Annotated in this window: 52 protein-coding genes and 2 pseudogenes (1 of these 54 only partly in view); 23 read left to right on the top strand and 31 right to left on the bottom strand. The window is 59.2% G+C overall.

Features of this window, described 5'->3' with window-relative positions; all coding sequences use genetic code 11:
* Nucleotides 1–199: 199 nt before the first annotated feature.
* The gene (locus tag IC37_RS23930) at nucleotides 200–1,621 is read right to left on the bottom strand and encodes an amino acid permease (protein ID WP_030130045.1); all 1,422 of its coding nucleotides are present in this window, start codon (nucleotides 1,619–1,621) and stop codon (nucleotides 200–202) included.
* Between the two features lie 784 nt (nucleotides 1,622–2,405).
* Here IC37_RS23930 and IC37_RS23935 point away from each other — a divergent pair.
* Nucleotides 2,406–2,537, top strand: a pseudogene (locus tag IC37_RS23935) (leucyl aminopeptidase); the annotation flags it as partial.
* A gap of 233 nt (nucleotides 2,538–2,770) precedes the next feature.
* Here IC37_RS23935 and rluB read toward each other — a convergent pair.
* The 5 genes from rluB to IC37_RS23960 form a co-directional block, all read right to left on the bottom strand.
* On the bottom strand, nucleotides 2,771–4,042 hold the full coding sequence (rluB, locus tag IC37_RS23940; RefSeq protein WP_030130046.1) for a 23S rRNA pseudouridine(2605) synthase RluB: 1,272 nt from the start codon (nucleotides 4,040–4,042) through the stop codon (nucleotides 2,771–2,773).
* Between the two features lie 313 nt (nucleotides 4,043–4,355).
* Complete coding sequence (gene scpB / locus IC37_RS23945; protein ID WP_030130047.1) at nucleotides 4,356–5,348, bottom strand: SMC-Scp complex subunit ScpB; 993 nt, start codon at nucleotides 5,346–5,348, stop codon at nucleotides 4,356–4,358.
* Between the two features lie 11 nt (nucleotides 5,349–5,359).
* The gene (locus tag IC37_RS23950) at nucleotides 5,360–6,118 is read right to left on the bottom strand and encodes a ScpA family protein (protein ID WP_371916349.1); all 759 of its coding nucleotides are present in this window, start codon (nucleotides 6,116–6,118) and stop codon (nucleotides 5,360–5,362) included.
* Nucleotides 6,119–6,184: 66 nt separating this feature from the next.
* A complete protein-coding gene (locus IC37_RS23955; protein ID WP_033864897.1) occupies nucleotides 6,185–6,814 on the bottom strand; it encodes an L-threonylcarbamoyladenylate synthase in 630 nt (209 codons plus the stop codon).
* Between the two features lie 13 nt (nucleotides 6,815–6,827).
* Nucleotides 6,828–7,691, bottom strand: coding sequence for a PHP domain-containing protein (locus IC37_RS23960; RefSeq protein WP_030130050.1), 864 nt, complete (start codon nucleotides 7,689–7,691; stop codon nucleotides 6,828–6,830).
* Nucleotides 7,692–7,778: 87 nt separating this feature from the next.
* Between IC37_RS23960 and IC37_RS23965 the strand changes: the two genes are divergently transcribed.
* The 6 genes from IC37_RS23965 to IC37_RS23990 all read left to right on the top strand — a co-directional run bounded on the left by IC37_RS23965 (nucleotide 7,779) and on the right by IC37_RS23990 (nucleotide 12,152).
* Nucleotides 7,779–8,375, top strand: coding sequence for a septation protein A (locus IC37_RS23965; RefSeq protein WP_030130051.1), 597 nt, complete (start codon nucleotides 7,779–7,781; stop codon nucleotides 8,373–8,375).
* 1 nt (nucleotide 8,376) lies between these two features.
* The gene (locus IC37_RS23970; RefSeq protein WP_007984134.1) at nucleotides 8,377–8,676 is read left to right on the top strand and encodes a YciI family protein; all 300 of its coding nucleotides are present in this window, start codon (nucleotides 8,377–8,379) and stop codon (nucleotides 8,674–8,676) included.
* Between the two features lie 110 nt (nucleotides 8,677–8,786).
* The gene (locus IC37_RS23975) at nucleotides 8,787–9,197 is read left to right on the top strand and encodes a hypothetical protein (protein WP_030130052.1); all 411 of its coding nucleotides are present in this window, start codon (nucleotides 8,787–8,789) and stop codon (nucleotides 9,195–9,197) included.
* Nucleotides 9,198–9,204: 7 nt separating this feature from the next.
* On the top strand, nucleotides 9,205–9,882 hold the full coding sequence (locus IC37_RS23980) for a response regulator transcription factor (RefSeq protein WP_008010984.1): 678 nt from the start codon (nucleotides 9,205–9,207) through the stop codon (nucleotides 9,880–9,882).
* Between the two features lie 304 nt (nucleotides 9,883–10,186).
* Entirely contained in the window at nucleotides 10,187–10,636 is a 450-nt protein-coding gene (locus IC37_RS23985) for a Spy/CpxP family protein refolding chaperone (protein ID WP_030130053.1), read from the top strand.
* A gap of 175 nt (nucleotides 10,637–10,811) precedes the next feature.
* Nucleotides 10,812–12,152, top strand: coding sequence for a HAMP domain-containing sensor histidine kinase (locus tag IC37_RS23990; protein WP_030130054.1), 1,341 nt, complete (start codon nucleotides 10,812–10,814; stop codon nucleotides 12,150–12,152).
* 108 nt (nucleotides 12,153–12,260) lie between these two features.
* On the opposite strand, the gene IC37_RS23995 is transcribed toward IC37_RS23990, so the two are convergent.
* On the bottom strand, nucleotides 12,261–12,827 hold the full coding sequence (locus IC37_RS23995; RefSeq protein WP_030130055.1) for an NAD(P)H nitroreductase: 567 nt from the start codon (nucleotides 12,825–12,827) through the stop codon (nucleotides 12,261–12,263).
* Between the two features lie 122 nt (nucleotides 12,828–12,949).
* Between IC37_RS23995 and IC37_RS24000 the strand changes: the two genes are divergently transcribed.
* The gene (locus tag IC37_RS24000) at nucleotides 12,950–14,404 is read left to right on the top strand and encodes a TrkH family potassium uptake protein (RefSeq protein WP_030130056.1); all 1,455 of its coding nucleotides are present in this window, start codon (nucleotides 12,950–12,952) and stop codon (nucleotides 14,402–14,404) included.
* Here IC37_RS24000 and IC37_RS24005 read toward each other — a convergent pair.
* On the bottom strand, nucleotides 14,361–15,422 hold the full coding sequence (locus IC37_RS24005; protein ID WP_081729328.1) for an AraC family transcriptional regulator: 1,062 nt from the start codon (nucleotides 15,420–15,422) through the stop codon (nucleotides 14,361–14,363). The genes IC37_RS24000 and IC37_RS24005 overlap by 44 nt on opposite strands.
* A gap of 158 nt (nucleotides 15,423–15,580) precedes the next feature.
* Between IC37_RS24005 and IC37_RS24010 the strand changes: the two genes are divergently transcribed.
* Both IC37_RS24010 and IC37_RS24015 read left to right on the top strand, forming a co-directional pair.
* Complete coding sequence (locus IC37_RS24010; RefSeq protein WP_030130058.1) at nucleotides 15,581–15,892, top strand: DUF962 domain-containing protein; 312 nt, start codon at nucleotides 15,581–15,583, stop codon at nucleotides 15,890–15,892.
* A 63-nt stretch (nucleotides 15,893–15,955) separates the two neighbouring features.
* On the top strand, nucleotides 15,956–16,546 hold the full coding sequence (locus IC37_RS24015) for an HD domain-containing protein (protein WP_030130059.1): 591 nt from the start codon (nucleotides 15,956–15,958) through the stop codon (nucleotides 16,544–16,546).
* A 153-nt stretch (nucleotides 16,547–16,699) separates the two neighbouring features.
* Here IC37_RS24015 and IC37_RS24020 read toward each other — a convergent pair whose 3' ends face one another.
* On the bottom strand, nucleotides 16,700–17,515 hold the full coding sequence (locus IC37_RS24020; protein WP_030130060.1) for a UDP-2,3-diacylglucosamine diphosphatase: 816 nt from the start codon (nucleotides 17,513–17,515) through the stop codon (nucleotides 16,700–16,702).
* 136 nt (nucleotides 17,516–17,651) lie between these two features.
* Here IC37_RS24020 and IC37_RS24025 point away from each other — a divergent pair, with 136 nt between their 5' ends.
* Both IC37_RS24025 and IC37_RS24030 read left to right on the top strand, forming a co-directional pair.
* A complete protein-coding gene (locus IC37_RS24025; RefSeq protein ID WP_030130061.1) occupies nucleotides 17,652–18,410 on the top strand; it encodes an AraC family transcriptional regulator in 759 nt (252 codons plus the stop codon).
* 97 nt (nucleotides 18,411–18,507) lie between these two features.
* Entirely contained in the window at nucleotides 18,508–19,401 is an 894-nt protein-coding gene (locus tag IC37_RS24030) for a DMT family transporter (protein WP_030130062.1), read from the top strand.
* Here the strand turns inward: IC37_RS24030 and IC37_RS24035 are convergent.
* From IC37_RS24035 to recQ, 4 genes are all read right to left on the bottom strand, one after another.
* On the bottom strand, nucleotides 19,395–19,682 hold the full coding sequence (locus IC37_RS24035) for a SelT/SelW/SelH family protein (RefSeq protein ID WP_030130063.1): 288 nt from the start codon (nucleotides 19,680–19,682) through the stop codon (nucleotides 19,395–19,397). The genes IC37_RS24030 and IC37_RS24035 overlap by 7 nt on opposite strands.
* 220 nt (nucleotides 19,683–19,902) lie before the next feature.
* Complete coding sequence (locus IC37_RS24040) at nucleotides 19,903–21,720, bottom strand: FimV/HubP family polar landmark protein (RefSeq protein ID WP_030130064.1); 1,818 nt, start codon at nucleotides 21,718–21,720, stop codon at nucleotides 19,903–19,905.
* A 128-nt stretch (nucleotides 21,721–21,848) separates the two neighbouring features.
* On the bottom strand, nucleotides 21,849–22,283 hold the full coding sequence (locus IC37_RS24045) for a MarR family transcriptional regulator (protein WP_030130065.1): 435 nt from the start codon (nucleotides 22,281–22,283) through the stop codon (nucleotides 21,849–21,851).
* Nucleotides 22,284–22,402: 119 nt separating this feature from the next.
* Nucleotides 22,403–24,532: a DNA helicase RecQ gene (gene recQ / locus IC37_RS24050; protein WP_030130066.1), complete on the bottom strand. Its 2,130-nt coding sequence runs from the start codon at nucleotides 24,530–24,532 to the stop codon at nucleotides 22,403–22,405.
* Between the two features lie 422 nt (nucleotides 24,533–24,954).
* On the opposite strand from recQ, the gene IC37_RS24055 reads away from it, so the two are divergent.
* From IC37_RS24055 to lapD, 4 genes are all read left to right on the top strand, one after another.
* Nucleotides 24,955–25,542, top strand: a complete 588-nt coding sequence (locus IC37_RS24055; RefSeq protein ID WP_030130067.1) for a YecA family protein — start codon at nucleotides 24,955–24,957, stop codon at nucleotides 25,540–25,542.
* Between the two features lie 10 nt (nucleotides 25,543–25,552).
* Nucleotides 25,553–25,948: a YbaN family protein gene (locus IC37_RS24060; RefSeq protein WP_030130068.1), complete on the top strand. Its 396-nt coding sequence runs from the start codon at nucleotides 25,553–25,555 to the stop codon at nucleotides 25,946–25,948.
* Nucleotides 25,949–26,151: 203 nt separating this feature from the next.
* On the top strand, nucleotides 26,152–26,859 hold the full coding sequence (gene lapG, locus IC37_RS24065; RefSeq protein WP_030130069.1) for a cysteine protease LapG: 708 nt from the start codon (nucleotides 26,152–26,154) through the stop codon (nucleotides 26,857–26,859).
* A 22-nt stretch (nucleotides 26,860–26,881) separates the two neighbouring features.
* Nucleotides 26,882–28,822, top strand: a complete 1,941-nt coding sequence (gene lapD / locus IC37_RS24070; RefSeq protein WP_030130070.1) for a cyclic di-GMP receptor LapD — start codon at nucleotides 26,882–26,884, stop codon at nucleotides 28,820–28,822.
* 102 nt (nucleotides 28,823–28,924) lie between these two features.
* On the opposite strand, the gene IC37_RS24075 is transcribed toward lapD, so the two are convergent.
* From IC37_RS24075 to IC37_RS24120, 10 genes and pseudogenes are all read right to left on the bottom strand, one after another.
* On the bottom strand, nucleotides 28,925–29,980 hold the full coding sequence (locus IC37_RS24075) for an AI-2E family transporter (protein WP_030130071.1): 1,056 nt from the start codon (nucleotides 29,978–29,980) through the stop codon (nucleotides 28,925–28,927).
* 81 nt (nucleotides 29,981–30,061) lie between these two features.
* Nucleotides 30,062–30,868 carry a DUF4892 domain-containing protein gene (locus tag IC37_RS24080; RefSeq protein WP_030130072.1) on the bottom strand — a complete coding sequence of 269 codons (807 nt, stop codon included), beginning with the start codon at nucleotides 30,866–30,868 and terminating at the stop codon, nucleotides 30,062–30,064.
* A 59-nt stretch (nucleotides 30,869–30,927) separates the two neighbouring features.
* Nucleotides 30,928–31,029: pseudogene (locus IC37_RS24085) on the bottom strand (glutathione S-transferase); the annotation flags it as partial.
* A gap of 50 nt (nucleotides 31,030–31,079) precedes the next feature.
* Nucleotides 31,080–31,934 carry an alpha/beta hydrolase gene (locus IC37_RS24090; RefSeq protein ID WP_030130073.1) on the bottom strand — a complete coding sequence of 285 codons (855 nt, stop codon included), beginning with the start codon at nucleotides 31,932–31,934 and terminating at the stop codon, nucleotides 31,080–31,082.
* A complete protein-coding gene (locus IC37_RS24095) occupies nucleotides 31,931–32,737 on the bottom strand; it encodes an alpha/beta fold hydrolase (RefSeq protein WP_030130074.1) in 807 nt (268 codons plus the stop codon). The genes IC37_RS24090 and IC37_RS24095 overlap by 4 nt, the downstream gene beginning before the upstream one ends.
* 299 nt (nucleotides 32,738–33,036) lie before the next feature.
* Nucleotides 33,037–33,480, bottom strand: a complete 444-nt coding sequence (locus IC37_RS24100) for a hotdog fold thioesterase (protein WP_030130075.1) — start codon at nucleotides 33,478–33,480, stop codon at nucleotides 33,037–33,039.
* A gap of 32 nt (nucleotides 33,481–33,512) precedes the next feature.
* Nucleotides 33,513–35,180, bottom strand: a complete 1,668-nt coding sequence (locus IC37_RS24105; RefSeq protein ID WP_030130076.1) for an AMP-binding protein — start codon at nucleotides 35,178–35,180, stop codon at nucleotides 33,513–33,515.
* Nucleotides 35,181–35,390: 210 nt separating this feature from the next.
* Nucleotides 35,391–35,843, bottom strand: a complete 453-nt coding sequence (gene sixA / locus IC37_RS24110; protein ID WP_030130077.1) for a phosphohistidine phosphatase SixA — start codon at nucleotides 35,841–35,843, stop codon at nucleotides 35,391–35,393.
* Complete coding sequence (locus IC37_RS24115; RefSeq protein ID WP_030130078.1) at nucleotides 35,840–36,187, bottom strand: DUF4389 domain-containing protein; 348 nt, start codon at nucleotides 36,185–36,187, stop codon at nucleotides 35,840–35,842. The genes sixA and IC37_RS24115 overlap by 4 nt, the downstream gene beginning before the upstream one ends.
* 30 nt (nucleotides 36,188–36,217) lie before the next feature.
* Nucleotides 36,218–37,243 (bottom strand): NAD(P)H-dependent glycerol-3-phosphate dehydrogenase, encoded by a 1,026-nt coding sequence (locus IC37_RS24120; protein ID WP_030130079.1) that lies wholly within the window; start codon nucleotides 37,241–37,243, stop codon nucleotides 36,218–36,220.
* Nucleotides 37,244–37,439: 196 nt separating this feature from the next.
* Between IC37_RS24120 and IC37_RS24125 the strand changes: the two genes are divergently transcribed.
* The 6 genes from IC37_RS24125 (at nucleotide 37,440) to IC37_RS24150 (ending at nucleotide 44,999) form a co-directional block, all read left to right on the top strand.
* Nucleotides 37,440–39,563 carry a TonB-dependent siderophore receptor gene (locus IC37_RS24125; protein WP_030130080.1) on the top strand — a complete coding sequence of 708 codons (2,124 nt, stop codon included), beginning with the start codon at nucleotides 37,440–37,442 and terminating at the stop codon, nucleotides 39,561–39,563.
* Nucleotide 39,564: 1 nt separating this feature from the next.
* Nucleotides 39,565–40,497 (top strand): ABC transporter substrate-binding protein, encoded by a 933-nt coding sequence (locus IC37_RS24130; RefSeq protein ID WP_030130081.1) that lies wholly within the window; start codon nucleotides 39,565–39,567, stop codon nucleotides 40,495–40,497.
* Nucleotides 40,494–42,395, top strand: coding sequence for an ATP-binding protein (locus tag IC37_RS24135; protein WP_030130082.1), 1,902 nt, complete (start codon nucleotides 40,494–40,496; stop codon nucleotides 42,393–42,395). Before IC37_RS24130 ends, IC37_RS24135 begins: the two co-directional genes overlap by 4 nt.
* A 247-nt stretch (nucleotides 42,396–42,642) precedes the next feature.
* Nucleotides 42,643–43,158 (top strand): 3-hydroxyacyl-[acyl-carrier-protein] dehydratase FabA, encoded by a 516-nt coding sequence (gene fabA / locus IC37_RS24140; RefSeq protein ID WP_003179264.1) that lies wholly within the window; start codon nucleotides 42,643–42,645, stop codon nucleotides 43,156–43,158.
* A gap of 11 nt (nucleotides 43,159–43,169) precedes the next feature.
* Complete coding sequence (gene fabB / locus IC37_RS24145; protein WP_030130083.1) at nucleotides 43,170–44,390, top strand: beta-ketoacyl-ACP synthase I; 1,221 nt, start codon at nucleotides 43,170–43,172, stop codon at nucleotides 44,388–44,390.
* 420 nt (nucleotides 44,391–44,810) lie between these two features.
* Entirely contained in the window at nucleotides 44,811–44,999 is a 189-nt protein-coding gene (locus IC37_RS24150; RefSeq protein WP_030130084.1) for a hypothetical protein, read from the top strand.
* 257 nt (nucleotides 45,000–45,256) lie between these two features.
* On the opposite strand, the gene IC37_RS24155 is transcribed toward IC37_RS24150, so the two are convergent.
* The 5 genes from IC37_RS24155 to cysM all read right to left on the bottom strand — a co-directional run bounded on the left by IC37_RS24155 (nucleotide 45,257) and on the right by cysM (nucleotide 51,412).
* A complete protein-coding gene (locus IC37_RS24155; RefSeq protein ID WP_030130085.1) occupies nucleotides 45,257–45,799 on the bottom strand; it encodes a DUF2058 domain-containing protein in 543 nt (180 codons plus the stop codon).
* Between the two features lie 28 nt (nucleotides 45,800–45,827).
* Nucleotides 45,828–46,661: a nucleoside triphosphate pyrophosphohydrolase gene (mazG, locus tag IC37_RS24160; RefSeq protein WP_030130086.1), complete on the bottom strand. Its 834-nt coding sequence runs from the start codon at nucleotides 46,659–46,661 to the stop codon at nucleotides 45,828–45,830.
* A 124-nt stretch (nucleotides 46,662–46,785) separates the two neighbouring features.
* Complete coding sequence (relA, locus tag IC37_RS24165) at nucleotides 46,786–49,029, bottom strand: GTP diphosphokinase (protein WP_095920386.1); 2,244 nt, start codon at nucleotides 49,027–49,029, stop codon at nucleotides 46,786–46,788.
* Between the two features lie 128 nt (nucleotides 49,030–49,157).
* The gene (rlmD, locus tag IC37_RS24170; protein WP_030130088.1) at nucleotides 49,158–50,510 is read right to left on the bottom strand and encodes a 23S rRNA (uracil(1939)-C(5))-methyltransferase RlmD; all 1,353 of its coding nucleotides are present in this window, start codon (nucleotides 50,508–50,510) and stop codon (nucleotides 49,158–49,160) included.
* Entirely contained in the window at nucleotides 50,510–51,412 is a 903-nt protein-coding gene (gene cysM, locus IC37_RS24175) for a cysteine synthase CysM (protein WP_030130089.1), read from the bottom strand. The genes rlmD and cysM overlap by 1 nt, the downstream gene beginning before the upstream one ends.
* A gap of 387 nt (nucleotides 51,413–51,799) precedes the next feature.
* Between cysM and IC37_RS24180 the strand changes: the two genes are divergently transcribed.
* Nucleotides 51,800–52,036, top strand: a complete 237-nt coding sequence (locus IC37_RS24180; RefSeq protein ID WP_371916348.1) for a helix-turn-helix transcriptional regulator — start codon at nucleotides 51,800–51,802, stop codon at nucleotides 52,034–52,036.
* 67 nt (nucleotides 52,037–52,103) lie between these two features.
* On the opposite strand, the gene IC37_RS24185 is transcribed toward IC37_RS24180, so the two are convergent.
* From IC37_RS24185 to IC37_RS24195, 3 genes are all read right to left on the bottom strand, one after another.
* Nucleotides 52,104–53,243: an SbmA/BacA-like family transporter gene (locus tag IC37_RS24185; protein WP_051414822.1), complete on the bottom strand. Its 1,140-nt coding sequence runs from the start codon at nucleotides 53,241–53,243 to the stop codon at nucleotides 52,104–52,106.
* A gap of 83 nt (nucleotides 53,244–53,326) precedes the next feature.
* Complete coding sequence (locus IC37_RS24190; RefSeq protein ID WP_256580788.1) at nucleotides 53,327–54,673, bottom strand: TolC family protein; 1,347 nt, start codon at nucleotides 54,671–54,673, stop codon at nucleotides 53,327–53,329.
* 71 nt (nucleotides 54,674–54,744) lie between these two features.
* Nucleotides 54,745–56,751 carry the 3' portion of a peptidase domain-containing ABC transporter gene (locus IC37_RS24195; protein WP_030130092.1) on the bottom strand. 147 nt of this gene lie beyond the right edge of the window, so only the last 2,007 of its 2,154 coding nucleotides appear in the window; its start codon lies off the right edge, out of view; the stop codon is at nucleotides 54,745–54,747.

The following is a 56,751-nucleotide window of genomic DNA, read 5'->3' on the forward strand; positions in this document are numbered from 1 at the left end:
CCTATTGAGGTGTCCAATTTCATTAGGCCAGATCAGCTTGCTCGCGAAAGCGGTGTGTCAGGCAATATTGATGTCGACTGATACTCCGCTTTCGCGAGCAAGCCCGCTCCCACAGGGGGTCCGTGCAAGTCCAATGTTTTTTGCATCGCCCACAAAAAACCCGGCGCTTGGCCGGGTTTGTTGTTTTTGCGCTCAGCACTTACTTGGCAGCGGAACCTGCAGCCTGCAACGCCTGCTGCGCACTACGCTTGTTCTTGATGCCGTAACAGATCCACATGAAGGCAACCCACACCGGAATCGCATACACCGAGATCTGGATGCCCGGGATCAGCAGCATCACACCAAGGATGAACGCCACGAACGCCAGGCAGATGTAGTTGCCGTATGGGTACCACAGGGCCTTGAACAGCGGCGTTTGCTTAGTCTTGTTCATGTGCTGACGGAACTTGAAGTGCGAGAAGCTGATCATCGCCCAGTTGATCACCAGGGTCGCAACCACCAACGACATCAACAGTTCCAGTGCATGTTGCGGAACCAGGTAGTTCAGCAGCACCGCGACCAGGGTCACGGCAGCCGACGCCAGGATCGAACGCACTGGCACGCCACGCTTGTCGATCTTCGACAGGGCTTTCGGCGCATCACCTTGCTCGGCCATGCCCAGCAGCATGCGGCTGTTGCAGTAGGTGCCGCTGTTGTACACCGACAGCGCCGCGGTCAGGACCACGAAGTTGAGGATGTGCGCGGCTGTGTTGCTGCCGAGCATCGAGAACACTTGCACGAACGGGCTGCCGCTGTAGGCATCGCCAGACGCGTTCAACGTCGTCAGCAGGCTGTCCCAAGGGGTCAGCGACAGCAGGACCACCAGCGCACCGATGTAGAAAATCAGGATCCGGTAGATCACCTGATTGATCGCTTTCGGGATCACGGTTTTCGGCTTGTCGGCTTCAGCGGCGGTGAAACCGAGCATTTCCAGGCCGCCGAAGGAGAACATGATGATTGCCATGGCCATCACCAGTCCGCTAACGCCGTTCGGGAAGAAGCCGCCGTGTTCCCACAGGTTGGTCACAGAGGCTTGCGGGCCGCCGTTGCCGCTGACCAGCAGATAGCTGCCCAAGGCAATCATGCCGACAATCGCCACGACCTTGATGATCGCGAACCAGAACTCGGCCTCGCCAAAGACTTTGACGTTGGCCAGGTTGATCAGGTTGATCAACACGAAGAAACCGGCTGCCGAGACCCAAGTCGGGATATCCGGCGCCCAGTAGTGGATGTATTTGCCGACCGCGGTCAGCTCGGACATGCCCACCAGAATGTACAGAATCCAGCAGTTCCAGCCCGACAGGAAGCCGGCAAAACCGCCCCAGTATTTGTGGGCGAAGTGGCTGAAGGAACCGGCGACGGGCTCTTCGACAATCATTTCGCCGAGTTGGCGCATGATCATGAAAGCGATGAAGCCGCAAATGGCGTAGCCGAGAATCATCGACGGGCCGGCGGATTTAAGCACCCCGGCCGAGCCGAGGAACAACCCGGTACCGATCGCGCCACCGAGGGCGATCAGTTGAATATGGCGATTTTTCAGGCCGCGTTTCAGCTCGCCTGAATGCGAGTTTTGTCCACTCATGAAAAAGGTCTCACGCAAGGTTTGATGATGTTCAGTAGACGTTGCTGCTCAGTTGCGATTTCAAGCAGCGCCGATCAAACCCCAGCGCAGGCACCAGGAGTTCAGCGTTTTTACGACAGTCATGCGTCACCTGTTTGTTTTTATCTGTGACGAAATCGAACCCGACACGCTCGTGACGCGGCGGAGTGAACAAGGCGGGTAGCCTTGAAGTTTGCGCTGTTGCGCAGAGGGTCACAGTTAAAACGCGGCGCATTGTACACCTGTAACCCCCTGCTGCCAGACACCGCTGGATCAGCGCGTCGGTTGCCGGGATTGCCTGTGTCCGCCTCGAGGGTCTCGGGCGACTGCAAAAATTGAGTCAGACCTTTGCAGGTCATCGATAAGGGCAGCGGAAAAACCGCCCTTTGAGGTGAGATGGAGATGAGTCACGGCGTTCATTGCGCCTCCTTCTTGTTATGCACCTGCACGACAGGCATGGGGCGCATCTCACCCTTCATACGCTGCTGAAACAAGCGTGCCAGAGCCCTTGAAGACTACAAACCCGGCGGCTGGCGGAAGGTTTTCCTTACAGACCTTTCCCGCGCGGTATTCCACGGGGTTTAAGCGCGCTTTGCGTAAGGTTTTATTGACAAGGCGTAACGTAAATTTTCCAAAGCAGATCGAAAAGCCAACTGACTGTAAATTGACGATAGGAAGCTTCCTAAGGAAATGTCCTGCTTAGTTTTCTGTTTTTTATTAAGAAAATTGGCTTTCGAAAAATGGAATAAATAATTCAAATGAAAATTTGCGCCATTGCGGCTTGCACCTTGGCTTGGGCGGTGGCGCCAAGGGTAGCCATCATTTGGACCTGATCTTCTCCAGTGGCGTGTTGGCGCTCGATGATGACCCGCTGTTTGATGGACGGTTTGTGTTTTAAGCAACACCTAACGCTATGGCGAGGGAGCTTGCTCCCGCTCGGCTGCGCAGCAGCCGCAAAACCTGCCGACGCGGTTTACCAGACATAACGAGGTGAATGGTTCTGGGACCGCTTCGCGACCCAGCGGGAGCAAGCTCCCTCGCCACAGGTTCATCTGCTTCCTGAAACCGGTTTGCCAGCCCCAAAAAAAACGCCATCCCGAGGGATGGCGTTTTTCATAGGGCGCTTATCGATTACTCAGGCTTGCGACGACCGAAGCCCGGACGCTGGCCGGAACCGGCTGGTGCGCCGCGGCGTTTGCCCGATGGCGCGTCACGGTCGACCAGCACGATGCCTGGGCGTTTCTTCGACGCCGGTTTGGCCGGGCGCTTGGTGTCGGCCGGGCGGTCTGCCACGGGCGTACCGCGACCGGCAGGCGCACCGCGATCGCTACGACCACCGGACGGAGCACCACGGCCTTCGCCACGCTCAGTGCGACCGTTGGCCGGACGCGGCGTACGTGGGCCGCGCTCGCCATCAGCGCGTGGCGCTGCTGGTTTGCGGGCTGGACGCTCGCCTTCGATTTGCGGTTCACGGGAGTCACGCGGCGTAGCAGCGGTCTGGTTACCGATGGCTGGACGCAACGAACGCACGCGTTCGGTCTTGCCCATCGGACGCGACGATTTACGCTGCATACGATCGAGCTTGTCCTTGCTCTTGGCGTTCATCTGCGGCATCGCGACCGGCGTCAGGCCGACCTCGGCACTCAGAATGTCGACTTCGTACTGGCTCATTTCGCGCCAGCGGCCCATCGGCAGGTCGGAATTGAGGAACACCGGACCGAAACGTACGCGCTTCAGGCGGCTGACCACCAGGCCCTGGGATTCCCACAGACGACGGACTTCGCGATTACGACCTTCCATCACCACGCAGTGGTACCAGTGGTTGAAACCTTCGCCACCCGGCGCCTGTTTAATGTCGGTGAACTTGGCCGGGCCGTCTTCGAGCACCACGCCTGCTTTCAGGCGTTCAATCATCTCGTCGTCGACTTCGCCACGTACACGTACCGCGTATTCACGGTCCATTTCGTAGGAAGGATGCATCAGGCGGTTGGCCAATTCACCGTCAGTGGTGAACATCAGCAAACCGGTGGTGTTGATGTCCAGACGACCAATGTTGATCCAGCGACCTTCTTTCGGGCGCGGCATCTTGTCGAACACGGTCGGACGGCCTTCCGGGTCGACACGGGTGCAGATTTCACCGTCGGGTTTGTTGTACATGATCACACGGCGTACCGACTCGGCGGCTTCTTCGCGCTTGATCACCTTGCCATCGATGGTGATGGCGTCATGCATGTCGACACGCTGGCCGAGGGTGGCATCTTTGCCATTGACCTTGATGCGGCCGTGGCTGATCCAGGCTTCTACGTCACGGCGCGAGCCGACGCCGATACGGGCGAGGACTTTCTGCAGCTTTTCGCCTGCTGGGCCGATTTCCTGGTCGTCTTTCTGGTCGTTGATACTCATCTGGGCACCTCCCGGTGTGGTCTGTTCAGGATGCTCTGGATTGAGGGTCCTGAAGAGTTATAAATCTGTGTACTTTGGCGAAGGGATCGCCGAAGGGTCGCGAATCATACGCTCATGGAGACGTTCGCGCATCAGAGACTAGCTGATCAATGGAGACTTACTTGATTTTCCGCCGACCGGTGGCGCCAATTTCGAATTCAATAGAGAACCAATGTGGGAGCGGGCTTGCTCGCGAAGGCGTTGTGTCAGGCAACATCAATGTTGAATGTGCCGGCCCCTTCGCGAGCAAGCCCGCTCCCACATTGGATTCGTGTCAGTCTTCGAGTAGGCGGCGTTCGTTTTCGATTGCTTCTGCCAGAGCCTTGGCTTCGGCGTCTTCGTCGGTCAACTCGGGCTCGGGTTTCGACTGTTCGAGCGCGGCGACGGCGGCCAGGAGCTTTTCGCGAGCTTCGGCAACGCCAAGAATGTCATCTTCCTGTTCTGGCTCTGGTTCCTGTTCTGATTCGACTTCGGCTTCAGCCTCAACCTGAGGTTCAACTTCGGTTTCAGGCTCGGGCTCCGCCAACTCGCCTTCGTTCTCGGTCACCGCCCCATCCCGCAGCAAATCGTCGAAATCGGTCTTGAGCCCCTCTTCCATGGTGTCCAGTTCCAGCAACAATGTATGGAAACTGGTTTCTTCCTTGGGCTCCTCCAGTTCAGCGCTGGCATCGGCCAGTTCTTGCAACCCAGCTGGAACCGGCGCGTCGTCGAAATCGAGGACAGGATCAGGCTCCAGTTCACGCAGTTCGGCAAGCGGCGGCAGGTCGTCGAGGTTCTTCAGGTTGAAGTGATCGAGAAAAGCCTTGGTGGTGGCGAACATCGCCGGTTTGCCGGGCACGTCGCGATAACCGACGATGCGGATCCACTCACGCTCCAGCAGGGTTTTCACGATGTGGCTGTTGACCGCTACGCCGCGCACGTCTTCGATCTCGCCCCGGGTGATTGGCTGGCGATAGGCGATCAGGGCCATGGTTTCGAGCATGGCGCGGGAATAGCGCTGCGGCCGCTCTTCCCACAAACGCCCTACCCACGGCGCGAACTTTTCGCGGATCTGCAGGCGATACCCGGAGGCGACTTCCTTCAACTCGAAAGCACGGCCATCGCAGGACTTGGCCAGAATCGTCAGCGCTTTCTTGAAAACCGGTGGCTCGGGCCGCTCGCCTTCTTCGAAGAGTTCGAACAGGCGTTCAAGCGATTGCGGTTTTCCCGAGGCCAACAGAAAGGCTTCAAGCAATGGCGCCAGCTCGCGGGGTTCAGTCAGGTTCATGATTCAACTCGTTATTCGGCTCGGGCCCGGACATGGATCGCCGCGAACGGCTCATTCTGCACCAGCTCGACCAAGGATTCCTTGACCAGTTCGAGGATCGCCATAAAGGTCACCACCACCCCCAGGCGCCCTTCTTCAGCGGTGAACAGCTCGACAAACGGCACAAAACCGCCACCCTTGAGCCGTTCCAGTACATCGCTCATGCGCTCTCGGGTGGACAGCGCCTCGCGGCTGACCTGGTGGCTTTCGAACATGTCGCCACGGCGCAAGACTTCGCCCATGGACATCAGCAACTCTGCCAGACTCACATCCGGCAACAACTTGCGCGCCCGGGCCTCTGGGGCATCAAGCTTGGGCACCACCACGTCGCGGCCGACGCGGCTCAGGCCATCGATGCCTTCGGCGGCAGCCTTGAAGCGTTCGTACTCCTGCAAGCGGCGGATCAGTTCGGCGCGGGGATCGTCTTCTTCGTTTTCGATCGTTTCAGCCCGCGGCAGCAACATCCGCGACTTGATCTCGGCGAGCATCGCGGCCATCACCAGGTACTCGGCGGCCAGTTCCAGGCGCACCGACTGCATCAACTCGACATAGCCCATGTACTGCCGGGTAATTTCCGCCACCGGAATGTCGAGGATGTTGATGTTCTGTTTGCGGATCAGGTACAGCAGCAAGTCGAGCGGGCCTTCGAAGGCCTCAAGAAAGACCTCGAGCGCATCCGGCGGGATGTACAGGTCCAGCGGCATTTCCATGACTGCCTGACCATAGACCATGGCGAAAGGCAGTTCTTGCTGGGCGCCGGCCTGGCTGTCGATAGGTTCTGGTTCTACTGCAGACATCTAGGCCTCGGCCATGAAGGGCGCAGGGTCGCCGCAACCGACGCGGATGACTTCCGGCTCGCCGTCGGCGAGGCTGATCACGGTAGACGCCTTGATCCCGCCGAAACCGCCGTCGATGATCAGGTCCACCTGATGCTCGAGCAACTGCCGCATCTCGTGGGGATCGGTCAGCGGGTCAGTGTCGCCGGGCATGATCAGGGTCACGCTCATCAGCGGCTCGCCGAGCTGCTCCAGCAGCGCCAACGCAATCGGATGGCTCGGAACACGCAGGCCGATGGTGCGTTTTTTCGGGTGCAGCAACAACCGCGGGACTTCGCGGGTGGCGTTGAGAATGAAGGTGTAAGGGCCAGGCAAGTGAGCCTTGAGCACACGGAAGGTGCCGGTGTCGATCTTGGCAAACAGCCCCAACTGCGACAGGTCGCTGCAGATCAGCGCGAAGTTGTGCTTATCATCCAGCTGACGTAGCCGGCGCACGCGCTCCACGGCATTCTTGTCGCCGATCTGGCAACCAATGGCGTAGGAAGAGTCTGTGGGATAAATCACCACCCCGCCGTTGCGGATGATCTCGACAGCCTGTTTGATCAGGCGCGCTTGCGGGTTTTCCGGATGAATCTGGAAAAATTGACTCACATTCTCTACCTGTTCAGACGACGGCAATAATTGGGTCATGTTTGAATCGACACCACAGTGGTGGCAGATCCTCCGGGAGCGGGCGGTATTCACCGATCTCGGACCAGCCTCCAGGGCCATGAAAATCACTGCCGGCGCTGACCAGCAGACCAAACTCGCGGGCTAGAATCGCCAGGCTGCCCACCTGTTCGGCGGGTTGATGACCATTGACCACTTCAATCGCGTGGCCCCCTGCTTGAATATAGTCGGCAATCAGGCGACGACGCTTGCTGCGAGTGAAATCGTAGTGCCAGGGATGCGCCAGGCTGACCCAGGCACCCGCGGCGCGCAGGGTTTCGACGGTGTCTTCCAGGGTCGGCCAGTGTTGTTTGACGTCCCCCAGTTTGCCGGCGCCCAGCCATTTGCGGAACGCTTCGGCGCGATCCTTGACGAAACCTTCGCGCACCATCCAGTCGGCGAAGTGCGGACGGGCCGGCGCATTACCGCTGTCGCCCAGCTCTTGTTGAATGGCCCGGGCACCGTCAAGCGCCCCCGGCATGCCTTTCAACGCCAACTTGCGGCTTATTTCTTCGGACCGTAACCAGCGGCCATCGTGCAATTTTGCGATGGCCTCGACCAACGGCGGCGCATTGACGTCGAAACCGTAGCCCAGCACGTGAATGGTCGCCCCGCCCCAGGTGCAGGACAATTCGACGCCATTGACCAGTTGCATCCCCAGCGCCGTCGCGGCGCTACGGGCCTCGTCGAGGCCTTCAAGGGTGTCGTGATCGGTCAAGGCCAGGACTCGCACGCCTTTCTCGAACGCACGCGCAACCAGTACCGCAGGCGCGAGGGCGCCATCGGAAGCCGTGCTATGGCAGTGCAAATCAACATTCACAGGACTGTGTAACCTCAAATCAGCTGACGCTATCGCGCGTCAATATGTTTGTTATTATGCCGCCACATCCTGCTTCTGGCTGCCACTGTGAAACAATTCATCGACTTCATCCCGCTTCTGCTGTTTTTCATCGTCTTCAAAATCGATCCACGGGTCGTCGACATCGGCGGTTATCAACTGTCTGTCGGTGGTATTTACAGCGCCACCGCAGTGCTGATCATCAGCTCCCTGGCGGTCTATGGCACGCTGTTCATCAAGCAGCGCAAGCTGGAGAAGAGCCAGTGGCTGACCCTCATCGCCTGCCTTGTCTTCGGCAGCCTGACCCTGGCGTTCCACAGCGAGACCTTCCTGAAATGGAAAGCCCCGGTGGTCAACTGGCTGTTCGCCCTCGGGTTCATCGGCAGCCACTTCATCGGTGATCAACTGCTGATCAAACGCATCATGGGCCACGCGCTGACCCTGCCGGAACCGGTCTGGACCCGTCTGAACATCGCCTGGATCGGCTTTTTCCTGTTCTGCGGTGCCGCCAATCTGTTCGTCGCTTTCACGTTCCAGGAATACTGGGTCGACTTCAAAGTCTTCGGCAGCCTGGGCATGACGTTGCTGTTCCTGGTCGCCCAGGGCATTTACCTGTCCCGCCACTTGCACGACGCCGACACCACCACGCCAAAAACCGAGGACTGACATGCTTTACGCAATCATTGCCACAGACGTCGCCAACTCCCTGGAAGCCCGCCTGGCCGCACGGCCTGCGCACCTTGAACGCCTGCAAGTGCTTAAAGGCGAAGGTCGTATCGTACTGGCCGGCCCGCACCCGGCAGTCGACAGCAATGATCCGGGCGCGGCGGGTTTCACCGGCAGCCTGATCGTCGCTGAATTCGATTCGCTGAGCGCCGCCCAGGCCTGGGCCGACGCCGATCCGTATATCGCTGCAGGCGTCTACGCCAATGTTCTGGTCAAGCCGTTCAAGCAAGTCCTGCCCTAGTGTCCTGCCTCGCGATGAGCCTTGTCGGCTCATCGCGCATTCAATCGCTCATTATTCTCGTTTACCGGCCGACAACCTGCCCAATACCCGTATTGGAATCAGGAGTTGCGATGCGCAAAGGTCCGTTGTGTCTGATGTTGGTGACGTTGTCGATCATGGCGCCCGCCCACGGTGAAGAAAGCGTCGAAGGTGGCAATTCGACGCCGCTGTCCTTGAGTGCCGGCAGCCAGATCACCGAGTTGCAGCAACGCCTGAAGGCTAGCGAGCAGCAAAGAGAAGCACTGAGTAAACAACTGCAAAATACCGATGGCGAACGCGAAAGCGCCCAGTTGAGCCGATTGCGCCAAGAGAATCAGCGTCTGAAGCTGCAACTCAAGGAAACCCTGGCCAGCCCGCTGCCGCGGCTGCTGACTGATCAGCAGCAATGGTTCGTTATCGGTGCCGCAGTAGCGCTATTGGCCCTGCTCTGCGGTATCTTCGCCAGTGGTGCACGTAGAACACGTCGGCAATGGCTAAATTGAGTGAGTCATGAGCGAGCTGTTATTAATTGATGATGACCAGGAGCTGTGTGAGCTCCTGAGTAGTTGGCTAAGCCAGGAAGGCTTTCAAGTCCGCGCCTGCCACGATGGCCAGAGCGCGCGCCGGGCGCTGGCCGAAACGTCCCCGGCAGCCGTGGTGCTGGACGTGATGCTGCCGGACGGCAGTGGCCTTGAGCTGCTCAAGCAACTGCGCAGTGACCATCCGGATTTGCCGGTGCTGATGCTCTCGGCCCGTGGCGAACCGCTGGACCGCATCCTCGGCCTGGAACTCGGTGCCGACGATTACCTTGCCAAACCGTGCGACCCACGGGAACTGACCGCGCGCCTGCGCGCGGTGTTGCGCCGCAGTCATCCGACGGCAGTCTCCAGCCAGCTCGAATTGGGTGACTTGTGCTTCAGCCCGGTGCGTGGCGTGGTCAGCATCGATGAACAGGAATTCACCCTCACCGTCTCCGAAAGTCGTCTGCTCGAAGCCCTGCTCAAGCAGCCCGGCGAACCGCTGGATAAACAGGAACTGGCGCAAATCGCCCTCGGCCGCAAACTGACCCTGTACGACCGCAGCCTGGACATGCACGTGAGTAACCTGCGCAAAAAAATCGGCCCGCACCCCGACGGTCGCCCGCGCATCGTGGCCCTGCGCAGTCGCGGTTACTACTACAGCCTGTAAGAACGAGTGGACAAGAGCAACCTGTGGCGAGGGAGCTTGCTCCCGCTGGGCTGCGAAGCGGCCCCACTCTTTACCTAAAAAGAAGGGGACTGCTACGCAGTCCAGCGGGAGCTCCCTCGCCACAACAGCTCCCTCGCCACAGCAAGCTCTCTCGCCACAGACGGGTGCCTGCACATGGAGTTTTGTCAGGTCGGCACAAGACCCTCTTTACCCAAGCTTTACGCTCCGCTGACCGCCGCTGACCTTGATCTGCGTAATCTGCACACATCCGGAACGTACCGGGAACGAGACAAGGAGATACACCATGCGCAAGACTCTTATCGCTCTGATGTTTGCTGCCGCCCTGCCGACCGTTGCCATGGCCATGCCTGAAGGCGCAGGTCCGATGGGTGATCACATGGACGGCTCACGCCACGGCGGTCAGATGCACGGCATGCACGGTAAAGGCCCTTACAGCCAGCTGGACCTGAGCCGCGAACAGCGCGAGCAAATCCGCAAGATCATGGGCGAGCAGATGCATGAGCGTCAGCAATTGGTCGACAAGTACCTGGAAAAGCTCTCGCCAGCCGATCAGAAAGCCCTGAAAGACGAGATGGCGGCCAAGCACAAGAAAGCCGAAGCCGACGTTCGCGCACTGCTGAAGCCGGAACAACAGAAGCAATTCGACGAGATCCAGAAGAAAAAGGCTGAGCGTCGCGCCGAATGGGCCGAGTTCAAGGCCTGGAAAGCGCAGCAAGCGCAAAAAGCGCAATAATGCGCTAACCCTGAACCCAACGGCCAAACCCCGTTGGGTTTGTTGCCACTCGATTTAATGTGGGAGCGGGCTTGCTCGCGAGGAGGGAGTGTCAGCCGACATCAATGTTGCCTGGTACACCGCCTTCGCGAGCAAGCCCGCTCCCACATGGATTGCGTTTGTTTGAGGATTTTCTGTGCGTTCATTGTTCTGGCGTATCCTGGCCAGCTTCTGGCTGGCCATCGCTCTGGTTGCAGGGCTTTCCATTCTGCTCGGGCATATGCTCAACCAGGACGCGTGGATTCTCAGTCGCCATCCGGGCCTTAACAACCTGCCCGAACTGTGGACGCAAACCTACGAAAGCCAGGGCGAAGATGCCGCCCAGGACATTCTGGAGCAGCGCAAGCGCCAGTATCACATCGACGTTCAGGTGCTCAACGAGACGGGGGACCCTGTGGTACGCGGTACCTTCCCTCGGCGTGCAGCAGCCTTCGAAGCACGGCAGCAAAACGATGATCGGCGCCTGCCCTGGCGGCGTCTGACCGATGAATACACCAGCGCCAAGACGGGCGACACCTACCTGCTGATCTACCGCATTCCGCACCCGGAACTGGATGCCTGGCACCGTGAAAGCCTGCTCTGGCCGTTGAGTGCGCTGGGTATCGCATTGGTGGTGCTGACCCTGTTCAGCCTGCTGGTGACCTTTTCCATCACCCGACCGCTGAGCCGTTTGCGCGGTGCGGTGCATGACTTGGGGCAGACGACGTATCAACAGAACAGCCTGGCGCAACTGGCCAACCGCCGCGATGAATTCGGTGTGCTCGCCAACGACTTCAACCGCATGGGCGCGCGCCTGCAAAGCCTGATAGGCAGCCAGCGACAATTACTGCGGGACGTGTCTCACGAGTTGCGTTCACCCTTGGCCCGACTGCGCATTGCCTTGGCACTGGCCGAGCGGGCCAATCCTGAGGAGCGGGAAAAACTCTGGCCACGCCTGACCCGTGAGTGCGATCGACTGGAAGCGCTGATCAGCGAAATCCTGGTACTGGCGCGCGTCGATGCCGACAACGCCAGTGCTGAAGAGGTAGATCTCAACGCGCTGCTCAATACCCTGCAAAAAGATGCGCAGTTGGGCTTGCCAGAGCAGAACGTGCGTCTTGAGGCTGAGCCACAGCTGAACCTCAGAGGCTGGCCGACCATGATCGAGCGTGCCGTGGACAACCTGCTGCGTAATGCCCAGCGCTTTAACCCGGTCGGGCAACCGATCGAAATGCAGGCGTTGCGTCAGGGCGACAGGATTGTAGTCAGCGTGCGCGATCACGGCCCCGGTGTAGAGGCCGAGCATTTGAATCAGCTGGGAGAACCGTTCTATCGGGCACCAGGCCAGACAGCGGCCGGGCATGGCCTGGGGTTGGCCATTGCGCGCCGTGCGGCGGAGCGGCATGGCGGCAGTCTGGTGCTGGCCAATCACCCGCAGGGCGGGTTTATTGCCAGCCTGGAGTTGCCGTTGGTGCCGGGGGCGGTGGTTCAACCCTGAACCCTGTGGGAGCGGGCTTGCTCGCGAAGACGGAGTGTCAGTCGACATCATCGTTGCCTGACACACCGCTTTCGCGAGCAAGCCCGCTCCCACATTGAATCTACGCCTTCAGGCCTTACCGGGCCAGGCGCTAACAAACTTGGTCAAATCAACCTTCTCCGCAACCCGCGGTTCTTTCTGCGGCGTGCCAAGGTAAAGAAACGCAATCACCTGTTCCCCTTCCGCCAATCCCAAGCCTTTGGCCACATGCGCCGAATAAGCCAGCTCACCAGTACGCCACACCGCGCCAATGCCTTGCGCGTAGGCCGCCAGCAAAATCCCGTGAGCTGCACAACCGGCCGCCAACAGTTGCTCGGACTTGGGATACTTGTCGTGCTCCTGCAAACGCGCAATCACTACAACCACCAGTGGCGCACGCAACGGGCCGTTGCGCGCCTTGTCCAGCAAGGCCTCGGACACATCACTGTCTTGCAGCTTCGCCGCTTCGGCCAGCAACTCACCCATTTGCTCGCGCGCCGCGCCTTCGACTGTCAGGAAGCGCCAAGGCTGCAAATGGCCATGGTCTGGCGCGCGCATCGCGGCGGCAAACAGCACTTCCCGTTGCTCGGCAGTGGGCGCCGGATCGAGCAGTCGTGGGACGGAAACACGGTTGAGCAAAGCGTCGAGAGCCTGCATCGGCCACCTCCTGTAGAAAATGTCTGGCTATTCTAGCGGTAAGTGCCGTAAGGCTGCCGGTTTACATGCCCTGCCCCGCAGGTAGAATGGCGCCCTTCCCACTATCAGCCCGAGCGGACTTCATGGCGTTGCCGACCTTACGGATCATTGGTTTCATTATCGGCATCTTTCTGATCACGCTGGCCATCGCCATGGTCGTGCCCATGGCCACGCTGGTGATCTTCGAACGCACCAGCGATCTGCCGTCGTTCCTCTGGGCCAGCATGATCACCTTTGTCGCCGGCCTGGCCCTGGTAATACCCGGGCGCCCCGAGCACATCCATCTGCGCCCGCGAGACATGTACCTGCTGACCGTCAGCAGCTGGCTGGTGGTGTGCATCTTCGCCGCCCTGCCGTTCTTGCTGACCCAACACATCAGCTACACCGACTCGTTCTTCGAAAGCATGTCCGGCATCACCGCCACTGGAGCGACGGTGCTCAACGGCCTGGACAACATGTCCCCCGGTATCCTGATGTGGCGCTCATTGCTGCACTGGATCGGCGGCATCGGTTTTATCGGTATGGCGGTAGCGATTTTGCCATTGCTGCGCATCGGTGGCATGCGGCTGTTTCAGACCGAGTCGTCGGACCGTTCCGAAAAGGTCATGCCCCGTTCGCACATGGTGGCGCGTTTGATCGTTGCGGCCTACATCGGCATCACCATTTTCGGCAGCCTGGCGTTCTGGTGGGCCGGAATGAGCCCGTTCGATGCAATCAATCACGCGATGTCGGCGATCTCCACCGGCGGCTTCTCCACCTCCGACCAGTCTTTGGCCAAGTGGCCGGAGCCAGCGGTGCATTGGGTCGCGATCGTCATCATGATTCTCGGTGCCCTGCCGTTCACCCTGTATGTCGCCACGTTGCGCGGTAATCGTCGGGCGCTAATCAAGGACGAACAGGTTCAAGGCCTGCTCGGCATGCTGTTGGTGACCTGGCTGGTGCTCGGCACCTGGTACTGGTGGACCACCCAACTGCACTGGCTGGAGGCCTTGCGGCATGTGGCGCTGAACGTGACATCGGTGGTGACCACCACCGGTTTTGCACTGGGGGACTACAGCCTCTGGGGCAATTTCTCACTGATGCTGTTCTTTTATCTGGGGTTTGTTGGCGGCTGCTCAGGTTCGACCGCCGGCGGGATCAAGATTTTCCGCTTCCAGGTTGCCTACATTCTGCTCAAGGCCAACCTTAACCAGTTGATTCACCCGCGCGCGGTGATCAAGCAGAAGTATAACGGCCACCGTCTCGACGAAGAGATCGTACGCTCGATCCTGACCTTTTCGTTCTTCTTCGCTATCACCATTTGCGTCATCGCGCTGCTGCTGTCGCTGCTGGGCGTGGACTGGATGACAGCGCTTACCGGAGCGGCCGCCACGGTGTCTGGCGTAGGCCCGGGGCTTGGCGAGACCATTGGCCCGGCGGGCAACTTCGCCAGCCTGCCGGATGCCGCGAAGTGGATTCTCTCATTCGGCATGCTCCTGGGCCGGCTGGAGATCATTACGGTGTTTGTTCTGTGCATCCCGGCGTTCTGGCGTCACTAATCGGTATGGGCGCTTCCATCAGCCGCATCCGGTATTCGCCGGGGGTGGAGTCGAACCAGCGCCGGAAGGCGCGAAAGAAGTTGCTCGGATCGGCAAAACCCAGCAAGTAGGCAATTTCCAGCAGGGTCAAGTTCGGTTGCGCCAGGTATTGCTCGGCCAGTTCATGTCGGGTGTCATCCAGCAACGTCTGAAAACTCGTGCCCTCTTCCTGCAAGCGACGCTGCAAGGTGCGTTGCGACAAGTGCAGCGTCTGAGCCACCGCATCGCGTTTGGGTTCGCCCTGGGGCAGCAGACGGCATAACACCTGCCGCGCCTTGTGAGTCACGCGGGTCTCGGAAAATCGCGCCAGGTACTCACCGGCAAACCGGTCGTGCAACCGCGCCATGGCCTCGTTGGCGGTGGGCAGCGGTGCCTCCATGTCAGCGCGCTGGAAGATCAAGGCGTCATAAGGCGCGTTGAACATCAACGGGGCATGGAAGGCTTGTTTATAGGGTTCAAGATCAACGGGATCATCGCCTTGCAGCAAGACTTTGCGCGGCTGGAGCGTGCGGCCGGTCAGCCAGCCGCAAAGTGCCAGGGCGCAGGCCATTGATGCTTCGGCACTCTGTCGGGTCGGCGGCAGGTGGTCACCATGGACTGTCAGAATCAGCGCATAACCCTCATCCAGCAATCGGAAACTCAAGTCAGCACTTTCGGCGATGATTCGCTGATAACGCACCAGACGTTGAAAGCCTTCAGCCAGGGTCTGGCTGGACATCAAGGCATAACCGGCGACATGGAAGGACGCCGGTCGCACCACCTTGCCCATGTTCAGGCCGATCGCCGGGTTGCCGGACAGCTCGACCGCGCGCTGCCAGAGCCGCGTCATGGAATCTTGCGGGAAGCGCGCATCCGGGTCATCCAGTGCCGCATAGTCGAGCCCTAGCTGTTTGAACAGAACCCGGCAATCCAGGCCGTCCATTTCCAGTGCTTTGACAATCCCCATCGCCCAGCTTGCAGAAGTCGTTCGTTCGCTCATGGCGTTTACTACGTGATGGCCGCATGCCACGGCCCAATTCCGAAGGATACTAAAGTGGCGCCCATTGTCACTGGCTGATGCCAATGATCACTCTAGACTTAAATAGGCTACCCGCAGGACAGCTTGTCGCCTGCCCAACAACCACAGAGATCGCAGTGGTGGAAAACATCAAACGTTTCAATAGCTTCGCTGAGTTTTACCCGTATTACCTCAGCGAACATCGCAACAGCACCTGTCGACGATTGCACTTTGTCGGCACCTCCCTGGTTATTTTCATTCTGGCGCTGACCATCGGCAACGGCGCGTGGTGGATGTTGCTGACCCTGCCGCTGGCCGGTTACAGCTTCGCCTGGGTCGGGCATTTCTTCTTCGAGAAGAATCGCCCCGCCACCTTCCAGCATCCTCTTTACAGCCTGCTCGGCGACTTCGTCATGTACCGCGACATGATTCTGGGTCGCGTGCCGTTCTAGGGGGCGTTGGATCCACGTCCTACACTCAACACATCCCTTTCGATCAGAACAAGAGGATAGCCGATGAATGCCCATGCCCGTTTTACCCATATGCAGGACGGTACGCAGGAAGACTGGGCGATCATCGCCGCAGATTTCAGCGCCTATGCCCGGCAATTGCCCAAACGGATCGTGGCGCACCTGAAGTTACTGGAGGGGGATTTCGGCGGTTTCCCGGTGGATCGTCTGACCCACTCCCTGCAAACCGCCAGCCGCGCCTGGCGCGATGGTCGCGACGAAGAGTACTTGGTCTGCGCCCTGCTCCATGACATCGGCGACACGCTGGGCTCCTACAATCACCCGGACATCGCCGCGGCGATCCTCAAGCCGTTCGTCAGCGCCGAGAACCTGTGGATGGTGGAGAAGCACGGGATTTTCCAGGGTTATTACTTCTTTCATCACCTGGGCATGGACCGGCATCTGCGCGAGCATTTCAGCGATCATCCGCAGTATCAGGCGACCATCGAATTTTGTGCCCGGTACGATGCGGCAGCGTTTGATCCGGCGTACGACACGCTGCCGCTGAGCTTCTTCGAACCGATGGTGGAGCGGCTGTTTGCGCAACCGAAGAACTCGATCTACAAGGCGGCGATGGAAGAGAACGCGCCAGTCTGATGAATGTCGGGGACCGCTGCGCGGTCCATTCGCGAGCAAGCCCGCTCCCACATTGGATCGTCGGTGGTCACAAATATTGTGTTCACCGACGATCCAATGTGGGAGCGGGCTTGCTCGCGAAGAGGCCCGACCAGACACTCCATTTCTCGCAGGCTATACCGGCTCTGCGACCTTCACCGCCTTCAACTCCACCTCTCGCGCCTGGGCATCGGCCAATCGATACAACTCGATCGACCCGTCCCAATGCTCGATCAGCGCCGTGCACGACTCCACCCAATCCCCGCAATTGAGATAATCCACCCCGCCGACCTTGCGAATCTCGGCATGGTGAATGTGCCCGCACACCACCCCGTGCAACTCGCGCTTGACGCATTCGTGGGCGATGGCTTCTTCAAAATCGCTGATGAAGCTGACGGCGGTCTTGACCTTGTGCTTGAGGTACGCCGACAGCGACCAGTAGCCGTAGCCATAACGGGCACGCCAATGGTTGAGCCAACGGTTAAGCGTCAGAGTGAATTCGTAGGCTGAATCGCCGAGAAACGCCAGCCAGCGATGGTAACGGGTGATCACGTCAAACTGGTCGCCGTGAATCACCAGCAGATGACGGCCATCGGCGGTCACGTGCACGGCTTCGTCCACCAACTGAATATTGCCCAAAATCAGCTTCGAATAACGGCGCAGGAATTCGTCATGGTTGCCGGTGACGTAGATCACTTCTGTGCCGCGCTTGCTCATGGTCAGCAGGCGACGGATTACATTGGTGTGCGCCTGGGGCCAATACATGCCGCTGCGCAGTTTCCAGCCGTCAATGATGTCGCCGACCAGGTAGACCTTGTCGGCGTGGTAGCCCTTGAGAAACTGCGACAGATGTTCGGCCTGGCAATCCCGGGTCCCCAGATGCACATCGGAAATCCACAAGGTCCGCACACGTTGTTTACGGCTGGGTTTGGCGAGCTCGGCGCTGGTCATGGGCAACCCTCAGAACAAGTTTTGGCAAGCTTGCGCCGGTCGGGTGAATTGCCCATGACAGTGGCAAGTCAGTCTTGTGACAGCGCGAGTCTGGCTGCACCCGGTGTAGACTGGCGACTTGCCCAGGAGACCTGCGATGAGACAGATCCTCACGCTACGCCAGTACACCCACGACCTGATCGTCCATAGCCACGACCATGCGCAAATGGTGTTCGGGCTGTCGGGCGCGCTGGACTTCGAGGTCGAGGGGCGTGGCAGTCAGGTGGTGCAGCAGAGTTTCGTGGTGGTGCCGTCCGGGGCGCATCATGCCTGCGACAGCGCCCATGGCAGTCGTTGCCTGGTGCTGGATGTGCCGAGCGACCAGTGGGTTTCGCAGTCCCTTGGCGATCACGCCGATGCCAGTCGGCGCTTACTCGACAATGCCGGGCGCTTGTCGCTGGACGCCGGGCAAAGCCAACTGGTGAGTTGGCTGGCGGCCAGTCAGATCAGTGATCCGCTGATCGCCCAGCAAGGCGCGGTGCTGTTGCTGGCCAGCCTGAACAACGCCAAACCCGACAGTGTGGGCGGTCGGCGTCTGCCTTATGCGGCGCTGAATGCGCACATCGATCAATACGCGGCCTATCCGCTGCAAGTCGCCGATCTGGCGCGCATCGCCGGCCTGTCCAACGCTCGGTTGCATGCACGGTTCGTGGTGGAGTGCGGGCAAACGCCGATGGACTACATTCGCAGTCGTCGGCTGCACATTGCCGTGAGCCTGTTGCGGGATTCGGCGCTGCCCATTGGCGAGATCGCCTGTCGGGTCGGTTACAGCTCGCAGAGTGCTTTCGCCGCGGCGGTGCTGCGTGAGTTCGGAGCCTCACCCGGTAAGTTGCGCCGCGAGGCTGACGACAAATGACGCGAGTCTAGCGACAGACACTCGCAAGCACATCGTTCATTGTGTAGGTGCTGCCGATGGTTGTCGGCCGGACTCGATACGCTTATCAAGGATTGCAATGACTCCCCGTACCGCCCTCGGCGCTCTGCATATCGGTGCACTGATGTTCGGCCTGACTGGCGTTTTCGGCAAACTCGCCGCCGCCTCGCCGGCCATCATCGTGTTTGGCCGTGCCGCGTTTGCCGTCCTCGCCCTGGCGTTTTTCGCACGCTTCGCCAGCAATACCCGTTGGCAGAAACTCGACGCCGTGGACTGGCGCCGCTTGCTGCTCAGTGGCTTGCTGCTGACCGGGCACTGGGTGAGTTTCTTCATCGCGGTGAAGGTGGCCGGGGTGGCGATCGCGACCCTGGGTTTTGCCAGTTTCCCGGCGTTTACCGTGATCCTCGAAGGGCTGATCTTCCGCGAGCGCATCCGCGCCAATGAAATCCTGTTGGTGGTACTGGTCAGCGTCGGATTGGTGCTGGTCACGCCGGACTTCGATCTGGCCAGCAGCGCCACCACGGGCCTGTTGTGGGCGGTGGCTTCCGGCTTGTTGTTCGCCTTGTTGTCACTGACCAACCGCGCCAGCTCCGGACGAATTCCGCCGGTGCAGGCGGCACTGTGTCAGAACGTGGTGGTTGCAATCTGCCTGCTGCCGGTGGCGGTGCCGCAGTTGAGTGAAGTGCGCGCTATCGACTGGCTGTGGATCGGCCTGCTCGGGGTGTTCTGTACTGGCGTGGCGCACAGCCTGTTCGTCGCCAGCCTGGCGGTGATCAAAGCCCGGACTGCGTCAGTGGTGTTTGCTCTGGAGCCGGTTTACGGCATCACCCTGGCCTGGCTGCTGTTCGATGAAAACCCGACCCTGCGCATGCTGATCGGCGGTGCGCTGATCATCGTGGCCATCGTGGTCTCCAGCCGATTGTCCGGCAGTTCAAGCAAGAACGCCGCAGCGGCACAAGCCCCGTCTCACTGAGTGCGGTCATTGTGGCCCAGGTCGCGGTCCGGATCGATCTGATCGCGGACCCGCTGCTTGAGCACCTTGGCCTCGGGGAAACCGCCGTCGACCTTGCGCTCCCAGAGCTGCACATTGTCACAGAAAATGTGAAAGACCCCGCCGGTGCCGGGCACCAGAGACACTTTGCCCAGGTCATCGCCGAAGGTGCTGAGCAGTTCCTGGGCCAGCCAGGCGGCGCGCAACAGCCATTGGCATTGCGTGCAATAGGTGATGATGATTTCCGGTTTACGTGCGGTCATGACTGGTAAAACTCCTGGGCCTGAGGGGCAATAACGGCGAAGTGCGCTTCAGCGCATTAATGATGCGGACGAACAGGCGGTTTATTTGAGTTTTAGCTTTGATCCCGTAGGAGCGAGCGGTGCGGCGATCCGACTTGCCCGCGAATCAGACGGCGCGGTTTATCAGAATTACCGCATCATCGTTTTTCGCGGGCAAGCCTCGCGCCTACAGGGGGGGGTGTTATCGGATACCCGCCAACAGAGTCCGGGCCGTCTCCTTGAGCGGTTCGTCGCCTTCCTTGAGTAACTCGTTGAGCAGCTCGATGGCGCTGTCCAGATCGCCGTCGTCGATGCAGGTCTGGGCCTGTTCGAGTTTGCCCGCGCTGCTCGGCCCTGCCGGTTCAAGATCTATCAATTCAGCATTCAACGGCTCAAGCTCCAGCAACTGGCCGGGATCGCTGAACTCATTGAGAAAAGTTTCGTCCAGAGATTGAGAGTCAGGTTCGGCGATCCATTCAAGCTCGGGCTCGTCCAGCGTCGGCTCCTCGGGCATTTCGAAGACATCGGGTAACACGTGCAGGTTCGAGGTGAACCCGGGCTCGTCTGCCTGTGCTGGCTCATTCGACGGTTTGGCGCTGGATGATGAGTTTTCGAAGGGGCTGATCAAGTCCCAATTCGCATCCATCGACAGGTCATCGAGATTCAACTGGAACTCATCGCTCGGCGCCGTTTCAGGGATTGCTGGCGTGGGCGGCGCCACCGCCACGGCGGCGATCACCGGGGCGGCGCTGATCAGTTTCGGATGACGGGCGCGGATGTCCTGAAGTTGCTGTGCATCGAACCCGGCGTCTCGCAGGCTGCTTTCCTGCGCGTCATAAGCCTGCATGTCGCCCTGCTTACCGAGGACTTCCAACAGTTGCACGGCCAGATCCGTGCGCTGGGGTTCCCTGACCAACGCATCTCGCAACAAACCGGCCGCCTCGGACAAACGGCCATACGCCAGATAGATACCAACCCCTTCCAGCACGTCGCCTGCAGGAATCTCTTCGGCCGATCCGGCCAGCGGTTGCGGCCGGGACGTCGGCCTGATCGGTTCTTCTGTGCGGTCGAGCACCGATTCATGGCGCGATGGCAACACGGGTAACGGCTCGGGCTGGACCTGAGCCTGAGCCTGAGCCTGAGCCTGCTGTCGTTGACGGCGAATGAATACGCCGAGCAATACCAACGCCACCAGTGCCGGCAACCCGATGATCAGCGGCCATTGGGTGGCCTCGGGCGTCTCGACAACCACCGGGGGCGGCGTCACCTCAGGCGCAACCGGCGGCACCGATGCCTGTTTGACTTCCGCCAATTGGGTTTGCAAGATCACCTGCTTTTTCTGCCCGGCGATCTGCTCGTCCTGAGCCTGAAGCTTCGCATTGAGTTCATCGATGGTGGTTTTCAACTGCTGGTTTTGCAGCACGCTGGCAGCCAGTTGTTCGGCAACAGGATCACTCGCCGGCGCTGCGGCTAGTTTATCGACATCAGGTTTGGGCGCCGAACCCTTCGAAGCAGGTGGCGGTGCAACAGCCGGTTTGACGGACGGGAATGCAGAAGACTGAGGGCTCGACACGGGTTCCTCACTGACGGGAACAATCCCCGGCGAACCCGGCGGATCGATCAGCACCGTGTACTCGCGCAGCAAATGCCCGTTGGGCTGATTGAGCTGCACCAGAAAATTCAGGAAGGGTTCCTTGACCGGTTTACTGGAGGTTACCCGGATCAGGCTGCGGTTGCCCCGCAGGATCGGTGTGAACTTCAGGTCGTTGAGGAAAAACACCCGCTCGACACCGGCGCGGCTGAATTCGTCCACCGTCGCCAGACTGACTGATAGCTCGCCCTCCTGCAGACCACCGGCGTCCTCCAGGGCGATGTCGGCATTGAATGGCTGATTCAATGCCGAATGCTGGGTGATCTCACCCAACCCGAGCGCCGGGGCCAATGCCGAGTAAGTGACGGCACCACCGACCAGCAGCAGCCTGGCGCAACACTGCAATACAACGTGCCAACTCTCGAGCATGAGCATCCCTTAGATAACCAGAACCAACCTGTACGTATTCGTACATCCGGTACGAACACGATATTGCCTAGTAGTTCTTTATAGTCTGCCCAACGGGGTATCTCAAAAGTCTGGCGCGTGGCTGTGCCTCAAGATTTTTCCAGGTTGGCCAGAATGTGCCCGTGGACACGCATGCAGACCTTCAAATCCGCCTCTTCAACGCCTTCGAACAATTCGTGGCGCAATTGAGTGGCAATGGTTTCAATTTGTTCGATCAAGGGCCGGGCCGGGGCACACAGGACGATTTTTTTCGCCCGACGGTCTTCCAGCACGGATTGGCGCTGCACCAAGCCCTGACTTTCCAGGCTGTCGAGCAGTCGAGCCAGAGTGGGCCCTTCAACGCCGACGCTTTGCGCCAGTTCGCGCTGGGTGGGGGCATCATCGAAACGCGCCAGGTGTAGCAGCACCAGCCAGCGTGCCTGGGACAGACCCAGGCCAGCCAGCCGGCGGTCCAGTTCGGCACGCCAGCCCCGAGACATCTGGGCCAGTTGCATGCCAAAGCGGTGTTGATCGGTTAACGGCATAAAGCACTCATGGTTAGACTGAAATAGAGAAAAACTAATTATTAGTCAGCTAAGCATGACCTCTGGCTATAGGCAAGGCTTGCTCTGTACTGAATCGTTACATCTATGCCGCAGGTCATTCAGACTTCGAATTCCGACTGCAGGGCGGCACGAACGCAATACAAAACACCTTCCGGAACTCTCCCGGCGAACAGCGCAGCGATCTCCGACACCGGAGGCAACTCGCCTTCGCCGTCGAGGAAGGCGTCCTGAACTTCACCCATCAACTCTTCTGGCAGGTCCAGCGCTTGTTCAAGCGACAACTGCTGCTTGCCGATGGCTTCGGCGAGCATCGCGTAGACGTTCTTTTCCGAGCATTGCAGCTGACCGGCGATCTGCAGTGGTGTCATGCCGGCCCGGGCCAGTGTGATCAGCTCGTGACGCACGTCGGCCACCACTTTCGGCGCCTCGACCTGACCGCCGAGCACTTCGAGGAAGGCCTCGCCGTAACGCTCCAGTTTGCGCGCGCCGACACCGCTGACCGTGGCCATTTCCGCCAGCGAGGTTGGCTGGCTGCGGAGCATTTCCAGCAGCGTCGAGTCGGGGAAGATGACGTACGGCGGCACGCCATGTTCTTCGGCCAGTTTGCGGCGCAAGGCACGCAAGGCTTCCCATTGTTCGCGCTCCTCAAAACGCACCAGTTGGCTGGCCGGGCTCTTGCTGCCGGTCTTGGCCGTGACTTGCGGCTTGAGGTCGCGACGCAACTCCAGGGTCACTTCGCCCTTGAGCAGCGGCCGGCAGGTATCGCTCAGGCGCAGACCGCCGTAGCCTTCAAGGTCGATGTCCGCCAGACCACGGGCCACAAGCTGTCGGAACAAGGAGCGCCATTCGCTCTCCCCCATCGCTTTGCCTACGCCGTATACCGACAAATGCTGATGACCGAAGCTGCGAACCTTTTCATTGTCCTTGCCCAGCAGCACGTCGACCAGATGACCGACGCCATAACGCTGACCGGTGCGGTAAATCGCCGACAGCGCCTGACGGGCCGGCTCGGTGGCGTCCCAGGTTTGCACGCCGTCAACGCAGTTGTCGCAGTGGCCGCAGGGCTCGGGCATGTCTTCGTCGAAATACGCGAGCAAGGTCTGGCGGCGGCAGCGGGTTTCTTCGCAGAGCGAGAGCATGGCGTCGAGCTTGTGCTGCTCCAGACGCTTGTGGCGCTCGTCGCCTTCGGAGTTTTGCAGCATCTGCTTGAGCATCACCACGTCTTGCAGGCCGTACGCCATCCAGGCATCCGCCGGCAGACCGTCACGACCGCCGCGACCGGTTTCCTGGTAGTAGGCCTCAAGGGACTTCGGCAAATCCAGGTGCGCGACAAAACGTACGTTAGGCTTGTCGATGCCCATGCCGAACGCCACGGTGGCGACCATGATCAGGCCTTCCTCGTTGAGGAAGCGCTTCTGGTGGTGAGCCCGCGTGTCGTTGGGCAGACCGGCGTGGTACGGCAGCGCCGGAAAACCTTGCTCGCTGAGGAACACCGCTACTTCATCGACCTTTTTGCGCGACAGGCAGTAAACGATACCCGCATCGCTGCGCCGCTCGGCGAGGAACGCCAGCAACTGCTTGCGCGGCTGTTCCTTGGGCACGATGCGATAGAAAATATTGGGGCGGTCGAAACTCGAGAGGAAGCGCTCGGCATCCTGCAAATGCAGGCGATCGACGATTTCTTCGCGGGTGCGCTTGTCGGCGGTGGCGGTCAGGGCAATGCGCGGGACGTTGGGGAACAATTCCGCCAACTGGCCCAGCTGCAGGTATTCGCGACGGAAGTCGTGCCCCCATTGGGACACGCAATGTGCTTCGTCGATGGCGAACAGGGCGATTTCAAGGCTTTGCAGGAACGCCAGCATGCGCGGCTGAACCAGGCGCTCGGGCGCCAGGTAGAGCATTTTCACCTCACCGCGCTTGATCCGCGCCGCCAGATCGCGCTGCTGCTCGGCGCTGAGGGTGGAGTTCAACGACGCCGCGGCAACGCCCAGTTCTTCGAGGGTGGCGACCTGATCGTCCATCAGCGCGATCAACGGCGACACCACCACCGCCAGCCCCTCACGCAGCAATGCCGGCACCTGGAAGCACAGGGACTTGCCGCCACCGGTAGGCATCAGCACCAGGGCGTCGCCGCCACTGGCCACGCGCTCAATGATTGCACCCTGACGGCCACGGAAACTGTCGTAGCCGAAGATGTCCTTGAGGACGCGTTGAGCCTGTTCGAGCATAAAAACTCCAAAAATCACCGAAACATCCCTGCAAGGCTGGTTCAGAATCGTGAAAGCTGCACCGACAAATCGTAAGTGCGCATTGCATGACGCTGCATATCTCAGCCGTGACGCCAGCAGGGCATCACAAAACGCGCGAGTATACCCGACGCCTGTCCGGCGAAGGGCGCCGCTGAGAAGACACATGAAAGCCAATGCAATACAGACCCTTGCGGGAGCGGGCTTGCTCGCGAAAGCAGGGTGTCAGTCGACATTAATGCTGCCTGACACACCGCTTTCGCGAGCAAGCCCGCTCCCGCAGGGTTTTCTATTGCCCCAACCGCAGATTCCATCACAAGGGTGCAAATATGCCGCGCGGCTGGCCTGAGCGCTCAAGAAGGCCTAGAATTCCCGCATCGTATATTCCCCAAGGTAGCCCTTTAATGTCCTTCGCTGAGCAACTAACCCGCCTGCAAGTCTTCCTCGACGCCGACGAGCTGCATGACGAGGCGCTGGACTACGTGGCCGCCCACGGCTACCTCACTGCGCTGTCGATCTGTTCCGAGAGCGTTCCCGACCGTGAATGGATCGACGCGCTGTTCGCCGAAGAGCCGCATTACGCCGACGACACCGAGCGTGAAGCGATCGAATCCACCCTGCTGGCCCTCAAAGCTCACATCGCGCGCCAACTGGCTTCCGATGAAGAGTTCGAGCTGCCATGCGACCTGGACCTGGGCGAGGAGCCGGACGATTCCGACCTGCGCGGCTGGTGCATCGGTTTCATGGAAGGCGTGTTCCTGCGCGAAGCGGCCTGGTTCGAAACTGCCGAAGACGAAGTCAGCGAAATGCTGCTGCCAATCATGGTCGGTTCGGGTCTGTTCGACGAACAGCCTGAGTTCGAAGACATCGCCAAAGACGCCAACCTGATGGACGACATGATCGTGCAGATCCCGGAAGCCCTGACCGCGCTGTACCTGCTGTGCCAGGCGCCAGACGAAAAACCGGCGATTCTCAAGCCACGTCACCACTAAGGTTTTGCCTATGGACAACCCCATAGGCAACCGCCCTCTGATGTTGCGCTACGTGCTGCTGGCCATCGGCTGGCTGAGCGTAGCGCTGGGGGTGATCGGGATTTTCCTGCCGGTGCTGCCCACCACACCGTTCCTGTTGCTGGCGGCCGCCTGTTTCGCCCGCAGCTCGCCGCGTTTCTATCAGTGGCTGGTTGAACATCCACGGCTTGGGCCGTGGGTTCGCGACTACCTGAGCGGCAATGGCATTCCGCTCAAGGGCAAGGTCTACGCCATCGGGTTGATGTGGGCGAGCATCCTGCTCTCCTGCTACCTGGTGCCCCTGCCTTGGGCGCGGGGGTTCATGCTGACCAGTGCAGTGCTGGTGACGGTTTATATCCTTCGGCAGAAGACGCTGCACAAATCTTGAGATTGATCGTTCCCACGGTCCCCGTGGGAATGCCGCCGGGACGCTCCGCGTCCCTTCGCCGGTGTGACGCAGAGCGTCACAGGATGCATTCCCACGCAGAGCGTGGGAACGATCATCAACTCTGCGTCTTTCGTCCGACGACCTGCCCTTCCTCGCTGAGAACACCGCCTAGACTTCAGACATCTGCACCTGAGCAGCCAGACATGTCCCGCAGTTCGCGTAGTCCAGGATGGTCAACGCTCCGACTTCGGTTCGGCGGATGGCTGCTACTGACGAATTTTCTGCTGGCAGGGTTGGGTAGTGTCTGGGCCGACTGGGACTTTGCACAGATTCTGCAAACGGCCGAAAAACGCTACGGCCCCCTTGGCCTGGCCCGGGGACGGATCGAGGCCTGGAGTCAAATGCTGCAAAGCGAACGCAACCAGCCTGAGCGCGAACAACTGAATGCGGTCAATCGCTTCTTCAATCAACAACTGAGCTTTCAGGACGACACGCGTATCTGGCGTCAGACCGATTACTGGGCCACACCAGTGGAATCGCTGATCAAGGCTGCAGGCGACTGTGAAGACTACGCCTTGGCGAAATATTTCAGCCTGCGACACCTCGGAATTCCCAGCGAGAAACTGCGCATCACCTACGTCAAGGCCCTGACCCAGAACCAGGCGCACATGGTGTTGACCTTCTACAGCAGCCCCACGGCCGATCCGCTGGTGCTGGACAATCTGATGGGCGAGATCCGCCCCGCTTCCCAACGCAAGGACCTGTTGCCGGTGTACGCCTTCAACGCCGAAGGCTTGTACTTGTCGGGAGCCAATGGTGGCAAACGCAGCAGCGATTCGAAAAAACTGTCGCGTTGGCAAGACATGCTGAAAAAGATGCAATTTGAAGGGTTCGACGTGGGCGAAGGCTAGCCGATACTGCAAGGAGCGTTTTATGTCACTGCGCAAACAGTTGTTTCTCGCCATTTACCTGTTCTTGCTGGTGGCCTTCGGTGGCAGTTTTTTTGTCAGCCTGGAAAGCTCTCGCGAACAGATGCTCGGCCAGTTGCGCTCCCACGCCCAGGACGCCGCTACGGCATTGGGCCTTTCACTGACTGCGCAGATCGACGACCCGGCGATGATTGAATTGATGGTCAGCTCGATTTTCGACAGTGGTTATTTCAGCAGCATCCGGGTCGTCAATATTGTGGATGAACAGGTGTTGGTGGAACGCGGCGCGCCGGCGCAAATCGAGGGTGTTCCCGGCTGGTTTGTGAGTTTGGTGAACCTGCGTCCACAGGGTGGCAATGCACTGATCATGCGAGGCTGGGAGCAGGCGGCACGGGTCGAAGTGTTGAGCAATCCGCAGTTCGCCCTGGCGAAACTCTGGGACAGCACCCTCGGCAGCCTGATCTGGTTGCTGATTTGCGGCCTGCTCAGCGCGGTATTTGGTGGCTGGTTATTGCGTCGGCAATTGCGCCCACTCGACAAGATGGTCAAACAGGCTGAAGCGATCAGCAAGCGCGAGTTCTGCAGCTTGCCGAAACTGCCGCGCACCCCGGAACTCAAACGCGTGGTGCTGGCCATGAACCAGATGGTGGAGAAACTCAAGACGCTGTTCGAAGAAGAGGCGGCCCGCAGCGAAAAACTGCGGTCAGAATCCTACCAGGACAGCCTCACAGGCCTGGCTAACCGGCGCTTGCTGGATGAGCAACTGGCCGATGAACTACTGGTTTCCGAGCAAAGCCGCGACGGCCATTTACTCATGCTGCGGATCAATGACCTGATCGGTCTTAACCAACGTTTGGGCGGCCAGCGCACCGATACCCTGATCGGCGCCGTCGGCGATTTGCTCAAACGCCTGACTCAGCCACCGGAACGTCGAACCTGGCTTGCGGCGCGCAATCGCGGCGGTGAATTCAGCTTGCTGACGCCGGGCGTGGACACTAAGGATGCGGCCCGCCTGGCCTCCGAAATCAGCGCTACTCTGGAAAACCTGCGCCTGACCGGTGCCAGCGATTGCATGCCGGTGGCGCACCTGGGCGTCGTCGCCTACTCCCCCGGCGAACCGGCGAGCGATGTGCTGCTGCGCCTCGATCAGGCGCTGACCCAAGCCCGCCAGCATCCCGAACGGCCATGGATACACTTGGCCCATTCCGATACCGCACCGAACCAGTCCCAACACGACTGGCGCAACTGGATTGATGAAGCGCTGACCGAGGGCAAGATGCAACTGTATTTTCAACCGGTGGTGCAGTGCGCCGATACCAGTCAGGTGCTGCATCACAAAGTCCTCGCGCGCCTGCTCGACCCGCAAGGCGAGGCGATTGCCACGGGGCATTTCCTGCCGTGGATCGAGCGCCTTGGCTGGTCAGCGCGATTCGATCTGGCGATGCTCGAAACCACTCTCGAATATTTGGCCGCCAACCGTTGGCCGCTCGCACTGAGCCTCTCCGGCAGCACCCTGCGCGATCCAGCACAACTGCAACAAATCCTCGATCTGTTCGAATCACTGCCCGAACTCGGGCCGCTGCTGACCCTGGAAATCGACGAACGCCAACTGCCGCCCCCCGAAGAACTGCAACGCCTGAGCCACAGCCTGCTCAACACCGGTTATCGCATCGGTTTGCAGCACTTCGGCGGCAGCTTCAATCAGATCGGCAACCTGACGCAGCTGGGGCTGGCTTACCTGAAAATCGACGGAGCCTACATTCGGGGTATCGATGAACAAACTGACAAGCGCCTGTTCATCGAGGCGATTTTCCGGGCGACCAACAGCATTGATTTGCCGTTGATTGCCGAAATGGTGGAGACGCAGGGGGAACTGGAGGTCATTCGGGAGCTGGGGTTGTTTGGGGTGATGGGAAGACTGATTGGGCCGCCGGAGCCGATGTAGTCGCAAAGCCCGCATCATCAAATACGCCCCGCGTCATCGTTCATCGCGAGCAGGCTCGCTCCCACAGGTGATCAGTGTCGGGCTCTATGCCCCCGGAGCGCCTCAAGGTCGGCGATCCTCGACCCGAGCCTGACTCTTGCTCCAATCGGTCAGCAGGCTGTAAGCCACGGCCAACAACGTCGGACCGATGAACAATCCGATAAACCCGAACGCAATCAGCCCGCCAAACACCCCGAGCAGCACAATCACCAACGGCAAATTCCCGCCCCGACTGATCAGGTACGGCTTAAGCACGTTGTCGACCCCGCTGATGATGAACATGCCCCAGATCCCGAGGAACACCGCCATCCCGTACTCGCCCTTCCAGGCCAACCACGCCGTGGCCGGAATCCACACCAACGGCGGCCCCATCGGAATCAGGCTCAGCAAAAACGTCACAATCCCAAGCACCAGCGCCCCAGGCACGCCGGCAATCAGGAAGCCGATCAACGCCAGCACGGCCTGAGCCGCCGCCGTACCGATCACTCCATTGACTACGCGCTGCACAGTGCCCGCCACCAGTTCGATGTAATAGCCGGCGCGGTCACCGATCAGCCGTTCCAGCAACCCATGAACAAACACCGCCAACCGCGGCCCGTCCCGGTAGAAAAAGAACACAAAGACAATACTCAGCGTCAGCTCAAGGATGCCGCCGCCGATCTGCGCACTGCGCGCCAGCAACCAGTTACCGACCTCACCCAGATAAGGCTTGATCGCCAGCATCATCGCCGCGCCTTGCTGATCGATGCTGTTCCAGATCCCCACCAACCGCTCGCCGACCAAGGGAATACTGCCCAGCCAGGTCGGTGCTTCAGGCAGACCGTCGACTTGCACGTCCTTGATGAATGCCGTGGCATCGCGTACATGATCCGCCAGGTTGAAGCCCAGCCACACCAGCGGTACTGCCACCAGTAACATCCAGCCCAACGTCAGTAACAGCGCCGCCAGGGATTCACGGCCATTGAGCCAACGGGTCAACAAACGCATCAGCGGCCAACTGGCAAACGCCAGCACCGCGCCCCAGAACAGCGCTGACCAGAACGGCGCCATCACCCAGAAGCTCGCGCCAAACAGCACCAGGAGCAGAATCTGCACCAACAGCCGATCGTTATTGAGCATGTGTGATCCTGAAAAAAGTCAGTCGAAAAAGTCAGTCAGCAAAGAGTAGGCGAACGCGCAGAACGCGTTCGCGAATGAAGCTTATCGCAACAGTTCGAAGTGCAGGCCAGAGCCTTCGACGCTACCGGTCTCCATCCGCGCCGCCCGTACACCCTGGTCGGTCAGCGCCTGACGCCAGGCTTCGGCATGGGGCCCGGAAACATTGACGCGCAATGTGGTGTCCAGGTTCAGGCCTCGGGAAATCAAGCGCAGCCAGGTGTCGTCAGGGTCGCCGTCGAGTTTGGGGAAATCAAGTTCACCGGTGCTTTTGAGCTGCCGCAGCAAGGTCGCGGAAGTCGGTAACAAGTCGCCCAATGGTGCAGCAGCGTCGAACTGCTCGACGTGCAGATAGGCTTTGCGATTGCCGCGAGTGATGCTGTAAAGCGCCACCAGCGTGTTGTCTTGAGGGGCTGCCAGACGCAGCAGCAAATAAGCCTGCTGATTATCGGCGCCATACAACTTGGCATTGCCGAAGACTTCATTGGCCCACAGGCTGCTTTCGCCGCAATCACGGGCCTGACACCAGAACAGCAACTCGGCGCCCTGTTTTTGCAAGGCTTCGCGGGCGGCGGTAAAGGCGTCAGTTGACGAATGCTCCGGTGGCAGCTCGTAGGTCACCGAGGTGGCATGCCCACGGGCGCTGACCTGACCGTCAAAGCGCAACTGGCCGCTGATCTTGCGGATCGAACCCAGCGGGTAGATCCGCTCAAGTTCGGCCGCAGGGCGATAGTCGACGATCTGCGCATCGGCCATGCGCGGCACGATCGGCAAGTCCTGACTGCCAGGGATATCAGCGGCAAATAACCAGGAACTGAAACTGCACAGCGCCAGCAGAGTGAGTGAACGCATGGACTGACTCATCGAATCAGCATGGCCTGGGCACCCTTGATGACACTGGCGTCATCGATGTCGAAACTCAAGGCATGCACCGTATAGGGCAGGCCGGGCTCCTCGAGCACGATAGAGACCTTGTGGTCATTCGGGGTCGCAGCGGTGTACAGATTTATCATGGTTGTCTCCCATTTCAACCCGCTCAGCCTCGACAGTTGCCGGGCGCAAGTCAAGGAACGGTGAAGAACCGATTGAAACAGTCTGCGACAAGGTCGGCACCGGGTTCGTCATTCAGGTGCAAATGATGGCCGCCAGGCAACTGTTCACGGCTAAAGGGTAGACGTTCCAGCAACTCGGGATGTTTGGCGAGCATGCCGTCAGCCGCGACCACCAGATGTGCAGGACAACTGACGCGCTGAACGAAGGCCATCGCTTGTTCGGTGGTCAGACGTAGCGGTGATGGAAGGGTCAGGCGGCTGTCAGTGCGCCAGGTATAACCGCCCGGCACCGGCATCAAACCACGCTGAGCCAGCAGTTCGGCGGCTTCGCGACTGACCGCCACCAAACCCTTCATTCGTGCTTCGATGGCGCGATCGAGGGTGTTGTAGACCGGTTTGCGTTTTTCCCGCAGATCCAACTGTGCTTGCAGGGCCATGCCCATGCGCTCGGCGGCATTTTCGCCTTTGTCTGTAGGGGGAATGACGCCGTCAATCAAGGCCAGATGAGTCACCCGTTCCGGCAACGAACCGGCCAGCACCAGCGAGACGATTGCCCCCAGGGAATGCCCCAGCAATGCAAAACGCTTCCATCCCAACTGCTCGGCCACTTGCAGCACGTCATGCGCGTAGTCCCACAGCGCGTAACCGGCGCCGTTCGGCCGATGCCCCGAGTGACCGTGCCCGGCCATGTCCAGAGCGATGATGCGCAAGCCCTTGAGCTTGGGCGCCAGCCGGGCAAAGCTGTTGGCATTGTCCAGCCAGCCATGCAAGGCGATCACCGGCAAACCGTCCTCGGGACCGAACAGATGCGCCGCCAATTCGATATGCGGGAGGCTCAGGCGAACTTCTTCGACGACGCTGCTCATGCACAATCCTGTTGGCGGCGACCTTCCCAGCGACTGAACAGATTCTTCAGCAGCGTGGCCGTGTCTTGTGGACGTTCGAGGGGAAACATATGGCCACCGGGCATGGTCAAGGACTCACCCAAGGGCATGCGCCCGACGGAACGGGCGTGATGGCGCATCACCACGCGGCTCTTGTGCCCGCGAACCACTGCCAGCGGCACTTTCAACTGCCGTGCACGACCGGGGCTGGTGTGGGGCACCCCGCGGTAGATGCTGATTTCCGTGGCTGGGTCGAAACGCAGGCGCAGCTTGTCGCCGACCTTTTGCAAACCATGTTGAAGATAGGCATCGAAACATTCCGGGTCGAAGCCACGAAACAGGGTTTTGCCGGCGAAATACAGGCGAGCCGCTTCCAGATCGGCGAACTCTTCCCGTCGTCCCAACGTACGACCGGCCGGGGTCAGGCGATCGATGAAACCGAAGCGCTTGGCGGCACGGATCACCCATTGATCGGCACGGGTCAGCACCGGCGAATCGAGCATCACCACGCCGCGATACAGCTCAGGGCAACGTAACGCGGCGTGCAGATGCAGCACACCGCCGAAGGAATGACCAACGCCCCAGATCGGCTCCGGTTGCTGCTTGAGGTGATGAATCAGCTCATCCACCAGATTGTTCCAGTTGTCGTCCGCCGGAAAACGCGGGTCATGAGCGTGCTGCTCCAGATGCGTCACCTGGTACTCGGGCGCCAGCGCCGCGAACAACTTGCCGTAGGTCCCCGAAGGAAATCCATTGGCGTGGGCGAAAAATATCTGTTGCGACATACCTGCAAATCCATGAGCGAGAACAGGGGTTGATTGTCCGTAAGACCGTGTCCTACAGCAATGACCGTAACTGACAGGAATGATGACAGTCGGGTCAGGGCTATGACCATTCAGCATCCACTGAGAATCTTGTGGCGAGCGAGCTTGCTCGCGTTCGGCTGCGCAGCAGCCGCAAAATTGGTGAATGCGGTGTAACCAGAGAGCGGTGCAATCCGGTTGGGGCCGCTTCGCGACCCAGCGGGAGCAAGCTCCCTCGCCACAAAAATTCGTCGGTCATGAAGCTTTGGCTCGATCAGGAATCAACGCGCCGGCGGGTTCTCACCCAACGGCACCACTGCCATGGTCAGCCGCGACACGCAACTGGCCTTGCCCTCATCGCTGCTCAAACGAATATCCCAGACATGGGTGGTGCGCCCAATGTGAATCGCCTTGGCCACCGCCGTCACTCGCCCACTGCGCAGGCCGCGCAAATGGTTGGCGTTGATTTCCAGGCCCACGCAATAAAACTTGCTGGCGTCGATGCACAGGAAACTGGCCGTCGAGCCAACGGTTTCGGCCAGCACCACCGAGGCGCCGCCGTGCAGCAAACCATAGGGCTGGTGCGTGCGATGGTCGATGACCATGCTCGCGGTCAGGGACTCCTCATCGAAGGCTTCGAAGCGAATATCCAGCACTTCGCCGATGGTGTTTTTCTGCATTGCGTTCAACTGTTCGACGTTGGGAGTGGTGCGCCACAGACTCATCGCTGGGTTCCTTTGTTGGTATTGTTCGTGGGTCAATCCTGCCACAGCACCGCCTCGCTGCGCTCGCTCCATTCTGCAAACCGAGCACCGTAAGCCGCTTCGATCATGTTGCGCTTGATCTTCAGGGTCGGTGTCAGGAAGCCGTTTTCCACCGCCCAACTGTCCTTGACCACTACCAACCGGCGCAAGCGCTCATGCCTGTCGAGAACGCCGTTGACCTCCTCCAGCAGTTTTTCCAGACTCGAATGCAAACCCGCCCGGGCCGATCCCTTCGCGTCCTGCTGACCGACCACCGACAACACGCACAACCCCAGTGGTGCGCTCAGCCCATCGCCGACCACGCACACTTGTTCGATCCGCGAATGTACTGCCAGACGATTCTCGATCGGTGCCGGGGCAACGTATTTGCCTTTGCTGGTTTTGAAGATTTCCTTCAGGCGCCCGGTCAGGCGCAGGTTGCCTTCGGCGTCTTCCTCACCCTTGTCACCGGTACGCAAGAAGCCATCCTCGGTGATGGTTTCGGCGGTTTTCCCGGGCTCCTTGAAATAGCCGAGCATCGTCGCACCGCTACGCACCAGTACTTCACCAGACGGTTCGATACACACTTCGACTTCCGGGCATGGCTGGCCGATCCAGCCAGGTTTGTTCTGACCTGGCCGGCCGATGTGGGAATAACCGCAACTTTCAGTCATGCCGTACACCTCCAGCACATCCAGCCCCAGTTTTCGATACCAGAGCAGCAAGGTCTGCGGCACGGGCGCAGCGCCGGACAAGGCGATGCGCAAGGCGTCCAGCCCCAGCCCGGCGAGAACTTTGTGCCCTACCCGTTTGCCGATGAAGGGCAAGCCGAGCAGGAAGTCGAGGCGTTTTTCCGGGATCTTGCTGTAGACGCCCATCTGGAATTTGGTCCATATCCGCGGCACGCCGAACAGCGCGGTCGGCCGGGCACGCTGCAAATCGGTGAGGAAGGTGTCGAGGCTCTCGGCGAAGAACACCGTTTGCCCGGTGTAGATCGATGCCAGCTCGACGAACATCCGCTCAGCGACGTGGCACAGCGGCAGGTAGGACAGCAGGCGATCCGACTCATTCAGGCCGAATAACTGCGTGCCACGGGTGGTGGCAAATCCCAAGTTGCCGAAGCTGTGCATTACGCCTTTGGGCTGGCCCGTGGTGCCGGAGGTGTAAATGATGGTCGCCAGCTGATCGGCGGCGGGTTTGGGGTCGTCCTGAATCGGCGAGCTGCGTTGCAGATCGGTCCAGCTGAAATCGAAGTTGCCGGCCGGACACAGCGGCAAGCTGATGGTCGGCAGGTTGGGTTTGACCCCGACGGACATGCCGGGCCAGTCATCCAGCTTGCCAATGAACACCAGCGCGGCCTCGGAGTGATCGAGCACCTGGGCCACGGAATCGGCGGTCAGATTGGGATAAAGCGGCACCGAGACATGCCCGGCCATCCAGATCGCCAGGTCGGCGATGATCCAGTGGGCGCAGTTTTTCGAGATCAGCGCAATGTGGCTGCCTTGTGGCAATTCGCGAGCCCGCAGCCAGTGGGCGGCACAGCGCGCCTGATGGCCAACATCGGCCCAGGTCAGCGTCTCGACCTGACCGCCCCCTGTCGGCTGGACCAGAAAGCGCTGGCGGGGATGACGGGCTTCACGCTCGTAGAAGACGTCCAATGGCAAACGGAAAGCAGCAGACATTGCGACTTGCTCCTTTATTTTTTGTCTGGAGCAAGCGTAGTCAACCAAGCAAGTGCTTGGTTGACTATTTCACACAAAAACCAGTCGCAACACAGAACCTGTGGGAGCGGGCTTGCTCGCGAAGAGGGCGTATCAGTCGACACCATTGTTAGCTGACACACCGCCTTCGCGAGCAAGCCCGCTCCCACATTAGCCCGGTTTCTTCAGGGACTATGGGTGTTTTATGCCGTTGAGCTTCATCGCCCCAACCAACAGTTCGTCGCCCTCAAGCTCCGCCAGCCCGGCTGTGCCGACTTTCTCCGGCTCCTGCACATGACCATGCTGCAAATAGCCCAGCAGGTTACCGACCAGCGGGTTATGGCTGACCAGCAGTGCGTGATCCACGGACACCAACTGCTCCGCCACCGCTTGCGGATAATTGTCGGGCTTGAGCCAGTCGACCGTGCGGATCTCCGGCGCGAAACCCAGCGCCGTACGCACAATTTCTGCCGTCTCCTGCGCTCGATGATAAGGACTGGCATAAATGGCGGTTAACGGCTGGCCGATCAATTGGGCAGCAGTGCGCAACACCTCTTCACGCCCCTTGACGGTCAATGCTCGCTCGGAGTCCGGGCGAGTACCGTGAGGCTCGGCTTCACCATGACGCAATACCCAGAGTTTCATAATTTCGGTTCCTCATCTCGGGCCGGATGCGGTGCTGGCGCCACAACGTGCGGGGCTTCACCTTCCGGTGTACGCGGCATCGGCCAGTCGGCGAACGGCCAAGGCTTCTGGTCGCTGTGAAAGCTGCCGAAACGACCGATCTGCGCCAGAAACTGGCTCAGACTGTCGCCGAAATTCATCAGGCTGGAGCTCGGTGCGCCATAAATCAAACGATAGATCAGCTGCACCAACACCACCGCACCGAGGATCAATTGCGCCACTTGCCAGACCAGCACATAGACAATCATCCACAGCACCCGCAGCAGGATGGATTCGTACTTGGCTTCTACTTTCTGATCGTTCATGTCTCACTCCGTTCCTATTGAGTAGAGGGTTCAGTTGAAATCGCTGGTGGAAATAAAGTCGACGTCGGTTTTCGGCTCGCCGCGCATCAGCAGCGCGATCACCTGTTCAAGCGTGCGCCCTTCGAACAGGATCGCGTGCAATCCGGCGACCAGCGGCATATACACACCCACCTCCTGAGCCTTGGCCTTGAGCACCTTGAGGGTGTTCACCCCTTCGGCCACTTCGCCCAGGCGCGTCACCGCGTCCTCCAGGCTCAAGCCCTGGCCGAGGGCAAACCCGACCTGATAATTGCGGCTTTTCGGCGACGAGCAGGTGACGATCAAATCCCCGACCCCCGCCAGCCCCAGGAAAGTCATCGGGTTGGCACCCTGATTCACCGCGAAGCGGGTCATTTCCGCCAATGCCCGGGTGATCAGCATGCTCTTGGTGTTTTCACCCATGCCCAATGCCACCGCCATGCCGGCGATGATTGCATAGACGTTTTTCAGTGCCCCGCCCAGCTCCACGCCAAAGCGGTCGGCGCTGGCGTACACACGAAAGGTCCGGCCATGCAGCGCTTCCTGAACCCGTTGGCAGAGTTCTTCGTCTTCGCTGGCGACCACTGTGGCGGTCAGCGCGTGTTCGGCGATTTCACGGGCCAGGTTCGGCCCGGACAGCACACCGATGCGCGCTTGCGGTGCGATGTCTTCAAGGATCTGGCTCATCAGCTTGAACGTGTGGGCTTCGATGCCTTTGGTCAGGCTCACCAGCAACTTGCCGCTCAACAGTTGGGCGTAGGGTGCCAGCACCGAGCGCAGCGCGCTGGACGGCAGCGCGACGAAGCACAGGTCGCAGGCCTCCAGGGTGGTTTGCAGGTCTGTGACCGCCTCCACCGCCGCAAGAATCTTGATGCCTTTGAGGTAACGCGGGTTCTCACGATTGACCCGAATGGCCTCGGCCTGCTCGGGGTCACGCATCCACAGCCGGACCTGATGCCCATTCTCGGCCAACAGATTAGCCACGGCGGTACCAAAACTTCCGCCTCCCAGGACCGCAATTGGGCGCTGTTCAGTCATATGCAATCCGTTAATCCATACCAGTGGCGATGTCGGCATTATACGGAGCGGCCCGGTGGCGGCCAGCCCCAGCATCAATTACCGACACTTGTAGGAAGAAGACCAAGAAAACCGAGGAAAATGCCTTCATCGTGACTGGAAAAGTCGTTGCGCTCGGTTAACATGCGCGCCAACTCATCGCTATCAAGGCCGTGCCGTGTCTTTTGGCTTTCCCTGCCCTCGCTCGCCGCTGGTACTGACGCTGATCTTCAGCTCGCCATTGCTGGCCGACGACTTGTTCCTCGACAACGATCCGTTGCCGCAAGTGCTGACGGCGACGCGCCTGAAGCAGTCGCCTGCGGCTGTGCCGGGGAGCATGACGGTGATCGACAGCGAACTGATCAATGCCAGCGGTGCGCGGGACATCAGCGAGTTGCTGCGGCTGGTGCCGGGGATGATGGTCGGTAATATCAGCGGCAATCAGGCGACGGTGAACTACCACGGCACCAACGCCAGCGAAGCGCGGCGCCTGCAAGTGTTGATCGACGGCCGCTCGGTGTATCGCGCAGGCCTGGCCACGGTGGACTGGAGTGATATTCCGGTGGCCATGGAAGACATCGAGCGCATCGAGGTTTTCCGTGGCCCCAACACCGTCAGCTATGGTGCCAACGCGCTGATGGCGGTGGTCAATATCATCACCCGCAAACCGGCCGACAGCCACGGCACGCGGCTGAAAGTCACCCGGGGCCAGCGCGGCGTCAATGATTTCTACGCCAGCCAGGGCACGGGCTGGGAAAGCGGCGACTTGCGCCTGTCGCTGTCCGGCCAACAAGATGACGGCTTCGACTCGGACCGCACCGGTGCCGATTACCGCGACAGCCGTCGCTTGAACCGCCTCAGCCTCGCCGTCAGCCAGACGCTTAATGAAAACCAGAGCATCGACTGGCAACTGAATGCCAAGGACGGGAGCAACCAGCGGCCCTATACCTACCGCCCTGTATTCCCGGGGATTACCGCTGCCGGGAACAATTCTGACGTCATCGCCAAGGACTATGCCGGCTCGCTGCGCTGGAACCTGGACATCAATCCCGACCACAGCCTTTATATTCAGGGCTCGGCGCAACATTGGGATCGTCAACAGACGTGGCGTGCCTGCGATGCCGAGGTCTCGTTCAGCCCGGAGCTGACCGAGCTCTGGCAACTCAATCCGAATTACACCGAACGCCTGGCGCGCAACATGGTGCGCTTTACCGGCCTAGGTGCACCGGCAGGCACACCGGCCGAACAGGCATTGGGCAATCAGGTGCTGGACCAATGGCAAAACGGCGCCCGACAAACCCTCTGCGGCGACATTGATCAGAGCGCCCGGGAATCGCGCTACGACCTCGAACTGCAAGACACGCTCAGCCTGTCCGACAGTCTGCGGCTGGTCAGCGGCCTGAACTATCGTTACGACCGGGCAGATTCCGAGACGTACTTCAATGGCACGCTCGACGACACCACTTGGCGGGCATTCGGCCAACTCGAGTGGCGCGTCACCGAACACTGGTTGCTGCAAGGCGGTGCGATGTTCGAAGACACCCAATTGACCGGCAACTCGCTAACCCCACGGGTGGCAGTCAACTACTTGATCAACCCGCGCCACGGCTTGCGCGCGGTGTACTCGGAAGCCATCCGCTCGCCGGATATGTTCGAAAACAACGTCAACTGGAGCTACCAGGTCACCAACCTGCGACCCAGTGCCTACGGCCAGTCCAGCGCCCGTTATTTCGTCAAGACCCGTGGCCCGGGCGACCTCGAACAGGAACGCATGCGCTCCCGGGAATTGGGCTACAACGGCTACTTCGCCGAGTGGGGACTGGCGGTCGACGTGAAGCTGTTCTACGACGAAATCACCGGCATGATCAGCGAACCGCTACGTAACAACCAATACATCGCCAGCAACTCGAACAGCTCCCGCTTCAGCGGGACTGAAACCCAGCTGGATTGGCGCGTCAGCAGCGCCGATCGTTTGCGCCTGACCTATGCCTACGTCGATGCCGACGCGAGCAACCCACTGGATGCACAACAGACTGCGCGCAACAGCGGCTCCGCCGGTTGGCTACGTAGCTGGGGCCAGGGCTGGAACAGCGCGCTCTTTTACTATGGCGCCGACGCCCTCAACGGTTACCGCTTCGAACGGGTCGACACGCGCATCGCCAAACGCATCGGCTTGGGCAAGGCCAACCTGGAACTGGCCGGGGTCCTCCAGCAACGCCTCGACAATCAGCCCACCACCTTCGTCGACAACCACTACGATGATCGCCGGGTGCTCTACTTCAGCGCGGAGCTGGAGTTCTAAGATGCAGTATCGCCCGTCACGGAAGACGCCAACCCTTGGCCGCCTGCTGGCCGGGTTGTGCCTGGTGTTTACCGGGCTGCTGTGCAATCTGCCGGCACGGGCCGCCGACATTCTGCTGACCGGTGCCGAGGAGAGTCCCGGCGTGCAGTCTTTCGTTCAGGCCCTCAGCGAGTTGCGCCCCACCGATAGCGTGCGCTTCCAGCCTCTTGCCAGCCTGCCGGCGCCAGACCAACTGCCCGTTGGCATCCGTCTGATTTTACTCGACTTGCCCAGCCTCGACTGGCGCCTGCAAGACGCCCAAGGCCCGGCGACGCTGGTGCTGCGCATCAGTCGCCTGCAAGCCCGTCAACGCTTGGGCAATGCCCTGCCTCCGCACCTCAGCCTGCTCTGGAGCGATCCGCCGCTGGACCGACAGTTGCGCCTGATCCGACTGCTCCTGCCTGAGGCCCGGCGGGTCGGCGTGCTTTTCGACAGACACAGCGAATTCTTGTTGAAGGAGCTGCGTCAGGCCGCCCTGCCCCTGGGCCTTGAAGTGGTCACCGAGCGTTGGGATAACACCAACGACAGCCGCCCTTTGCAGGCCTTGCTGAAAAACAGTGATGTGCTGTTGGGCCTGGACGACCCTGATCTGTACAACCCGAAAACCGTGAAAAACCTGCTGCTCAGCAGCTATGCGCGGCAACTGGCACTGATCGGTCCCAACGCAGCCTTCGTCAGGGCCGGTAGCCTGGCCAGCACTTACAGCGACCAGAACGATTGGCTGAAGATTCTCGACGAACTGCTCGATCAACCCTCGGGCACCTGGCCGCGCGCACTTTATCCGCAACACTTCAAGGTCTTGAGCAACCCGCAAGTGGCTCGTTCATTAAGTATTGAACTGACGAATGAAGCCTCTGTCGCACCACAGCTGGCCGAAGGAGAACGCCGCCCATGACCTTCCGTCGCGGTTGGGACATCAATACCCGCACCCAGATCATCAGCCTCGGCCCAGCCCTGTTGCTGACGTTGCTGCTGATCAGTTTTTTCACCTTCGTGCGAATCCAGGACCTGCGTCAGGAACTCAATCACACCGGTCAACTGATCGCCAATCAACTGGCGCCGGCCACCGAATACGGGGTCATTTCGGGCAACAACGAGGTGCTCGAAAGTTTGCTCAAGGCCACTCTGGCCACGCCCAACGTACGCTTTCTGGAAATACAGGACAGCACCAACCGGCTTCTGGTGTACGTCGAACAGCCGTCGGAAGCGCACAACCGTTCGCATCAGATCGAAGTCTTCCAGGCACCGGTGCGCCTGCAACGCATTGCGCTCAACAATGACTTTTTCCAGAACAGTCGCACCGTCGCCAGTGCGCCGGGCGAGGATTATCTGGGACGGGTGATCGTCGGCCTGTCCAATGACGCCTTTAACCAGCGCCAGCAGGAAATCCTCTTCAAGGCCGGGATCCTGGCGTTGTTCGCACTGTTATTTACTTTTTTGCTGGCTCGGCGTCTGGCCGGCAGCCTGTCGCAACCGATCCACGACATCGGCAATGCGGTCAAGGCGATCCAGGAAGGCGACTACAAAACACCCCTGCCGATTGTCGACGACACCGAACTGGGCGCCCTGTCGCAGCACATCAACAACCTTGCCCAAGGCCTTGAGCAAGCCAGTCGCGAACAGCATCAGGCCATGGCGCAATTGATCCAGACCCGCGAAGAAGCGGAAAAGGCCAACAACGCCAAATCCGATTTCCTGGCGATGATGAGTCATGAATTGCGCACGCCGATGAATGGCGTGCTGGGCATGCTGCAACTGCTGGAAACCACCGAGATGACCGAGGAGCAGATCGAGTACGCGGCGCTGGCTTCGGAATCCACCGAGCACCTGCTCAAAGTGATCAATGACATTCTCGATTTCTCGCGCATCGAGCGTTCGGAACTGGAGCTGGAGCACATTGCGTTCAACCTCGCGGACTTGATCGGCAGTTGCGCCCAGTCGTTCCAGCACAGCGCGGTGCAACGCGGGCTAGATATGCAACTGCGGATCCCCGAGGACATGCGCCCCCTTCAGGTTCAGGGCGATCCGACGCGAATCCGGCAGATTCTGGTCAATCTGGTCGGCAACGCACTGAAGTTCACCGAACGGGGCCGCGTCACGATCGAACCGCAGTGGCAATCCCTGGATCACGAACTGTTGTGGTTCACCTGCGCCGTGCGCGACAGCGGGATCGGCATCCCGGCCGAAAGCCTGGAATTGATGTTCAACGCGTTCCAGCAGGCCGACAGTTCCATTTCAAGACGTTACGGCGGCACCGGACTGGGGCTGCCGATTGCCCGCACTCTGGCTGAGCGGATGGGCGGCACCTTGCGCGCTCAGAGCGAAGAAGGCGTTGGCTCGGTGTTCACCCTGGAAATTCCTTTGGCTCTGTATAAGCAGCCACTGCCGGTGCTGACCCCGCGAGGACATACCGGCAATGACCACGGCGAAGGTCGCAATGTGCTGCTGGTGGAGGATAATCCGGTCAATCGCACCGTCGTCGAAGCAATGTTGCGCAGCCTGGGCTTTACTGTCAGCGTCGCGACCGATGGTGCACAAGCGGTGCGCAGTGCCGAAAGCCTGATTTTCGAAGCGATTCTGATGGACTGCCGACTACCGGTCATCGACGGTTACGAGGCCACCCGACAGATTCGCCAACTACCCGGCTGCGCTGACGTGCCGATCATTGCTCTGACAGCCAATGCCTTGCAGGGCGACCGCGAAGCCTGTTTATCTGCGGGAATGAACGATTACCTGGCCAAGCCCTTCAAACGCACTGATCTGCAGCAAATTCTGCAGCGATGGGTGCAGTAGAACAGGCCTTTCGGCTATCTGCGACTGGCGTGAACGACGAAAGTGCGGCAGTCTTAGGCACCCGAACAGGCCCGAAAAGGGGCTTGAATAATAATTTCAGTGCACAAGTGTACATTCATGTCCTTGGCGCTGTGACTTTCACCACAACGCAATAGTCTATGAGTAGGCTGCTGACTCGAGGCATGAACGCTTCGATCGGCCGGGAAGATTCGCCCCACCCTGCCGCATGGACTATTGAGGAGCTCGCATGACCAAACAAAACGCCTTTACTCGGGAAGACCTGCTGCGTTGCAGTCGCGGTGAGCTGTTCGGCCCAGGTAACGCGCAACTGCCCGCCCCGAACATGCTGATGGTCGATCGCATCACCCTGATCAGCGAAGAAGGTGGCAAGTACGGCAAAGGTGAATTGGTCGCCGAGCTGGATATCACTCCAGACCTGTGGTTCTTCGCCTGCCACTTCGAAGGTGATCCGGTGATGCCGGGCTGCCTGGGCCTCGATGCCATGTGGCAACTGGTCGGTTTCTTCCTCGGCTGGCAAGGTCTGCCGGGCCGCGGTCGTGCCTTGGGTTCGGGCGAAGTAAAATTCTTTGGCCAGGTACTGCCAACCGCCAAGAAAGTCACCTATAACATCCATATCAAACGCGTCCTGAAGGGCAAGCTGAACCTGGCCATTGCCGATGGTTCGGTGACCGTCGACGGCCGCGAAATCTATACCGCCGAAGGCCTCCGGGTCGGCGTTTTCACCTCCACTGACAACTTCTAAGGGTTATCCGCATGCGCCGCGTCGTTATCACTGGTCTGGGCATCGTTTCGTGCCTGGGCAATGACAAAGAGACCGTCTCCGCTAACCTGCGTGCAAGCCGCCCTGGCATCCGGTTCAACCCGGAATATGCCGAAATGGGTCTGCGTAGCCAGGTTTCCGGCTCCATTGACCTCCCCCTCGAAGAACTGATCGATCGCAAGATCTTTCGCTTCGTCGGCCACGCGGCGGCTTACGCCTACCTGGCCATGAAAGATGCCATCGCAGACTCCGGTCTGACCGAAGATCAGGTTTCCAACGTGCGTACCGGCCTGATCGCCGGTTCCGGTGGCGCGTCGACCTTGAACCAGATGGAAGCGCTGGACATCCTGCGCGAGAAAGGCGTCAAGCGCGTCGGTCCATACCGCGTCACGCGGACCATGGGCAGCACCGTTTCGGCCTGCCTGGCCACGCCGTTCAAGATCAAGGGTGTGAACTACTCCATCTCCTCCGCTTGCGCTACCAGTGCTCACTGCATCGGTAACGCGGTCGAGCAGATCCAGCTGGGCAAACAGGACATCGTGTTCGCTGGTGGTGGTGAAGAAGAGCATTGGAGCCAGTCGTTCCTGTTCGACGCCATGGGCGCCCTGTCCACCCAGTACAACGAATCCCCGGAAAAAGCCTCCCGTGCCTACGACGCCAAGCGTGACGGTTTCGTCATCGCCGGCGGTGGCGGCATGGTCGTGGTCGAAGAGCTGGAACACGCTCTGGCCCGCGGCGCGAAGATCTACGCGGAAATCGTTGGCTACGGCGCGACCTCCGACGGCTACGACATGGTCGCCCCAAGCGGCGAAGGCGCCATCCGCTGCATGCAGATGGCCATGGCCACCGTTGATACCCCGATCGACTACCTGAACACCCATGGCACCTCGACTCCGGTCGGCGACGTCATGGAAATGAAAGGTGTGCGTGAAGTGTTCGGTGACAAGGCTCCAGCCATCAGCTCCACCAAGAGCCTGTCGGGTCACTCCCTGGGCGCCGCCGGCGTTCACGAAGCGATCTACTGCCTGCTGATGATGGAAGGCAACTTCATGGCGGGTTCCGCCAACATCGACGAACTGGACCCGGAAGTGGCAGACATGCCAATCCTGACCAAGACTCGCGAAGACGCCACCATCAACACCGTGATGAGCAACAGCTTCGGCTTCGGTGGCACCAACGCCACGCTGGTACTGAAGCGCTGGCAGGGTAAGTAATACCCCACTGCTTCGCCGCAAACAAAAACGCCCCGACTGGTTCGGGGCGTTTTTTTTGCCTGAATAAAGTAGCCAGTTAAGGCGCAAACCTGTGGGAGCGGGCTTGCTCGCGAAGACGGCGGCACATTCAACATCAATGTGTCTGTCAGACCGCTTTCGCGAGCAAGCCCGCTCCCACAGGTTCTGCGGTGTTCAATCCATCAGGCTCGAACCGTGGTTTTCCTCCTCTCAAACATGAAACATTTGTCATGAAACTCAATGGCCTGCGACTGAATGTCGCGTATTTCGCGGGCTGCAGGACTTTTGCTGATTCTGCAAAAATGGGTTGCCGAACTCTGCTATTTACTTAGCCAGCTAACAAAATATATAACAAAGGCCTGCACACGCCTTGCTGCAGATAACAGAGATTGGAGCTAGCAGATGACTGTAAAAGTAACTGAACGCGACGATTCACATATGTCCCACGAAGGTATCGCCGCCGGTATCCGCATCTGGGATGTACATCAACAAGACCTGTTGGTCGGGATGTTCCACTCCGAGACCGAAGCCCACCAATACAAGGCCGAACTGGAAACACTGGAGCAGCAGCGCGAAGCGCGTTCTGCGTAATGACCGCATTGAAAACGACTAATGCTGTTCATTTAGGCGCGCTCTTGGATCGTGCGTACCTTTGTGGCGAGCGAGCTTGCTCGCGCTGGGCTGCGTAGCGGCCCCAAAAATCTGACAATCATTGCCGATTTTTGTGAGTGCTACGCACTCAAACGGGAGCAAGCTCCCTCGCCACAGGTTTCTCTGATTCAAGACTCTCTTAAGTGAACAGCATTACGCCATGAGCGGGGTTTGTGGTTGTTGCAGTCCCTAACGCCTTACCACATCAGATCATCAGGGATCTGATAGGCCGCGTACGGATCGTCTTCGGCACTGACTTCTTCTGTCTGCACATTCAACTGCACGATGCGCTGTGGATCGCGCTCCTGAATCTTCAGGGCCGCTTCACGCGGGATTACTTCGTAACCGCCGGCGTGATGCACGATCGCCAGCGAACCGCTGCTGAGCTTGTTGCGCATCAGCGTGTTGACGGAGATGCGCTTGACCTTCTTGTCGTCGACGAAGTTGTAGTAGTCCTCGGTGGTCAGCTTGGGCAGGCGCGAGACTTCGATCAATTGCTTGACCTGGGCGGCACGGGCCTTCGCTTCTGCCTTCTCCTGCTGCTGGCGGTTCAGCTCCTGGTCGCGCTTGACCTTCTCGGCCATGGCTTCCTGAGCGGCACGCTGCTGGGAGTCATCGAGTTCGATCTGGCCTTTGTGGGCCAGACGTTGCTGCTTCTGCTTCTCTTTGCCGACCTGTTTGGCCTGCTTTTGATTGACCAGCCCTGCTTTGAGCAACTGGTCGCGAAGGGAAATGCTCATGGTGCTTATTTCTCACTTAGGCAACTGCTCAACCGCAGCTGGGCAAATTCTTTTCCTGACGTTTGGCTTCGCCCCACAAGGCGTCCAACTCTTCGAGGGTGCAATCTTCTATGGGACGGTGGGTGTCGCGCAATGCCTGTTCGATAAATCGGAAGCGTCTTTCAAACTTTGAGTTGGCGCCGCGCAGTGCGGTTTCCGGATCGACCTTGAGGTGTCGCGCCAGATTGACCACGGAAAACAGCAGGTCGCCGACTTCATCGGCAATCGCTGCCGAGTCATTGTCGGCCATGGCTTCGAGCACTTCATCGAGCTCTTCGCGAACCTTGTCGAGCACTGGCAAGGCGTCCGGCCAGTCGAAACCGACCTGCCCTGCGCGCTTCTGCAGTTTTGCCGAACGGGACAGCGCCGGCAATGCGGCAGGCACGTCGTCGAGCAAGGACAACTGCTCCGGCGCCAAAGACTTCTCGGCGCGTTCTTCAGCCTTGATCTCTTCCCAGCGTTGTTTGACCTGCTCTTCATTCAGACGCGGGATGTCCAGCGGCGCATACAGATCACCGGTGGGGAACACGTGAGGATGACGGCGGATCAGTTTGCGCGTGATGCTGTCGACCACGCCATCGAACTCAAATCGCCCTTCTTCCCGGGCCAGTTGGCTGTAATAAACCACCTGGAACAACAAGTCGCCCAACTCACCCTGCAAGTGATCGAAGTCCCCACGCTCGATGGCGTCGGCGACTTCGTAGGCTTCCTCGAGGGTGTGCGGGACGATGGTGGCCCAGGTTTGCTTGATGTCCCACGGGCAGCCGTACTGCGGGTCGCGCAGACGGTTCATCAGGTGTAGCAAGTCTTCAAGGCTGTACATCAATCACTCTCACTGCAAAACCCTTGTGGGAGCGGGCTTGCTCGCGAAGAGGGAGTGTCAGTCGACATTAATGTTGTCTGACACACCGCTTTCGCGAGCAAGCCCGCTCCCACATTGGTCACCATCACGGCGTGCGGTTACGGCGGGTTTCGATGATGTTCGGCAACTGGGAAATCCGCCCCAGCAACCGCCCCAACGCATCCAGCCCCGGAATCTCGATGGTCAGGGACATCAACGCCGTGTTGTCCTCTTTGTTCGAACGGGTGTTGACCGCCAGCACGTTGATCCGCTCGTTGAGCAGCACCTGCGACACATCACGCAGCAGACCGGAACGATCATAGGCACGGATGATGATGTCCACCGGATAGGTGAGCACCGGCACCGGGCCCCAGCTGACCTGGATGATCCGCTCCGGCTCGCGCCCGGTCAATTGCAGCACCGAGGCGCAATCCTGACGGTGAATGCTCACGCCACGGCCCTGAGTGATGTAACCGACGATCGCATCCCCCGGCAGCGGCTGGCAGCAGCCGGCCATCTGGGTCATCAGGTTGCCGACGCCCTGGATCTGTATGTCGCCGCGCTTGCCCGGCTTGTAGCCCGTGGCTTTGCGCGGGATCAGTTCCAGCTGTTCGTTGCCGCGTTCCGGCTCGACCAGTTGCTGCGCCAGGTTCACCAATTGCGCCAGGCGCAAATCGCCTGCGCCCAATGCGGCGAACATGTCCTCGGCGGTCTTCATGTTGGCCTTCTCGGCCAGCTTGTCGAAGTCCACCTGCGGCAGGCCGAGGCGATTGAGTTCGCGCTCGAGCAAGGTTTTACCGGCCGCGACGTTCTGATCGCGCGCCTGCAATTTGAACCAGTGAACGATCTTCGCCCGCGCCCGCGAGGTAGTGATGTAACCCAGGTTCGGGTTCAGCCAGTCGCGGCTCGGAGTGCCGTGCTTGCTGGTAATGATCTCGACCTGCTCACCGGTTTGCAGGCTGTAGTTGAGCGGCACGATCCGCCCGTTGATCTTGGCGCCCCGGCAATTGTGACCGATTTCGGTGTGTACGCGGTAGGCAAAGTCCAGCGGTGTCGCGCCCTTCGGCAAGTCGATGGCGTGACCGTCCGGGGTAAAAATGTAGACCCGGTCCGGCTCGATATCGACTCGCAGTTGTTCGGCAAGGCCACCAATATCGCCCAGCTCTTCGTGCCACTCGAGAACCTGACGCAGCCAGGAGATTTTCTCTTCGTAGTGATTGGAACCGGACTTGACGTCGGTGCCTTTGTACTTCCAGTGCGCGCAAACCCCCAACTCGGCTTCTTCGTGCATCGCATGGGTGCGGATCTGCACTTCCAGCACTTTGCCCTCGGGGCCGATGACCGCGGTGTGCAGCGAGCGGTAGCCGTTCTCTTTCGGGTTGGCGATGTAGTCGTCGAACTCTTTCGGGATATGCCGCCACAGGGTGTGGACGATGCCGAGCGCGGTGTAGCAATCGCGCATTTCCGGCACCAGCACGCGAACCGCGCGCACGTCGTAGATCTGGCTGAACTCCAGACCCTTGCGCTGCATTTTGCGCCAGATCGAATAGATGTGTTTGGCACGGCCGCTAATGTCCGCATCGACGCCGGTGGCCTGCAACTCGTCTTTGAGTTGGGTCATCACGTCGGCGATAAAGCGCTCGCGATCCAGCCGTCGCTCGTGGAGCAACTTGGCGATCTGCTTGTACTGGTCGGGCTCAAGATAGCGGAAGGACAAGTCCTCCAGCTCCCACTTGATATGACCGATACCGAGGCGGTGGGCGAGCGGCGCGTAAATGTCGAAGACTTCACGGGCGACACGGTTGCGCTTCTCGTCGTCGGCGGTTTTCACCGCGCGGATCGCACAGGTGCGCTCGGCCAGTTTGATCAGCGCGACGCGCACGTCGTCGACCATGGCCACGAGCATTTTGCGCAGGTTCTCGACCTGGCCTTGAGTGCCCAGCACCAGGGATTGACGGGGGCTAAGGCTGGCGCTGATTGCCGCCATGCGCAACACGCCGTCGATGAGTTTGGCGACCACCGGACCGAAGCGCTGGCTGACTGCCGGCAATTGGATCTGGCCTTCGCGTACGCCGCGGTACAGCACGGCGGCGACCAACGAATCCTGGTCGAGTTTGAGGTCGGCGAGAATCTCGGCGATCTCAAGGCCTGTGCGGAAACTCGAGGTCCCTTCGGACCACAGATTCTTCGCCGCATTGGCTTGTTGTTCGGCCTCACGAGCGAACTCGCAGGCTTCCTTCAAGGCTTCGCGATCCAGTGCCGTATCGACACTGACCGCATGATCGAGCCAAGCCTCGAGATTGATACTGCCGTCCGTGTTGATCGGCTGGTGTGCTCTCACCTGTACCATCTTGCTTTACCTTCCCTACGACGCAGATTCAATGCGTCAAATCGCTGACCTTCGCTGCCCGTGTGCATTCGCGGGGCTAAGACGAATGCGTTTTGCACGCGCGGGTCAGTCGGACCAGACGAGCCGTCCTAGCTCGCTTCAAATAACGCCATGGCCTCGACATGTGCCGTCTGAGGAAACATATCGAGAATCCCGGCACGTTTTAACCGGTAGCCCTGCTTGATCAATTCGACCGTGTCGCGCGCCAGCGTTGCAGGGTTGCACGACACATACACCAATCGTTTGGCGCCCAGGGATGCCAGTTTGCGCACCACCTCAAAAGCACCGTCGCGAGGTGGGTCCAAGAGTACCGCACAAAAGCCTTCACCGACCCATTCGGCATCGGCCAAAGGCTGGGATAAATCGGCCTGAAAAAACTTCGCATTATGCAAATTGTTGCTGGCAGCATTAGTGGCGGCCCGCTCGACCATTGCCTGCACGCCCTCCACCGCCACCACTTCGCGAACGGTTTTGGCCAGCGGCAAGGCAAAGTTGCCCAACCCACAAAACAGGTCCAGAACCCGTTCATCCGATTTCGGCGCCAACCACGCCAGCGCCTGGGCGACCATTGCTTCGTTGACTCCGGCGTTGACCTGGATGAAATCTCCCGGCCGATACGCCAGGTTCAAGTCCCACTGTTCAAGGCGATAGCCCAGCGACTGATCGGCCTCGACCGGTTGTGGCTCGCCGTCGCCATGCAGCCACAACTGGGCTTCATGGAACGCGCAGAATTCCTTGAGGATGGTCAGGTCGGCTTCGGACAACGGCGCCATGTGCCGCAGCAATACCGCCAACGACGAACCGCTGAACAACTCCACATGCCCCAGTGTCTGAGGTTTGCTCAAGCGCCGCAGCATCTCCGGCAAGCGGGTCATGATCGGTTGCAAGGGCTGTACCAGCACCAGGCATTCGTTGATGGCGACGATGTCCTGACTGCCGGCAGCGCGGAAGCCGACTTCAAGTTTTTTCGCTTTCATGTCCCAACGCACCGCCACGCGGGCGCGACGACGGTAGCCGAATTCCGGACCGCTCAACGGCGCTGCCCACTCATCAGGTTCGACACCGGCAACCCGCGACAATTGTTCGGCAAGCATGCGCTGTTTCAGGGCGAGCTGTTCGTTGTGGGGCAAATGCTGCACGCTGCAACCGCCGCAGCGAGCGGCATGAGCGCACGGTGCCGGGCGGCGCAATTCACTTACCTGGAACACCCGCTCGGTGCGCGCCTCGACCACTTTGCCGTGGGCACCCAAGACCCGCGCCTCGACGTCTTCACCGGCCAATGCGCCGATGACGAACCAGGTGCGACCTTCGAAAAACGCGATACCGCGACCGTCATTGGCCAGGCGCTCGATGGTCAAGCGCTGCTTTTTGCCGGTCGGGACTTGCGGGGCCTTGCTGCCGCCCGTGGGCTGGAAGCGCAGGCCTCTCTCTTGCTTGGCCATCAGTTGGGCGCGTCGAAAATGCCGGTCGACAAGTAACGGTCGCCACGGTCGCAGATGATCGCGACGATCACCGCGTTTTCAACTTCTTTGGACAGACGCAGCATCGCCGCCACGGCCCCGCCCGAGGACACGCCGCAGAAGATGCCTTCTTCGCGTGCCAGACGACGGGTCACGTCTTCGGCTTCGCTTTGCGCCATGTCGACGATCCGGTCCACGCGCTCGGCCTGGTAGATCTTCGGCAGGTATTCCTGCGGCCAGCGACGGATGCCCGGAATCGCCGAGCCTTCCATCGGTTGCAGCCCAATGATCTGCACGTTGTCGTTCTGCTCTTTCAGATAGCGCGAAACACCCATGATGGTGCCGGTGGTGCCCATCGAGGTGACGAAATGGGTGATGGTGCCTTCGGTCTGACGCCAGATTTCCGGACCGGTGGTGGTGTAGTGCGCCTCGGGATTGTCACCGTTGGCGAACTGATCCAGCACCTTGCCGCGGCCTTCGGCTTCCATTCGCTGGGCTAGGTCGCGAGCGCCTTCCATGCCTTCTTCCTGAGTGACCAGAATCAGCTCGGCGCCATAGGCCGTCATGGCGGCTTTACGCTCGGCGCTGGAGTTGTCCGGCATGATCAGGATCATCTTGTAACCCTTGATCGCGGCAGCCATGGCCAAGGCAATCCCGGTGTTGCCCGAGGTCGCTTCGATCAGCGTATCGCCAGCGTGGATCTGCCCGCGCAATTCGGCGCGGGTGATCATCGACAGCGCCGGACGGTCCTTGACCGAACCCGCCGGGTTGTTCCCTTCGAGTTTGAGCAAAAGGGTGTTGCTGGTGGCGCCGGGCAGGCGCTGCAAACGGACCAGCGGAGTGTTGCCGACGCAATCGGCGATGGTTGGGTACTGCAAGGTCATGGCGTATTCGCAATCCAGACTGCGGGGGCGCCTATCATACCGGCAAACGCGCGCAGGCCATATCACGCAAAGTGAGGGGCTTATGGCGAATGGGAATAAGCAGCGGGACGTGAGTGGCTATTGTGAATTTTCGTACGCACCAAAGGGCAGTCTCCGTAGTCTTTTGCCCCGTCGACGATAAAAAACATCATCCGAGTTAGAAATCTCCTCCCCTGTAGGACGATTCCTGCAAGTTGTAGCGGCTTTGAAGAAGTATAAAATAAAACTCTTTATCTATAATCTTTAAATACCAACCATCGCTTAAGCAACTGAAAACTCACGCTTCAAACCGTGGGTTTGATGATTCGCATGCAGCCAATCAGAAAATAAAAAATGGAGATGTTAAACATGACAAATAGAGAACTGGAGGTTCTAAGACTGCTATTGAGTGGAAAGAGCAATAAGCAAATCGCAATTACGCTTGGCATAAGTGACTTCACAGTACGCGACTATGTATCGTCGATTTTAAGAAAGAACAATGTAGGTTGCAGATCTGAACTTTTCGCAGCCACACTCAAAAACATCACACCCGCAGAAAGCGAAAAAAAAGGCCGACTCCAGGCAACCTCAATAAAACGGAACTAACACTCAATGACCTCATGCATCTGGGATACAATAGCAGTGGGCATTTCAGAACTGCCTTAGCTCCTGATCACTTGATCGTAGTGATAAAAGTTGAATTACTCGGCAACTGTGACTGAAACCCAGTAGTGAGGTCATCGACTTCAGCGAGAAGTGTCAGCGCACCATCAAATGTGATCAGTCTATCGGTCGTGGCTTTCCAGTCAGCAAGACGGTGGTAAGCATTGATAAACCAACTCAAATTATTGCACAGGTTGCCAAATGCCGAATTGATCTGCATCACATCACCGAACATGATGTTGCCGGAGAAAAATCGAGGAACGGCCAACAGACTGCTAAACACCAGGGAGAGTTGACTGTAACTCTCGGTGAACAACGACAGACGCATTTTCACTCGAATGGTGCGGCGCATATTAGCTAAGCTGACATCAAGCTTTTCGCTGATGCTTTCTTTCTCGAAATGACGCTCGGCCTCGGTTGAGTGCACCTTTGAGCCGTCACGAAAGTGTATAAGAAAGTACCGGAGGTCGGCCTCCGATCGCTGCTGGCTATTACTAAGGGAGACCAGTTTGAAACCGATTCTCTGGCTGATATACGTACCCAGCAAGGCGTAAAGGATGGCAGCCCAGAACATATAAGCCGGGACGGTAATTCCCCAGAACGACGCGTCGCCCGAAATACTGATCAGCACAGCACTGAAGGATACGACGCTGACCAAGGTATAGATAAGGCCGCAGGCGAGGTCTATGGTTTCAAAGGTAAACTTGTTGATGTCCTCGGCGATACGTTGATCCGGGTTGTCGACACACTGTTCGACTTGGTCGGGCCGGGTCGACTTGACGACCCAGACAGAAAGATAGTAGTTGGTCAACCAGCGTCGCCATTTGAGTGCAAATATATCCACCAAGTAGGTGATCAGCACTGACCGTACCACCGAAAACGAGATGATAGCGAGGAACACTGCCACCAAATTGTAAAACTTATGGGCATCGAGATCTTGAATGGCATTGTAGAAATGTTTGTACCATTCGTTGATGGCCAGGGCGGTAGCGACGGCCAGCAGCGAGAGAACCACCAACGCGGTAAGCGCACACCACGCAAAAAGTTTCTCCTCGCTTTGCCAGTACAACGAAAGTACGGAAAATGTATTTCGCAGGAAGGGCTTTTTGCTGAAATTCGTAGCATCCTTGTTTGTCGTACTGTGATCCATCAGTGCCTCTCGGTAGTGTCCTGAAATTGATTTATAGGTTTATTGTTAATACATTCTGTTGCTTCCTGCTCGAAGGTACATGGCTATAGCGCCCAGAAACCCAAGCGCCCTAGGCTTGCTGCCAGCTTTAATCGCGCCAACTGCCAGCTGTTCAATGTGTTTATATGTTGTTGTTCCGCTGTTGCATAAGCGTTCAATGCGTTCAGAAGCTCGATCATATTGCCGGCCCCAGAGCTATAGCGCCCTTGCACAACTTGCAGGGCCTGATTTGACTGATCCACCCACTCAGCGGTTCTTTCTAGTGAGCGCGTTTCGATGCTCAGCGTTTGATAGTTGGCCCACAGCTCCAACGAGATACGTTGTTCAACATCCGAAAGCTCCGCTTCACTTGCCTCGAACTGTGCCTGAACCTCCCGCACCTGATAGGCGCGTTCGAAACCTTCAAACAGCGGAATATTCAGTTGCAGACCAACGCTGTTGTCACGCATTCGACTATCGCCGTTGTAGTCCATTGATTGGTTGGTCCGCACATCGGAGATGTTTGCGATAAACGATAGGGTAGGACGCCCGACAGCTCGGCTTTCGTCAATGGCAGCCTTCGCCGCATCCAGCTTGGCCTTGGCGGCAATAAGCGATGGATGATCCTGCCGGGCTTGTTCCAGCAAATCGTCAACGCTTTTGATAAACAGGGTGTCCGGACGCCGACTTAGGCTCCCCGCCAACTCTAAAGATGTTTGCGGCGACAATCCCATACGAAGTGCGATAAGACCTTTGGCATTTCGCAAGGCACCAGTGCGGCGAACTTCGTTCAGGCTCGCCTGCGAGTATGCAGTCTGCGCCTGCAGTCGGTCAGAGAGCGCCGCAGCTCCCGCGGCATACTTGGCGCTTGCGGCGTTGAGGTTTTCGGCCGCTAATGCGGCGACCTTGCTTGCGGCAATCTGGCTGCCTTGTGCAGCGAGGGTGTCGTAGTACAATTGCGCCGTCAGCACGAAGGCCTGCTGCAACTGCCTGTCCTGATTAGCGTTTGCTGCAATTAGCAGTTGTCGTGCATTTCGCAGAGCCGCTTCGCGGCGACCGAAATCAAACAATACCCAGCTAAGACCCAGGCGATTTTCGAACTGGCGTTGATGGCCGTGACGGGAGTATTCCCCACGCATTTCATACTTGGTGTCGTTACGACCACTGGTAATACCAGAGTTACCGTTGAGTCTTGGGAGATACGCCGATTGCTTCACGCCGACTAAGGCCGCTTGGACCTTGGCATTAGCCCAGGACTGTCGCAACTGTGGGTCGTGACAAAGAACCCGCTCTATCATTTCTTCCAGCGTCAAAAGTGCAGGTACAGAGCCCACTTCACACGACCAAGTCAAGCTATCAACGTCCTTGATCGCAGTGCGGGAGACATCCCGATCGGTCTTAAATACATCCATATCCAAAGCCACAGTCCACGGTGACCAGGCGCAAAGACAAGCCAGTAGGGTGTTGGCCAAAGCTATATTCATCACAGTGCGACATCGCCCGTCGAATGAAACATCGTTACCGTGGTGGGCTGGTCCAAGACAATCCGGCCAGCTTCCAGTATCACCACTCGATCTGCTGAGGCGATCGTCTCCGAGCGATGAGCGATAATGATGCGAGTAATCTTAAGTGTCCGTACTCCCTCATTTACCTGCTGCTCGCACTTCACGTCCAAATGACTGGTTGCCTCGTCAAGAATTAGAATGCAGGGTTTCTTGTAGAGCGCTCTGGCCAGCAACACACGCTGCTTCTGCCCGCCGGACAACACCGTCCCCATGTCACCAACCAGGGTGTTGTAGCCCATCGGCATGGCCACTATGTCAGTGTGAATTGATGCCTTGCGTGCGCATTCCATAGCCCATTCCAGGTCAGGTTTGGGTTCGAAGAATGCGATGTTGTCTGCCAGTGAGCCGGCAAACAGGCAATCATCCTGCATCACCGTGCCGATCTTGCTGCGGAGGGCTTCCATACCCAGGTGGTGCAGTTCGCTACCGGCAATTTGGATCTGGCCTTGGGTGGGCTGGAAGATTCCCAGCAGCAGACTGATCAGTGTGCTCTTTCCGCTGCCCGAAGCTCCGGTGATGGCCACCGACTCCCCCTGACCAATGTGTAGGTCAATGCCATCCAGTACGAACGGTTCTTGATCGGAATAGCGGTACTTCAAACCTTTGATATCAATATCGACCGGGCACTGGATACAGGTCGGGGAACTCAACGTGCCGCGGTTGTCTTCTGGTGGGTGCATGACAATGTCGGCGAGGCGTTCGCCTTGCAAACTCAGCATGTGCAGTTCGAACAGATGGTCGACCAAACTGGCCACGCGACCTATAAACTGGGATTTGTAGGCGATAAAAGCCATTAGTACGCCGACGCTGAATTGGTTGTTCATCACCATGGACGCACCCAGCCCGAGCGCTAGTAGATTTTCCAGACCGAAAATCAAGCCATTGAGCTGGGTATAGATCAGTTGCAACTTTTGGGTTCGTAACCCTGCATTGATCTGCTCCACGAGCAACCCAAGCCATGCGGAGCGTCGTTCGCTCTGGCGTTGGAACAGTTTTACTGTGCGCATGCCGCGCACCGTTTCCAGAAAGTGGCTTTCCTGTCGAGCAGCATGAATGATCTGCTCCTCGCTTGCCCGGCGTAAGGGTCGGTACCAAGCCCAGCGAACCATTGTGTACAAGGACATGGCAGTCACCGCAATGGCTGCCAGCAACGGGCTGTAGATAATCATGAGGAAGAGTGTCGCGATGGTTATCAGCCCATCCAGAATCGTAGAAAAGAAGGCGGCTGTCAGTGTCCCCTGTATCGCGCCAATAGCACCGAAGCGCGAGACGATGTCGCCCAGGTGGCGCTTTTCAAAGTATTGGATCGGCAGGCGCAGCAGGTGACTGTATACATTTGCCTGCCATTGCACGCTCAACAAGGTGTTCGTGTGCATCATCACCCAGGCCCGTATAGCGCTCACTAGTTGTTGCATTAGCAGTAACAGACCAAAACCAATGATCAACGTCGTCAGCAGGTCACGGTCTTGAGTGACTAGTACGTTGTCGATGATCCACTGCAGCAAAAAAGGACTAACCAGCGAGAATACTTCCAGGACCAGAGCCAGTAACAGAATCTGCGCCAAGGCGCGATAAAGACCGCTTACCCGTCCCAGCATGCTCATCAATTTGACTTGGGGCTTGGCTTCCTGCTTTTCAAAGTCGCTGCATGGCCACACCTCAAGGGCAACCCCCGTGAACGACTTGCTAGCCTCGGCCAGGCTCAACTGGCGGATGCCATGAGCCGGGTCATGCAAAGTAAGACGCTGACCGTCTACGACCTTGAGCACGACGAAATGGTTTAAGTTCCAATGCAATACACACGGCAGTTTGAGCTTGCTCAAGTCCTCCAGTTCAAGCCTCACCGCCCTAGTGCCGAGCTTCATCTGTTCAGCTGTCTGTATCAGCTGTTTGAGCGTAACTCCCTTGAGCGACACGCTGAACTG

The organism is Pseudomonas sp. QTF5 (assembly GCF_000512695.2).
Lineage (GTDB): Bacteria > Pseudomonadota > Gammaproteobacteria > Pseudomonadales > Pseudomonadaceae > Aquipseudomonas.

What these genes read in the sequence shown, in the direction of transcription:
- IC37_RS24060 (WP_030130068.1), top strand. Translation starts at nt 25,553, where the DNA reads ATGGACAACCCCATAGGCAACCGCCCTCTGATGTTGCGCTACGTGCTG.
- IC37_RS24055 (WP_030130067.1), top strand. Translation starts at nt 24,955, where the DNA reads ATGTCCTTCGCTGAGCAACTAACCCGCCTGCAAGTCTTCCTCGACGCC.
- IC37_RS23985 (WP_030130053.1), top strand. Translation starts at nt 10,187, where the DNA reads ATGCGCAAGACTCTTATCGCTCTGATGTTTGCTGCCGCCCTGCCGACC.
- IC37_RS24155 (WP_030130085.1), bottom strand. Translation starts at nt 45,799, where the DNA reads ATGAGCATTTCCCTTCGCGACCAGTTGCTCAAAGCAGGGCTGGTCAAT.
- IC37_RS24150 (WP_030130084.1), top strand. Translation starts at nt 44,811, where the DNA reads ATGACTGTAAAAGTAACTGAACGCGACGATTCACATATGTCCCACGAA.
- IC37_RS24130 (WP_030130081.1), top strand. Translation starts at nt 39,565, where the DNA reads ATGCAGTATCGCCCGTCACGGAAGACGCCAACCCTTGGCCGCCTGCTG.
- cysM (WP_030130089.1), bottom strand. Translation starts at nt 51,412, where the DNA reads ATGACCTTGCAGTACCCAACCATCGCCGATTGCGTCGGCAACACTCCG.
- IC37_RS23970 (WP_007984134.1), top strand. Translation starts at nt 8,377, where the DNA reads ATGCTTTACGCAATCATTGCCACAGACGTCGCCAACTCCCTGGAAGCC.
- rlmD (WP_030130088.1), bottom strand. Translation starts at nt 50,510, where the DNA reads ATGGCCAAGCAAGAGAGAGGCCTGCGCTTCCAGCCCACGGGCGGCAGC.
- relA (WP_095920386.1), bottom strand. Translation starts at nt 49,029, where the DNA reads ATGGTACAGGTGAGAGCACACCAGCCGATCAACACGGACGGCAGTATC.
- IC37_RS23930 (WP_030130045.1), bottom strand. Translation starts at nt 1,621, where the DNA reads ATGAGTGGACAAAACTCGCATTCAGGCGAGCTGAAACGCGGCCTGAAA.
- fabB (WP_030130083.1), top strand. Translation starts at nt 43,170, where the DNA reads ATGCGCCGCGTCGTTATCACTGGTCTGGGCATCGTTTCGTGCCTGGGC.
- IC37_RS24135 (WP_030130082.1), top strand. Translation starts at nt 40,494, where the DNA reads ATGACCTTCCGTCGCGGTTGGGACATCAATACCCGCACCCAGATCATC.
- IC37_RS24080 (WP_030130072.1), bottom strand. Translation starts at nt 30,868, where the DNA reads ATGCGTTCACTCACTCTGCTGGCGCTGTGCAGTTTCAGTTCCTGGTTA.
- fabA (WP_003179264.1), top strand. Translation starts at nt 42,643, where the DNA reads ATGACCAAACAAAACGCCTTTACTCGGGAAGACCTGCTGCGTTGCAGT.
- IC37_RS24190 (WP_256580788.1), bottom strand. Translation starts at nt 54,673, where the DNA reads ATGGATGTATTTAAGACCGATCGGGATGTCTCCCGCACTGCGATCAAG.
- IC37_RS24180 (WP_371916348.1), top strand. Translation starts at nt 51,800, where the DNA reads ATGACAAATAGAGAACTGGAGGTTCTAAGACTGCTATTGAGTGGAAAG.
- IC37_RS24025 (WP_030130061.1), top strand. Translation starts at nt 17,652, where the DNA reads ATGAGACAGATCCTCACGCTACGCCAGTACACCCACGACCTGATCGTC.
- IC37_RS23995 (WP_030130055.1), bottom strand. Translation starts at nt 12,827, where the DNA reads ATGCAGGCTCTCGACGCTTTGCTCAACCGTGTTTCCGTCCCACGACTG.
- sixA (WP_030130077.1), bottom strand. Translation starts at nt 35,843, where the DNA reads ATGAAACTCTGGGTATTGCGTCATGGTGAAGCCGAGCCTCACGGTACT.
- IC37_RS24045 (WP_030130065.1), bottom strand. Translation starts at nt 22,283, where the DNA reads ATGCCGTTAACCGATCAACACCGCTTTGGCATGCAACTGGCCCAGATG.
- scpB (WP_030130047.1), bottom strand. Translation starts at nt 5,348, where the DNA reads ATGAACCTGACTGAACCCCGCGAGCTGGCGCCATTGCTTGAAGCCTTT.
- IC37_RS24095 (WP_030130074.1), bottom strand. Translation starts at nt 32,737, where the DNA reads ATGTCGCAACAGATATTTTTCGCCCACGCCAATGGATTTCCTTCGGGG.
- IC37_RS24090 (WP_030130073.1), bottom strand. Translation starts at nt 31,934, where the DNA reads ATGAGCAGCGTCGTCGAAGAAGTTCGCCTGAGCCTCCCGCATATCGAA.
- IC37_RS23975 (WP_030130052.1), top strand. Translation starts at nt 8,787, where the DNA reads ATGCGCAAAGGTCCGTTGTGTCTGATGTTGGTGACGTTGTCGATCATG.
- IC37_RS23980 (WP_008010984.1), top strand. Translation starts at nt 9,205, where the DNA reads ATGAGCGAGCTGTTATTAATTGATGATGACCAGGAGCTGTGTGAGCTC.
- IC37_RS24100 (WP_030130075.1), bottom strand. Translation starts at nt 33,480, where the DNA reads ATGAGTCTGTGGCGCACCACTCCCAACGTCGAACAGTTGAACGCAATG.
- IC37_RS24020 (WP_030130060.1), bottom strand. Translation starts at nt 17,515, where the DNA reads ATGACCAGCGCCGAGCTCGCCAAACCCAGCCGTAAACAACGTGTGCGG.
- lapD (WP_030130070.1), top strand. Translation starts at nt 26,882, where the DNA reads ATGTCACTGCGCAAACAGTTGTTTCTCGCCATTTACCTGTTCTTGCTG.
- IC37_RS23950 (WP_371916349.1), bottom strand. Translation starts at nt 6,118, where the DNA reads ATGGTCTATGGTCAGGCAGTCATGGAAATGCCGCTGGACCTGTACATC.
- IC37_RS24115 (WP_030130078.1), bottom strand. Translation starts at nt 36,187, where the DNA reads ATGAACGATCAGAAAGTAGAAGCCAAGTACGAATCCATCCTGCTGCGG.
- IC37_RS24030 (WP_030130062.1), top strand. Translation starts at nt 18,508, where the DNA reads ATGACTCCCCGTACCGCCCTCGGCGCTCTGCATATCGGTGCACTGATG.
- rluB (WP_030130046.1), bottom strand. Translation starts at nt 4,042, where the DNA reads ATGAGTATCAACGACCAGAAAGACGACCAGGAAATCGGCCCAGCAGGC.
- IC37_RS24035 (WP_030130063.1), bottom strand. Translation starts at nt 19,682, where the DNA reads ATGACCGCACGTAAACCGGAAATCATCATCACCTATTGCACGCAATGC.
- recQ (WP_030130066.1), bottom strand. Translation starts at nt 24,532, where the DNA reads ATGCTCGAACAGGCTCAACGCGTCCTCAAGGACATCTTCGGCTACGAC.
- IC37_RS24005 (WP_081729328.1), bottom strand. Translation starts at nt 15,422, where the DNA reads ATGAGCGAACGAACGACTTCTGCAAGCTGGGCGATGGGGATTGTCAAA.
- mazG (WP_030130086.1), bottom strand. Translation starts at nt 46,661, where the DNA reads ATGTACAGCCTTGAAGACTTGCTACACCTGATGAACCGTCTGCGCGAC.
- IC37_RS24040 (WP_030130064.1), bottom strand. Translation starts at nt 21,720, where the DNA reads ATGCTCGAGAGTTGGCACGTTGTATTGCAGTGTTGCGCCAGGCTGCTG.
- lapG (WP_030130069.1), top strand. Translation starts at nt 26,152, where the DNA reads ATGTCCCGCAGTTCGCGTAGTCCAGGATGGTCAACGCTCCGACTTCGG.
- IC37_RS24000 (WP_030130056.1), top strand. Translation starts at nt 12,950, where the DNA reads ATGGCGTTGCCGACCTTACGGATCATTGGTTTCATTATCGGCATCTTT.
- IC37_RS24185 (WP_051414822.1), bottom strand. Translation starts at nt 53,243, where the DNA reads ATGGATCACAGTACGACAAACAAGGATGCTACGAATTTCAGCAAAAAG.
- IC37_RS24075 (WP_030130071.1), bottom strand. Translation starts at nt 29,980, where the DNA reads ATGCTCAATAACGATCGGCTGTTGGTGCAGATTCTGCTCCTGGTGCTG.
- IC37_RS24105 (WP_030130076.1), bottom strand. Translation starts at nt 35,180, where the DNA reads ATGTCTGCTGCTTTCCGTTTGCCATTGGACGTCTTCTACGAGCGTGAA.
- IC37_RS24120 (WP_030130079.1), bottom strand. Translation starts at nt 37,243, where the DNA reads ATGACTGAACAGCGCCCAATTGCGGTCCTGGGAGGCGGAAGTTTTGGT.
- IC37_RS24015 (WP_030130059.1), top strand. Translation starts at nt 15,956, where the DNA reads ATGAATGCCCATGCCCGTTTTACCCATATGCAGGACGGTACGCAGGAA.